Origin of the sequence: Exiguobacterium sp. s189, assembly GCF_018617615.1 — a bacterium.
GTDB lineage: Bacteria > Bacillota > Bacilli > Exiguobacteriales > Exiguobacteriaceae > Exiguobacterium > Exiguobacterium aestuarii_A.
Map to the genome: position 1 here is coordinate 113953 of NZ_JACSKM010000005.1, position 57671 is coordinate 171623.

A 57671-nucleotide genomic window follows, 5' to 3' on the forward strand; every position below is an offset into this window, starting at 1 on the left:
TCATACGCTCTGGAATGCGGTGAAATAAGAGACCTAACAATGACCCGATGACGATTAATCCGGCATTGACGAGGGTTCCCGTTAGCACCATGTCGCATTCCCCGTTTCTTTATGTATTGAAAGGAATATACCAATTGCTTTCGTGCCGTGTCAATATACAAAAAAGAGCCACTTCTCGCAAGAAGTGGCTTCGCGGAAACCCATGTTCCGGTGGGTTTCTCGAGGGTTTGGCACCCAAGTGATTCTGACTGGGCTCGAACCAGCGACCTCTACCCTGTCAAGGTAGCGCTCTCCCAGCTGAGCTACAGAATCAGGTCGTGTCCTCTCTTAAGGACACTATTAATATATCAAGAAACTATTAAGTTGGCAACAACTTTTTTTATTTTTTTACAGACTTTTTTAACGAGTCATCTGCTGGCGATCAATATGCCGGCAGAGGCGTTCCAAATTACCCGCATAAACGGAGACGAGCATGTTCTGATATAAGGTGTCACGGTCCCAATGAAGACCGTTCGCTTTAGCCACACGCTGAGACGGAACGTTTTCTGGATGAATGAGTGAAATGATTTCCTTCTCTCCTTCAGTGAAGGCATACTGCATCAATCGCGCGGCCGCCTCACGTCCGTAACCCATATGCCAATGCTTCGGTGACAACCAATAACCGACTTCTAGCTCGAGTTTACCGTCTAACTCATGAAGCAACGTACCTGCATGACCAATCGGTTCATCACTTTCGAACGTCATCAGCTTCAATAGTCCCGTCTGGCGTCCCGTTTCATAGCGGGCCAATTGACGTTCGAACCATTCGATTGTTTGTTCGTCTGTATACGGTCTCCCATCCGGACTGATGAAGCGCATCACCCGAGGATCTTGGAGAAGCGACTTAACAAAATAGAAATCAGAGATCGTGTACGGCTCAAACCGCAAACGTTCGGACTGCAACTCAACAAGATGCATCGTTTTCCGCCCCTTTCTTCCATCTCATAATCTGAATTATTCAATTCCCGTTTTCAGCTTGTTTCAATCCTTTACGATACAACTTTTAATCCGACCACACTGCCGATAATCATCATCAGATAAAAGATACGCCAGCGGCTTTTGGACTCATTTAAATAGAGCATGCCTAGAATGACGCCACCTGCGGCTCCGATTCCGACCCAGATGGAGTAAGCCAAGCTTAACGGAATGTCTTCAAGCGACTTCGAGAGCCAATAAAAACTGAGCGCGAACGACAAAATCGATAAGATTGACCATTTTAAAATTTGATACCCTTTTGATTTCCCCATAAAGAAAACGGCTGTCATCTCAGCAATCCCTGCACCGATCAAATATACCCAACTCATGCTTCTTCTCCTCCTGTCACTTGTTTCAACCCGATGATTCCGATGATCAACGTCGTCACAAGTAAAAGTTTCCAGCCGCTGAGCGCCTCGTCAAAAAGAAGAGCACCGACAATCACCGTTCCAACCGCACCGATTCCCGTGAAGACGGCATACCCTGTACCTGCAGGTAAAACCCGGAATGCTTTGGCGAGTAAGCCGAAACTGACAACCAAGAGTACAATCGTCCATAACGTCGGACCAAGAACGGTAAACCCTTCAGACAATTTCATCGTCGTTGCCCAAATGATTTCAAGTAATCCTGCGAACAAAAGAGAAATCCAGGCGACTTTTTCCTTATCCATTCCAACCCACACCTTTCTTGAAGATTCGGAAAGCGGCTTGTTGTCGCATCTCCCGCTCATTTTCAAATGTAAATAGAGACAATAAGGCACCATCTAGAAAGCAATAGTACGCAGCATAGAGCTCATCGAGTGGTTGCGATGGTAAGTCTCCACGCTCCATCGCGAGACGAAACTGTTCTTTTTCAAACCGCTTTAACTCCGTCTCTACCTTTCCGATGACTTCTTCAATATAGTCCCGAAATTCTGGGGGTGGTACGAGGAGCATCCGTTTCGTCAACATCCACGTCTCGTGATCGCTAAAGAATGACGTGAGCGTACGAACGATCGACTCAATCCGTTCTAAAGGTGGTCGGTCCTCGGTATCCTCACATGTCTGTCGCCATGCTTCTTCGTAACGATTCGCCATATCGGTCACGACTTGCTTAAACAATTGTTCTTTCCCATCGATGTGAGCATACAAAGAAGCCTTTCGGATGCCAACGTCTTCGGCAACCGCCGCAAGTGATAATCCTTCATATCCTTCACGGGCAAACCGTGTCCGAGCGGATTGCATAATTTTCTCTTTTGTATTCACGAGTCTCACTCTCCTTCCTCCTCACTTTACCTAACGAACGGTAGGTAGTCAAGATTTGTGTTTGTTTTTCCGCTCATGATTCCCCACAATATAAGGTGAAAGAGGTGATGAAGAATGATTGATCAATTGAACGTATCGATTCCGACGGGGAAGGTCCGTGGTCAAAAACGGATTGTCCGCGTGTTTCGACCAGACTGGGTCGATGCCAACACCCCACTTCCTGTCCTTTATATGCATGATGGGCAAAATGTATTCTCAGGAAGCACGGCTACATATGGAGAAGGATGGGAAATTGACCGCTGCATCGATACACTCCAGCTTCCACTTATGGTCGTCGCCATTGCAAGTGCTCCGAACTGGTTAGATCGTTATGACGAGTATTCATATGAAGAAGATGAGATGTTATATCGCCGTATCGGACCGGAACTTGCGAAAACGCGCCCAACCCTTGGTGGTCAAGGTCGTTTGTATACAGATTGGCTTATGAACGACTTAAAACCACGAATCGACAAAGAGTATGCGACAGATCCAGAAGATGTCGGCGTCATGGGGAGCTCGATGGGAGGTGTCATCTCTTTATATATGATGGCAACCTATCCTTCCATCAAAAGAGTGGGATCCCTCTCCACCGCTGCATGGGCGAATCTGGATCCATTGATCCAGGCTATCCAGCAAGCCGATATCTCTGGAAAACTGTATATGGACATCGGAACGAATGAAGAGAGCGGACCGATCACAGCGAAAGATTACTTGTTCACAAATGCAAAACTGATTGAAGCCATCGCTAAAAAAGGTATCGCATTCCGATATGAAGTGGAACCGGATGCGATTCATCACGAATCAGCCTGGCGCCGCCGTTTGCCTCACGCCCTTCGTTATTTGTACGACGTCACATGAAAAGAGCGAATTCTTTTTACGGAATTCGCTCTTTCGTTTAAATGACCCAGTTGCCGTCACGCATGATTGCTTCGCGCGTGCCGTCTTCCCGTTCACCATCGATATTCATTTCAGCTGACCCAATCATGAAGTCAACGTGTGTCATCGAGTCATTCGCGCCGTTCGCCGCGAGTTCCTCTTGCGACATCGAAGGACCACCCTCGAGACACGTCGAGTAAGCACGACCTAATGCCAAGTGGCATGATGCATTCTCGTCAAACAACGTGTTGTAGAAGAGAAGACCTGAGTTTGAGATTGGCGAATCATCTGGAACGAGCGCCACTTCACCGATGCGGCGTGCTCCCTCATCCATGTTCAACAACTCATCAAGAGCCGCTTGTCCTTTTTTCGCTTCTGCCTTGACGACTTTCCCACCTTCAAACCAAAGCGTGAACTCGTCAATCAAGTTTCCGCTGTAGCTGAGTGGTTTCGTGCTCGACACGTGACCTTCCACAGAATCTTTATCTGCGAGCGTGAACACTTCTTCTGTCGGCATGTTCGCGATAAAGTCGATTCCATCGACGTTCGGACCGCCACCGCCAAGGAAGACGTGCTTTTTCGGAAGTCCGATTGTAAGTTCAGTGCCTGGTGCTTGGTAGTGCAACTTCGCATACTTTTTCTCTGTCAGCAACGTCGCACGGCTACGGAGTGATTGGTCATGTGTATCCCATGCCGCGACCACATCTTCTTGATCCATACGTGTTGCCGCGAAAATTGCTTGCCATAAAGCTGCGACTGCATCTTCACGCCCCGGGAATACTTTTTCAGCCCACGCTTCTGACGCACCCGCGACGATCGACCAACTCACGTTGTCACTCATCACATATTGACGCCATTTCGCAAGTGCTTGTCCGGCTGCACGGTTCGCATCTGAGATACGTGACGATTCGACGCCGTTCAAGGCATCCGGGTCGTCACTGACGATGGACAAGAATGCCGTCTTCTCTTCAGCCAATTGCTCAAAGCGAGCTTTTAACCAGTCCGGAAACTCTTTGAACGAGTCTGCTGGTGCATCGAAATAACGAATCTTCGATGTCTCCTCATCACTCCAATTGACGAATACTTGTTTCGCCCCTGCCGCATACGCAGCTTTCACCACATGACGGACAAGTGGTGCCTGGCTAATATCGGCACGTACCTCTAGCTGTTGCCCCGGTTGAATGTTTACACCTTTTTTCACAGCTAGCTCTGCATAGCGTGCGAAATCTGCCTCTGTCGGCATAGAAATCATAGACATATGTATCGTTCCTCCTTTTCAGTTATCTTTATTTTCTTAAATTTCAGGAAAAGTTGCAACCAATGCGCAAAAACGGGCATATTAGTAGATGAAGAATGAAGGAGGAATTTACTATGGCAGATTGGAAATCAACCTACACACACTTTTTGAAACAAGCGAAAGAAGACATCCACGACCGCGAACAACTCGGTGACTTACTCGTCCAAGGTGAACGCGCCCTCGCAAAAGTGACCGTAGACGTGGCATCCAATGAGATCAGCAATATCGAGCGCGAAGAAGAACTGACGCTCTACTTCCAGATGAAACAAATGCTGAATATGTTGCGCGCGCTATACAATGATCAATTTGAAATGCAACCTGACAAACAAGAAGAGCTCGTCGCGGCAATTCTATACTTCGTCTCACCGTTCGATGCGATTCCAGATGATGTACCACTTGGCCTATTCGATGATGCTCAGGTGATCGATTATGTACATGAACAATTAGCGAGTGATATCGACCGATTCCATAACGAATTGTGACTTGAAATGATGAACGAGTAGCAGTACGCTAGCAGAAGACTTACCAAAAGGAGGCGTAAGGCCTAGCCATTATCTATGTATGCTAAATCTCGAAAACGGGTTGCCCTTGAAACGGTACTGTTCATCATTGCCGGGACAATCCTTCAGTCTGTCTTTGTCAGTTTACTGCTCAAACCTAATGAAATCGGTTCAGGGGGAATCGTCGGAATCACGTTGATTACGAACGAACTATTCGGAACGCCAATTGGGATGACTCAGCTCGTGCTCAATATCCCACTCTTCATCTTAGGGTTAAAATACTTGGGACGTCGCTTTATTTTGATGACGGGAATTGTTGTCGTGCTCTCTTCTATCTTAATCGATAGTTTACCTGTCCTTATTCCGCCGACTCCACTTGACGATCCGCTCGTCGCTTCCGTATTTAGCGGAATCGTCTCGGGTCTAGGACTTGCTCTCCTCTTATTCGCAGGCGCTTCTACCGGCGGTCTCGATATTTTAGGGAAAGTCATTTATATGAACAACCGAAACTTGTCGTTACCTAAAATCTTTTTGACACAAGATATCATCGTTTATGTAATGGTCTTCATCGTCTTTGACATTAAAGCGGTCATGTATGCCCTTGTGTTAAGCTTTGTCCGGTCACGCACGTTACTCACGATTCACAAGTTCTTCTCCGCTCAAAAGCAATGTTTCATCATTTGTCAGAAGGCGGATGAAATCAACTTGGTCATTAAGCAGAACTTAAAACGTGGCGTCACCATCATGGAAGCGACAGGCGGATATTCGAACGATTCGAAAAAAATGCTGTACGTCGTCGTCCAGAACAATGAAATCCCTCGACTTCGTCAGATTGTTTCCGAGATTGACTCTGAGGCATTTGTCACCGTATCAGAAATCGATTCCATCGTAGGGAATTTCAAAGAACACTCGTATACACTCTAATATTTACCTGTTCGACAACAATCTCGTATTGTTGTCGATTTTTTTGTGTAATCTTCGGTCACCTGTTCCGATAATAAATAAGAGACCCCTATATATAAAGAAGGAGGTGCATGAGTTGTCAGTTCACTCGTTGCGCCAATACGTTCCGGCGATTCTCATCGGAACGTTTTTGACCGGACTTTTATTGTTATTTTTGACCCCTCATGATCTGCGAAACAGCACGTTGCTCATCTATTATCTCGTCATTTCAGGAGCAGCCATCTTATTTAGTGGAGTAGCAATTTTTAAACATAGAGGGATGAGAAGATTTATTCATCTTTTGATTACTGCGGGAAATGTGTGCTTCGCACTTTATTTACTAATGCACTATGATTCGACAGGTGCGAATACTCAATACCTCTTGTTTTTACAAAATTTCTTTTACTTAATCATGGCTCTGATTGTCATTACTCAATCCATTGAGATTCGCACGTTGAAATTACGTACGTTTGACTTGTTCGCCTTATTTAGTTTCTTTGTGATTGGTGCACTACATATCTGGTTTTATTCCACACAAGACGTGTCACTCGTATCTCAGTTGAGTGGCTTTGAAGAGCAGATGCTCCTGATTAGCCTGTACATGATGCTATCCTTCTTGTATTTAAATCGCGTCGTCTCGGCTGGACAGCAATTCCGGATCCTTGTACTCGTCGGAATTTTAAGCTTCACGGTCGCCTCAATCGCGAACACGCTCTTTGTGTTTTCAGGCATCACACATGAATTGGTCCATCTCGTCCAAGTCAGTAGCATCCTTATGATTTCCATCAGTTATTGGATCGAGGATATATCGGAAGACGCCCTTGCTTACGATTCCATTTTTGATTACATTCTGTACAGCGTCGTCGTCATGCTATTTTCACTCGCTTCAGACCGCCTTCTCGGTACGTCTGTAACGGATTCGATGATTGCGAATGCCGTGCTCCTCTTGCTCATTCGCCAGTTCGTCGTCTCAAAACAGAACGCGCTTATTAGTCATCGTCTTCATTCCGTCAATACAGATTTAGAAGTGGCCGTGTCGACTAAGGCGCATGAACTCGAGATTCGTGAACAGCAATACCGCTCGCTCTTCGCCTATCATTCAGAACCAATTTTCTTATTCGATTTGCACGGCGAAGTGTTGTCGGTCAATGAGGCAGGAAGTTCGATTCTTGGATTGACGACGGACAAGTTACTTGGGTCAAACATCCTCGACATCATCGAATCGAAAGACCGTGCTCCGTATACGATTATTCTTCAAGAGTTATCAAACGGTCGACCGAGAACGATTGATGTACGGATTATGACCGAAGAAGGCGAGACACGTGTTTGGCAACTCGTCAATGTTCCGATGATCATCGACGGGGAAGTCGAAGGTATTTACGCTATCGCGAAAGACATCACGCAAATGATCGAGCAGCAAGAACAAATTTTATACCAAGCCAAATTCGATAGTCTGACAGGGCTTCACAACCGCTACGCGCTACAAGAGCAAATTGAACGTTTGATCGAAGAAGGTCGCACGTTCACGCTCATGTTCTCTGACTTAGACGGCTTCAAAGAAATTAACGACCAGTTTGGCCATCATATGGGAGACGAACTTCTGCAGCATATCGGAAAACGACTGCGGACCGCACTCCTTCCAAACGAATATGCCGGACGTCTCGGTGGTGATGAATTTATTGTCGTCGCCGAGCACGGTGACGATGAAATGTTGACAGAACGCTTACGGCGTCTCGTCTATCGCCCACCTTATTATATGGCTGGGACACTGGTTGAAGTGCATGCCTCGATTGGAATCGTCCGCTTCCCGGAGCATGGTAAGAAATTGAAACACCTGCTCTCGAACGCCGATCTCGCCATGTATCGCGCAAAAGACAAAGGTCGTGACGAAACCGTCATGTTCGAACCAGAATTGCGGGAAGACAAGGAAGAACGGAAAGTATTGATGGAAGGACTTGATACCGCACTTGAAAAAGGAGAGATTTCACTTTTCCTCCAACCTCAAGTCGATGCGTCTACGAAGGCAGTGATTGGAGCGGAGGCGCTCATGCGTTGGCAACATAACGGGACGTTCATTCCCCCGAGTCAATTCATTCCGATTGCTGAAGAAACCGGTCATATCCACGATTTAGGTCGCTGGATGATTCATGAGACGTTCCAACTGATTCACGTATTCGAACAAGGAGATATTCATTTGCCGAAGCTTTCGGTCAACTTATCCGTTCGGCAATTGTTTGATGAGCATTTAATTGATTATTTGAATACGTTGTTCGAGCGATTCCCAATTGATCCGTCCCGACTCAATTTTGAATTAACCGAAACGGTCGCCGCTCATCATTCCGATCGCGTCTTGAATCGAATCCTAGAATTAAAGTCGCTCGGTATCAAACTTTCGATTGACGATTTTGGGACAGGTTATAGTTCGCTGGCCTATCTCGTTCGTTACCCAATCGATGAATTGAAAATCCCTCGTGAATTCACGATGCAACTTGAAGAGAATCGTGAATATCAGATGGTCACGGCGACCATCGTCGCCATGGCACGACAACTCGGTATGGCACTCGTCGCCGAAGGTGTAGAAACTGAATATCAAGAGACATTCCTTCGTAAAATTGGATGTGACTCCATGCAAGGCTATCGCTATGCAAAGCCGATGCCACTTGATGAGTTCGTCATTTATTACATGAAACACGCAACGCCCTGAACCGAATGATGTATCGGTTCAAGGCGTTTTTTCATTTCATCTCATATACTTTGACTTCACCAGGTTTTAAATCGACATGGAGATTCCATTGTTCATCAAACGCATGTTCCGCATATGGCCACGAAGTTGGTGAATAGACCATCTCCGCAAAACGACTAGCGTTCCAATTTCGGCGACGTACACCATCAAGGGAAACCACGCCTCGTAACGACTCCCACATATTTGTGTTCGCTACAACGAGCAACGTATCGTTCGTCTCCGGACGTAACCACGCGAACCCGATAAACGGTGCAAATGGCTCGTCTAAAATAAGTGGTTCAAAATGGTTCGGATCAACGAGTACATCAAGCCAACGGCGACGAATCTCTGCCACTTGATGCATCACTTCAATCATCTCATCTCGCTCCGGATGATCCCAATGGAACTGATACGCATCAAAGAATGCGAGTTTTCCGAAATACGGGTCGGTCGGGAAGAGTTGATACGCTTCTTCAGGACGGCAATCGAGTCCGGTATTCATCGGCTGCGTTTCATATAATTCAAGTCCAGAGTTTGTCATCGGGACGCCATTCGGCATAAAACCGTTCAAGACTGTCAACAACCGACTTGCTTGTCGTCCCCCTTCTCGCGTCGCCAGTCGACGTGTATCCGCTGTTTCCCCTGCTGCGAATACTGGAAGTGGTAAAAAGCGTGAGTCGTATAAGAATTGATGGGTTTCATGCGTGTCGAATCGAGGTTCTTTATAAAAACCATATCCGATGATCATGTTATAACCGGCATCTTTCGCCGCCCAAGCTCCTGCTTCAATCAATTCTTCCGCAATAAAGCTAAAGTTCGAATCGAGTGAACGTGGTTTTGCTAGAATGCGCTGTGCCAAATCGACAGGAAGTGCATGTCCCATATCAATTCGTGCGCCATCAATGCCATATTCGCGTTGATAGTGTGGAATGATATCAGCGAGCATCTCCCAGAGTGGTTCGTTGATGACATTTCCTCGGAATTGATTTGACTTGATTGAATCAAACAGAATATAAGGAGCGATATTCGCATCGTTCACATAAGGTGCCGCCGCAAGCGGATGGTCTAAGAAGAGACGGAAGTAAGTCACGTCCGACCAAGGTGGTTGTGGATCGTTGATACAGTCTGAAAAGGCAGGCGCTGTCGTCAATCCGAACTCTCGTTCAATCGTTGCGAGGACGTTTTCTTGTGGATGTTCGATCAAGAAAGCACGTACCCGTTCCCATTTGTCAGCATCAAGTAAGTTCGGAGCCATCGAGAACCGTCTCAAGTGTTGCCAGACATCTTCTGAGTTGTACACCATTGGTAAGAAAGCAAATTCTGGTTTTACATTCTCTCCAATCCCCGGCACAGATGGTGGATGATAATAATCGACTTCGGCCAGCGGAATCCAGTAGAACCACTCCGGATTTTCAAGAATGAGTCGGTTGTCTCGCGCACATGTCCGAGGGATGACATCGATGACGACACGAATCCCTACCATGTGACAAGCTTCCACAAATGCAGAAAACTCTTCTTCGACAGTCATCGCATCGCCAGTCAATGTTTCTTTTAACTCTTCATCAATGGCAAAGAAATCTTGAACGGCATAAGGAGAGCCGAATTCACCTTTCTTGTTTTTATGGCTATGCTGAGAAATCGGTAACAGGAATAAGGTATCAATCCCCATATAAAGGAGATGCGGAATGAGCGCAAGCGTTTTCACAAATGTGCCTGTGTCTTTCATCCCTAGTGAGTTCTGCATCTCCACATAACCCGATCCATCATGATCCCAGGAAGTTGATGTACGAACTTGCATCGAATAGACAGAGGCACGCTTAATCCAATCGCCACCCGTCTGTAAATGGCCGTCTGCACTTGCGACGGACGTATGATATTCTCGATTTTCTACCGCATATGGAAGAATCGCTTTCTCTATTGTTTCTACTAAAAAATCATACGGATTCACACGCTCAACCCCGTCACGAATCGGTTCAGAAGGAAAACGCATGCGATTCCATAGACTCGGAATCTCGTAAGTAAGATTCGTACGCTGATCTTGTAACACCTGGTACAACTTGTGTAACGATGAATTCTCTGACATATTGACTCTCCTTATGTGTCTAATGGTCTTCTGTTTTATAGAGTTCTTACACTAATTGATTATACATTTACCCGTTTTTTCCTTTTTCAAAAAAATATTTTCTGTCGATTTTTTCAAAATCATGTACGATGGAGTAGAAAGGAGGGTCACGATGTCACAACGAAAGTGGATTTTACTATGGATTAGCCTATCCGTGCTATCCATCTCAATCATCGGCATTTTTATTTTCCAATTGAGAGAGACGAATGAGCGGCTAGGAATCATACAAGATGAACAACTCGGCTCTTACGAGGCGATTGAAGATATTATGTATTATAATATTGAACGCGCAAACGCGATCCGTGGTTTACTCGCCTACGAAGATCGACATTTTTTAGAGATGTACTATAACATGTCTCGGCAAGCTAGGGCATTGAAACAGTCCGTCATCGATGACCCGGACACACCGAGTTCCGTCCTCGATTTACTCGAGCGAGATGCCATATGGGAAAAAGAAGCCGACCGTGTACTCGTCATCTATGAAGAAGGTGACCTTGTTAAAGCAACAGCAGTAGCCGAGACGATGACGCAACTGCGACAGACTATCCTAGAAGATTTACGGTCGCTTAAACAGATGCAGTATAAAGATATCCAGAAAGAGCTGATTGCAGCAGAAAATCAAGTCTCATTCTTAACTCAAGTACTGTTTACCATCACGTTTTTATTGATTGCCATCATCGTCATCCTCACCTTCTTGTTAGCACGTATCAAACCCCCAACAGGAAACGATTGAGTAGGAAAAGGAGTGTCTCAGACTAATGCTGAAACACTCCTTTCGTCATCATGAAGTCATTCGTAATAATCTTGTCGCATTCGCAATGGCAAGCAGTGCCACACCGACGTCTGCGAAGACAGCCTCCCACATGGTCGCAATTCCGAATAATCCTAAAACCAAAACAAGCGCTTTCGTCCCGAACGCAAAGAAGATATTTTGCCAGACGACACGTTTTGTCTGCTTCCCGAGCTTGATGGCTCGGACCACATCGTTCGGGTCGTCATGCATCAAGACAACATCCGCTGCCGTGACCGCTGTATCACTTCCGACTCCCCCCATAACAAGTCCGACATCGGCCCGTGCCAACGCTGCCGCATCGTTCATTCCATCTCCGACAAATGCAACTTTTTGGGAGGCGGTCATCTGTTCAATCGCTTCTACTTTTTCGTGCGGAAGCAATTCGCCTCGCACCTCATCTAGTCCGAGTCGTTCGCCGATTGCTGTAGCGACTTCACGGCGGTCTCCCGATAACATCACCGTCCGGTATCCGGCTTCCTTCAACGCTTGGATTGCAGGATACGCATCCGGCTTCACCGTATCCATTAATTCGATTCGCCCTAGCCAACGATTGTTTTTCGTCACGTGAACACTTGTCCCAATCGATGTATCCTCAATCGTTTGACCTAAATACCTCATATACCGAGCACTACCCACGTAAATGTGATCATCGCCATCATGGGCATGGAGACCATATCCGGGCTCTTCTTGAATCGATTCGAACGGCTGAACGTCTCCGACTCGATTGACGATGGCTCGCGCGAGCGGATGATTCGATGCTTGTTCGACGCGAGCGGCAAGGTGCAACAATTCTTCAGCGTGCACCCCTTCCGTTGTCACAACGTTCGTCACTTCAAATCGCCCTGTCGTCAACGTTCCTGTCTTATCAAAGACGATCGTGTCCACTTCTGTTAACGTGTCTAAATATTCTCCACCTTTTACAAGAACACCTTGTTTAGAGCCCGCTCCAATCCCACCGAAATAACCTAAGGGAATCGAAATGACGAGCGCACACGGACAACTGATGACGAGGAAAATGAGCGCACGGTAAACCCACTCTGACAAGTCTCCGACAAATAGCGGTGGGACAAATGCGACGAGTGTCGCCATGACGACAACGAAAGGTGTATAGACTTTCGCCAATCGGGTAATCATCTGTTCTGTCTTCGCCTTTTTCCCGTTCGCCTCTTCTACGAGGGCAATCATCTTTTGAAGGCTCGATTCAGCGGCGAGCTTCGTCGTTCGGATGACGAGTCGTCCCTCCAAATTGATCATCCCCGCCAACACCTCTTCACCCGCTCTCACTTGACGAGGAACCGCCTCACCTGTCAATGAAGCTGTATCGAGTGAACTCGCACCACTGAATACAATCCCATCCATCGGAACGAGTTCTCCGGCACGAACAATCAGGTGTGAACCGACCGCTACATCTTCTGGCAATCGCTCGACTTCTTCCTCACCAACTAGTACGCGAGCGAGTGTTGGTCTCATGTTTAACAAAGATTGTATCGACTTCCGCGAAGCGCGCACCGCACGCCCTTGCACATATTCTCCAAGTTGATAAAACAACATGACTGCAACGGCTTCCGGATATTCGGCAATCGCGAATGCCCCGATGGTCGCGATGGTCATTAAGAATTTTTCGTCAAACCATTCCCTGTGCCATACATTTCGGATGGCACCATAAACGACATCATATCCAGCCAGCCCATACGCTACGATGTAGCCTGGAATGGAATCCATCCAAAGGGCAATCGAAAATATGAGGGCAGCCGCAAGGAATCGCCAAAGGACCGTATCTCGTTGTTCGGTTTGATCTTCCTCTGTTTTGATAAACTTCGCACCCGGTTCGATTCGTTTCATCGTCTGCTCGATTGACTCGAGCATCGCTTTGCGTTCAGAGACATCAATCCATTCAATCACCATTCGACTCGTCGCGAAATCAATTTGACAAGATGCCACTTCTTCGCGTTTCGTGATATCCCGCTCGATTTTCGCAGCACAGTTCGTGCAAGTGATTCCAGACACAGGTAACACGTCTCGATTTCTCATCTCGTTCCCCCTAACATTCAAACGTTCATTTGAATATATCGTATCGCGAAATGAAATTCATGACAATAGGAAAAAATGACCGAATCCTAAAAGGATCGGTCATTGGATTCAAACATCTTTCTGTTCTTCGCTATGGGCCAGCGCAATTTCAACAAGCTGTCTGACATGTTCGTCGTCTAATGAATAATACACGACTTTTCCCTCTTTTCGATATTTCACGAGTCCTTGTTCGAGTAACGTCCGTAAATGATGGGATGCGGTCGCATTTGAATGACCGATGACGGCGGCAACATCACAAACGCAAAGTTCATGTTCGAGCGTCAGGACATACAGTACTTTCAAACGAGTCGGGTCAGCGAACGCTTTAAACAACCGACTGACACGCGGGGCATCCAATTGTGCCAAGGCAGTTTGTAGCGTCGGTACGTCTTCTGATTGGATCCCAATCGTCTCACATTGGGGCACTTTCATATTTCTCACCTCGTCTTTTATGTGTATATAGTGTAGCAAAAATTCATCGATATATCTGTTATATATTATAGTTGACTTATACGCTTCTGTTATAATACAATCATGACAACAACCTAAACTGTCAGACAATTTACCGAAGGAGGCATTTTCATATGAATGAATGGGCGAGCCGACTCGAATCATCTGTCGAGTTTTATCAAAAATTACCGGATAAGACATGTCAGGAATGCGGGAACCATATGGACGAACAGTGCGAATCATACGAAACGACATGTGCTTCATGCACAGAAAAGCTGCAACACGCAGAATAAACACAACACCCCTTCGACGAAGGGGTGTTGTGTTATTACATCGACCAACCGATGTAAGCCGCAATGAGTCCGAACAGATAGGTCGCAAGCAAATAGAGGCCGAATCGAATCCAATCTTTTGTCGCAAACCGCATCAATTCCAGTTTTAAAGTCGAGAACGTCGTAAACGATCCAAAAAATCCGATGCCTAAAAAGAGGATGAGCGATTGATGATCGGTGTGCGCGTACAAGTACCCGAGACCAAATGACCCTGTCACGTTGACGAACAACGTCGCCCAAGGAAAAGTTGAATCAGACCACTTTTTCATGACCTGACCGATTGCGAAGCGGAGAATCGAACCGATAAAGGCGCCAGCTGCAATCCAGAGAAGCGTCATTTCATTTCACCTCTTGTCGACGTTTTTGTTCCGATGCGATAACCGAACCAGGAACTCCATAAACCGAACGTGATGCTGAGGAATACATACGTAACAGCGAGAAGCACGTGATCATTTTCAACTAATTGAATCGTTTCTACACTAAACGTAGAAAATGTGGTAAATGACCCAATCATTCCGGTTCCGATAATCGTGACGACTTGAGGAGAAGGTTTTCCCGCTTGAAGAAATCGATGCGTCAGCCATCCTAATAGAAAGCTTCCAATTAAATTAATGAACAGTGTCGCGACAGGAAACGGGCTCGTTCCGAATGAATCGACTAGTAATCCAAGTCCGTACCGTGCTAATGCTCCAACTGCACCTGCTAACCCAACATATACGTACAGCATCTCATGCCCTCCTCCACGAAAAAGACACCTGCAACATGCAGGTGTCCATTCAACTGAGGCTATTATACCAAGCTGTCGCTGTTTACGAAATAGCTGCCGGAGCAAGAACTGCTTCGATTGCTTCAAACGCTTGATCGAGTTCTTCTTTCGTGATGACGAGAGGTGGGGCCAATCGAATGACTGTCTCATGCGTTTCTTTGCAGAGAAGTCCACGTTCTTTAAGTGCCTCACAATATGGACGAGCCGCTTCCGTCAATTCGATGCCGATGAATAATCCGCGTCCACGGACGTCGCGAATCATCGGGTTGTCGATTGATTTCAAACGTTCCATGAAATACGTCCCTAACTCTAACGAACGCTCGACAAGTTTCTCTTCTTCCAACACTTCGAGCGCTGCGACTGAGACCGCAGAAGCGAGCGGGTTTCCACCAAATGTCGAGCCGTGTGATCCTGGATTAAATACAGAGAGAATCTCTTGATCCGCGGCAACGCATGAGATCGGGAAGACACCGCCTCCAAGCGCTTTTCCGAGAATGTACATATCCGGTGTGACATCTTCCCACTCGATGGCAAACCATTTTCCTGAACGACCAAGCCCAGACTGAATCTCATCAGCGACGAACAGGACGTTGTGTTGTTGACAGAGTTCAGATGCACGTTTCAAGTAACCTTCTGGTGGAATGATGATTCCTGCCTCACCTTGAATCGGTTCCACGATAAACGCTGCTGTATTCTCTGTGATCGCCGCTTCAAATGCATCGATATCGCCATATGGTACGACTTTGAATCCTGGCAATAATGGTCCGAACCCGCGTTGGTACTCTGCTTCAGTCGACATCGACACAGCAGCCATCGTCCGTCCATGGAAGTTTCCTGTACATACGATGATTTCAGCTTGACCTGGAATCCCTTTCACTTCATATGCCCAACGACGAGCAGTTTTTACTGCTGTCTCTACGGCTTCTGCGCCCGTGTTCATCGGCAACACCATTTGTTTCTTTGTAAGCGTTACCACTTTGTCATAAAAACGTCCGAGTTGATCGTTGTAAAAGGCACGTGACGTCAACGTAATCTTATCCGCCTGATCTTTGAGCGCTTGAATGATTTTCGGATGGCAGTGTCCCTGGTTGACTGCAGAGTATGCACTTAACATATCCATGTAGCGATTCCCCTCAGGATCAGTTACCCAAATCCCTTTCGCCTCCGAAATAACAATCGGTAGTGGATGATAGTTATGCGCCCCGAATTTTTCTGTCAGCTCAATCACATCATGTGTTTTTGACATATTGCTTCCCCCTTATTCAAAACTATCTTACCCTTTCAGTATATGATGTCCGTCTTTCTTTTGACAATGACGAACTTAAGCATTCCTTGAATTGGCAAAATCAGGTACACTGACAGTAGAATATGCATTTAGCATGACAGATTGGAGGAAATGATGTGGCTTCATTGCGTGATTTATCGGTAGACCAATTCATCGATGCTTTGTCTGTACCGTGTTGTTACATTTCTCAAGATGGTACGGTTCTGTTATGGAATACACATGCCGAGGTATTGTTCGGCTGGGAACGTGAAGAAGTCCTCCATCAACCGCTTCCTGTCGTTCAGCAGTTAGGGCATGCTTTGGAGACATGGACGCCGCTCCTCCTTCAATATCCATTTTCGACGACGGCGATGACGCCTTTTCAACATAAAGATGGCTCCGTCATTTATGCGACCGCATACTTGCAATCTTTTTCGCTCGAAGGCATTTATGGCTATTTCCTCGCTTTCCTGCCAAAAGGGTTTGGCCCGCTCATCAGTACAGAGCAATTCAATTTGCTCCATCATTTTCAAGAAATGATCAAGCAATCGACCCATTACTTGGCGACGAACGCAAAAGGTGAAATCGTTGATATTAATCCATCCTTGTGTCGTCTGCTCGATGCAACGGAACAACAATTAATCGGGAAGAACTGGTTCGAGTTCATTCATGATGCTAGCGATCAAGATGGGATTTCACGTGATGTCTTAACGTCGTTGGCGACGAACCACATCTGGAACGGGGAAATGCCGATATCTTGCAAAGAGCACGATGATGAGCCGTGTTGGCTTAATTTGACCGTCGTACCGATTGTGAGTGAAAAAAATGATGTGATTCAGTATACGGCGTTTGGATTCGATGTTTCAGAAAAGAAACGTCTCGAAAAAGAAGTTCGATTCCTTGCTTATCAAAACGAATTAACAGGACTCTACAATAAAAAAGGATTCTTACGTCAATACGATTCAATCCTTCAACAAATCGATGAGCGAGAAGGACTTCTCCACATCGCTTTATTCGATATCGATCGCTTCAAAATCATAAACGAATCGTTCGGATCTCGCGTCGGGAATGAGCTCCTCGTCCAAATCAAGGAGCGCGCACTCCACCTCATCCCGGAGTCCGCTTTATTGTTCCATCCGACGGGCGGACTATTCGGTGTCATGTATTTTGAAGAGTCTAAAGAAGAAGTGTTCCAATCACTCCGTCATCTGCAACACGAATTGCAACGCCCATTCCGAATCTACCATCACTCGATCATGGTATCGATTTCAGTCGGCTGTGTGTTTTATCCATCTTCTGCGAGTTCACTCGAGGAACTGTATACGCGCGCCGAAAGTGCCCTCTTCAAAGGAAAACAGATTGGAGTTGGCACGATTCAATTCGTGACAAAAGATATGGATGCCGCATTCTCAAGACAAATTCATATCGAAAAAGCCTTATATCGCGCGCTAGAAGAAAAACATTTTTATCTTGAATATCAGCCGAAGTATGAGTTGGCGACAGACCGTCTCATCGGCTTTGAAGCGCTCCTTCGCTGGCACCACGAGGAGTTGGGACAAATCCCTCCCTCTGAATTTATTCCGCTCGCGGAAGAGATGGCGCTCATCGTCCCGATCAACAACTGGGTCATTTTAGAGGCGACAAAACAATTGAAGACATGGAAAGCTGAATTTGACCAGCCTCTCTCGATGGCGATTAATATTTCGCCAAACCAGTTCAGAAGCGACAGTTTCTTGAATACGCTTCGAAACATTAAGCAACAACTACAACTTGACCCGACAGATATCATATTAGAAATCACAGAAAGTTTGGTCATGCAACAAACCGATGAAATCATTGAGCGCATGGAGCAAATCAAGCGACTGAATTACCGTCTGTCGATTGACGATTTTGGAACGGGCTTCTCGTCTTTGCAGTATTTAAAGTCATTCCCAGTCGACGAACTTAAGATTGATAAAGTATTTCTCGACGATTGGATGACATCTAAATCTCACTTGCTAGACGTCATCGTCCATCTCGGGAAGAGTTTAAACCTTCACGTTGTGGCCGAAGGGGTCGAAGACGAAGAGATGCTTCAGCATTTAAAGTCTACCGCGTGTGATTCATTCCAAGGTTACCTGTATGCAAGACCTGCTTCTCCAGAGGCAATCGAACAATTACTCCGGTCATCAAAAAACTCACCGAACGCATGAAGCGTCGGTGAGTTTTCTTATAATGCAATCGATGATGTCCAAAGGCCATATACGCCATACGTGGCACATAACAAAATAATGACGGCAATGATCGACTGCGTGCGTGTTAAGAATGGGCGTCCCTGTTCCCGTTCTGCCAACAGAAAGACAAATACACCAGGTGCGTAAAGAATCATCGCAATCAGGACGTATTCGATTCCTGATGCATACAGTAGCCATGTGGCGTATATCGAGGCGATGGCAGAGATGACCATCATCCGTAACGATGCCGTCCGCTTCGCTTCCATCCATCCATAAAGTGCCGAGAAAAGATATGGAACGAGCGCTGCGATTCCGGCGATACTCGACAAGACTAGGTATGTCTGCTCCGAGAATAATGCAACAGCTGTGACGATTTGCGTAAACACCTGTGTGATCAATAATGCGTTCACTGGCGTGTCGTTTGCGTTCAGTCGATTGAACACTTTCGGGAAGACACCATCTCGACTAGCGACATATGAAATTTCTGTCGCTAAAATCGTCCATCCAAGCAATGCGCCTGTCAATGAGATGAGCAACCCGATATTAATCAATGTCGCACCGAACGGTCCGACGACCGCTTCTAACACATAGGCCATCGATGGTTCTGGTAACGCTGCGAGTTGTTCTTGCGTCATGACACCGAACGAGAAAATTGAAATCATCATATAAATCAACAATGTGCCGATCAATCCGATCACTGTCGCTCGACCTACATCTTTTTTCTGACGCGCGCGCGAGGACAAGACGACTGCCCCTTCAATACCGACGAACGCCCATAATGTCACGAGCATCGTAGACTTCACTTGAGGGAAAACATTTGCCCCAACAAATCCCGACTCGCCCCAAAAGTCGACCCGGAACGTATCAATCTGAAACGCGAAGAGAATGAGTACGATGAACAAAAAAATCGGAACGAGCTTCGCGATCGTCGTGACGATGTTCAACAGTGCCGCCTCCCGCATTCCACGGGAAATGAGCCAAAATAATCCCCAAACCAAAATTGCACTGACGAACAAACGGAACAATCGATGTTCTGCCGAGAATACAGGGAAAAAGTATGCCAACGTGCTAAAAATCAAGGTGATGTTTGCCACTGTCCCAATCCATGCTGACATCCAGTAACCCCAGCCGCTGTTGAATCCGACAAATTTGCCGAACCCTTCCCGTGCGTAGGCGTAAATGCCACCTTCTAACTCAGGACGCGTGTCCGCTAAAAACTGAAAGACAAAGGCGAGCATAATCATCCCAATCCCTGTAATCCCCCATCCGATTAAAACAGGTCCTACACCTGCCCCTTGTGCCATAGCACCTGGGAGATTAAAGGCACCTCCACCAATCATTGTCCCGACGACCATGGCCGCGAGACCGAAAAAGCCGATTCCGGCTGAATGTTGTTTCAAATTAACGCCTCCACCAATCTATAATCTTATCGAATAACTATACAAAGATACTGTATAATCATTCGCCGATTTTTCTATTCTACTTCCTAAAAGGATTGAGGGATAGACATTCTAAATAAGTTTATATTTTCGAATAATTTGAAAAATTCCATTGCATATTCATCCCAGATGTAGTTTAATTACAACATATTCTAAATTATCAGAATTTTCGGGAGGTTGTATAATGCGTAACAAAAAATGGCTAGCTTTATCGGGGGTCGCATTATTAGCGACGGCGGCTTGTAGTACAGGAGACGACTCATCGAGTTCGGAGGATTCATCTTCAAGCGATGCTAAAAAAGAAATCACGATGGTATCGGCGACTGACTTGCCACAGCTCGATCCAACACTTACGACGGACTCGACATCAATTATCGTGACGAACAACGTGTTCGAAGGGTTATATCGTCTAGACGAGAACAACCAACCGACACCAGGGATTGCCGAAGATGTCGAAGTATCAGAGGATGGCCTTACATACACGTTCAAACTACGTGACGCGAACTGGTCAGACGGTTCACCGATCACAGCTGAAGACTTTGTCTACTCTTGGAAACGCGCACTCAATCCGGAAACAGGCGCAGAGTATGCGTATATCCTTCAAGACTTAAAAAATGCAAACAAAATTCTTGCAGGCGAAGCGTCACTTGACGATCTCGGTGCGAAAGCAATCGACGAGAAGACACTTGAAGTTCAGTTGGAAGCACCAGCACCATATTTCTTAGGATTAACTGGTTTCCCAACATACATGCCGCAAAAACAAGAGTACGTCGAAGAACAAGGCGAAGAATTCGCAACTTCTGTCGACAAGACGCTCTATAACGGTCCTTATGTGTTAAGCGAATGGCAAGACAATGCAGGATGGGTCTATAAGAAAAACCCAGAGTATTGGGATGCTGAAAATGTGAAGATGGATACGATCAACGTCAAAGTCGTAAAAGACGTATCGACAGGTGTCAACTTGTTCGAGTCAGGCGAAGCGGACTACACGCTTCTCTCATCTGAATTCGTTCCACAATTTGAAGACAGCGATGAATTTAAGACGCGTGCCGATGCACGGATCAACTTCCTTCGTTTCAACCAAAAGAACGAGGCGCTTCAAAACATCAACATTCGTGAGGCACTTGCCAAAGGATTTGATAAACAAAGTGTAACGGATGTCATCTTGACGGACGGTTCACAGCCAGCGAACTTCATCGTGGCAAAAGACTTCACATTCACAGAAGACGGCGCTGATTTCCGTGAGAAGCATCCAGACCTCCTCAGCTACAATGTTGATGAAGCGAAAGCCGCTTGGGAAAAAGGTCTTGAAGAGTTAGGAGTCGAAACAGTCGAGCTCGAATTCCTCTCACGTGATGAAGAAGCGTTCAAGAAAGTCAACGAGTTCATCAAAGGTGAACTCGAGAAGAACTTGCCTGGTTTGACACTTAACATCAAACAGCAACCGTTCAAAAACTTCCTTGATCTCGAAGGAAAAGGTGAATATGACGTTTCTGCTGCTGGATGGGGCCCTGACTATCAGGATCCAATGACATACCTCGACATGTGGGTCACAGACGGACCATTCAACCGTATGGAGTACTCAAACGACGAGTATGATCAATTGATCCAATCAGCGAAGAAAGAAGCCGATCAGATGAAGCGTTGGGAAACAATGCAAGAAGCTGAACGTATCCTTCTTGAAGAAGACTTCGCAATCGCTCCGATTTACCAAAAAGGTGAAGCATACTTAGAGCGTTCAAACATCGAAAACATGTATCGTCACCCGTTCGGTGCCGATGCGAGCTTCAAGTGGCTTGACGTCAAATAATGAGATAACATCCTTGATTCTATCTGGATCAAGGATGTTTTTCTGTCGTGAAAGGGATTTTTACTTATGAAGAGTTGGACGCTATGGCTCACCCTATTGGCTACCGCAATCTGCATCCTCAATATTTCTGGATTGGATGACAAGAACATCTTATTGTTTTTATCTTCGCCTCCATTCTGGTTGCTTGAGACACCCTGGTTTTCCTCACACATCATCCATCCGACCTCATTGCCTCAGTCAGCGCTGTACATCATGACAGTCTCCTTCTGGTTCATTCTCGGTAAACTGTTCGACCGCCTCATTTATATAGTGACAATCACAAAAAAATGACTTCCATCAAATCGATGGAAGTCATTTTCATCTATTAAGCCTCACGCTGAGCGCGAATGTCAGCAGGTACTTTCCCACGTTTTGAAATCACTTGCGCGATTCCCACTAATACCACAAACGAGATCAATGCCGCGAAGAACCCAATCCAAATCGATGCTGTGATTCCAAGTACCAAGTATCCAATCGCTGAGACGATTGCTGCAAGGATCGCATATGGTAATTGCGTCAACACGTGATCGATATGGTGTGAGCCAGCTCCTGTCGAACTGAGAATCGTTGTATCCGAGATTGGCGAACAGTGGTCACCGAACACCGCACCGGCCAACACAGCAGCGAGTGATGCGAGAAGAAGCTCTGGTTCAACTGCCATGATCAAGTCTGCCCCAATCGGAAGCATCAAACCAAACGTTCCCCAGCTCGTCCCTGTCGAGAATGCCATGATTCCAGCAATCAAGAAGAGAAGAAGTGGCAAGTACGAAGCGGCAATCGTATCCGTGACGAAGCTCGCCAAGTATTCACCTGTCTTCATATCACTGATGACTGCGATGATTGTCCAAGCAAACAAGAGGATGAGAACGGCTGGCCACATGGCACGGACGCCTTCCCATGCCGCTTTTCCATAGTCACGCGCCGGGATTTTACGACCGACAAGAAGAAGGAGTGCGACAATCAAACTGATGACGACACCTGCGACGAGCGAACGTGTCACGTCTGTCGATTCGAACGCCCCAATCAATGAGAAGTCCTGACCGTCTGCCGCCAATGCTTGTCCACCTGTGTAGAGCATCGCCGATACTGTCGCAATGATGAGTGTGATGATTGGAACGATCAAGTCGCGAACTTTTCCACCTTCGTGTTCATGCAAATCTTCGCTCATGCCCATCGGCTTCCCTTTTGCTGAATCATACAATTCACCTTGTAGGGCATGCAGTTCATGCGTACGCATCGGTCCGATGGCAAGTCCAGTGAAGGCCACATACGCTGTCAACAAGAGTGCGAAGACGGCATAGAAGTTCATCGGAATGATTTGAATGAACGCAGAGAATGATGAGTAGCTATCAATCGAATATTTTGTCAAAATTCCAGCGATGATGGCGATGATGTACGCACCCCAACTTGAAAGCGGGCTGATGACACAGACAGGTGCTGCTGTTGAGTCAATCGTGTACGCAAGTTTCGCACGTGAGATGTTTTTACGGTCTGTGAGTGGACGACTGATGTTCCCGACCGCCAAACTGTTAAAGTAGTCATCGATAAAGATCAAAATACCAAGACCAAACGATACGAGACGCGCACCGCGTGCTGTCTTGACGTTCGCAGCAGCCCATTCACCGAATGCGCGTGCGCCACCCGACGTTTGAATGATTGACGACAAAATACCGAGAAGGAGCAAGAACGCAATCAACAAGACATTCCATTCGTTAATGGCTCCATCCGACCAGAATAGGGCGATGATGTTCGACCACAAGTATTGAATCGAATCGAGCGGATTAAAGCTGTGCAAGAGAAGTACCCCTGCGATAATCCCGACACCGAGTGATGGGATGACCTTTCTTGTTGTGATTGCCATAATAATTGCGAGTAATGCCGGTACGAGTGAAAGTACCGAAGTTGAATAATCTACCATGCTGAATTCCTCCTTTTTTATTAGGATGAGGCCCCCCTATGCTTAAAAAACGCAAAGCGAGGGCATCGGCAACAAAGCCGACACCCTCGCTGGATGTTCCGTCTTTCTTAGCCGACTTGGAGCGCTCCATACGTAAATATGTATGGCAGTCCGACGGGTGTTTCCCGTCAGCCCAGCACAACCCCACGGACATGGTGTTGCACTTCGGCGATCCTGCCTTTTTGTAGTCCTCATCGTTGTCATCCTCCGACTACTTACTCATCAGCATCGCACCTCTACCTCATCGATAGCACGAATATTCATTTAAAGTTACGTCTAAATTATCACAAGTTGACGTCACATATCAATAGTTTTTTTCATCACGAATGATTCGCTTCAATACAGCAAGCGCTTCTTGGTCATTCGTCTCTACTGCTTTAAAGAAATCGTTGAAGAAGTGGTATAACACGAATCGGTCAGCGTGAGACTTCGTCTGTTCTTTAATCGTAGAAAAGATGAGTCGCCGTAAACGGCGTTTCGTCTGCGTTTCTTCTGGCAGTTCTTCGCATCGGTCCTTGAAAGCACGATATACAGAATTGATCAATTCCTCATGTTCATCATACGACCGATTGTAAGCAACTTGTTCCATCTGTAATATCCCCCCTTTCAAATTTGACCCGATGAAACTTGTCGTAACTATACCAACTTCCTGTCAGTCATTCAATCGTTATCGACCGTTCTTAACAAAAATCATACGTTAGACCGAGTCAATCGTTGATGAATGAGAAAGTGGTCACGTCGAACAATCCCATGTCGGTCAATTTCAAATCCGGAATGACCGGTAAGGCAAGGAATGACATCGTCAAGTATGGGTTAAAGTGACGGTGTGCACCGACAACGTCGAGCGCATCATTTAACTGTTCGAGAATATCTGCCACTTCACGGTAAGGACGTTTCGTCATGAGACCACCGATTTCAAGCGGTAACACGGCGAGCACCTCACCTTCCGATACGGCAACGACCCCTCCACCTACTTTTTCAAGCGTTCTCGCTGCGAGTAACATATCCTCTGGGCTGACTCCAGCGATGACCAAGTTGTGGCTGTCATGGGCTACAGTAGCTGCAAGTGCACCTCGTTTTAACCCGAATCCTGTGACAGGAGCTAGCGCCATGTGACCTGTCCCATGATGACGTTCGATGACGGCGAGCGTGGCGATATCCTGCGATAAATCTGCCCCTGATGCATCCGGTTGGAACGAGAGACGTTGTCGTTTCGTCAACAAGCTGTTCGGAAGCACTTGAATGACATCCACTTCCTCGTCGCTCGGAGCAATTCGAAACGAGTCGGCTGTCAATTCAGGTAATTCGAGCTCACCTTTCATCGGCTTCGGTACTTCAATCCCATCAGCGTCAAATGTCGCATTCCCCGCTTCGGCGACGAGCGTACCGTTGACGTACACCTGCTCGATTTTTACCGATTCGACGTCTGACAAGATAACGAAGTTTGCTTTCTTCCCAGGTGCGATGGCCCCGATCTCTTTTAATCCATAGGCTTCTGCAGCGTGTAAACTCGCCATCGCATAGGCCGTCTCTGGCTTGACGCCTTGCTTGATCGCTGTACGAATGTTGTAGTCAATTCCACCTTCTGCGACCAAGTCATCCAAATGCTTATCGTCTGTACAGAAAAGGAAACGATGGGCATTGCTTTCTGTCACGGCCAAACTGACCTTCTCAACATTTCGTGCAACGGAACCTTCTCGAATTTGAACGTAAAATCCACGTCGTACCCGTTCAATCGCCTCTTCTGCCGTCGTACATTCATGGTCCGTCATGATTCCTGCTGAGCGATATACATTCAATTGATCAGGATTGAGACCCGAAGCATGGCCATCCACGACTTTGCCCGCTTGTTCCGTCTGTGCAATCTTTTGAAGCATATCCTCGCTTCCTGCTTCGACAGAAGGATAGTCCATGACTTCACCTAATCCATGCACACCAGGGTCTCCTAAAAACGGTGCCAAGTCTTCTGCGTATAACTTTGCTCCCGCATGTTCAAATGGCGTCGCCGGCACACAGCTCGGTAACATCATGCGGACATCGAGTGGTAGTCCTTTCGCATCCGCTAACATATACTCAATTCCAAGTGCCCCGTTCACGTTCGCAATCTCATGCGGGTCCGCAATGACCGTTGTGACCCCGAGTGGCAAGACCGCTTTCGCAAACTCATGAGGTGGGACCATCGACGACTCGATATGGACGTGCGAATCGATAAAGGACGGTGCAAGCGTCCAAGTCGGGTCATGATATTCGACCTCTCCCTCATATCCTTCCCCAATTGCCACGATATACCCGGCATCGATGGCGACGTCCGTACGAATCGTCTCACGACTGTACACGTCAATCACAGCGACGTCTTTAAAGACGACGGCCGCTTTCTTTTTCTTTGCGGCGATGTCAATCAAATGTTGTTTCTCCATCTTTTGATCTCCTTATTCAACGTATTTTAACTATCTTACCAAGAATATTCTTTTCGTTGCAATTTCTTTTTCAAGTTGTGCGACAATGATAGCATATCGATCTGAAAGGGGTTACAACGATGCAATACAAACTAGGAGAACTGACACCACATGTCGATTCGACGACTTATCTTGCACCAGGATCACATGTCATTGGCGATGTGACAATCGGGGCACACTCAGGAGTATGGTTCAACACCGTCATCCGTGGAGACGAGGGTCCGATTCGAATCGGTTCTTATGTCAATATTCAGGATGGTTCGATGATTCATCAATATGAGGGTTCACCGACCATTATCCATGACCGTGTCTCGATTGGTCATATGGCGATGATTCACGGGTGCGAGATTGAAGAGGATTGCTTGATCGGGATGCACGCTACCGTGCTCGATGGTGCAAAAATCGGGAAAGGGTCATTCGTGGCTGCGGGTGCGCTTGTGACACCGAATATGCAAATCCCTGAAGGGGTGATGGTGATGGGCGTACCAGCAAAAGTCGTCCGTCCTCTAAACGACGAAGACCGCTTCATCATGGAGAGAACGGTTAAGAAGTATGCGAAACGTGCTGAGCAGTACAAACAGTCGTGCGTACCCGTAAGCGAAACACGCAGTTTGTGAAAGCGTTTACAAGATTCATAAAATGTTAACGTTTCTCTCGAATTTTCTACACAGTTCCTTTGTATACTAATGGTGTAGCCAAGCTGACGTATTGAAAGGAGCCCACTCTATGTATCCGAACCATGATCGACTCATGTTAGATTTGTATGCCTCATCGATTAACCCAAGTTATGGCCTTCATATCGATGATTCTTTCGATGACACGCTCCATGGTGCACATCGTGAGGTTTGGGAACGTATGCATTTGGATAATAGTAGAGAAGAAGATTCTAAAAATGGAGGAACGGCTGGATGATTCCCACACCTGTGATTCAAGATTGGCTCGCAACTAAATTAAAAAAATAAGCGATATATAGATGAAGCGAGCGAAGGATTATCCCTACGCTCGCTTTTTTATTCGAAAATGGTCAGGTGTGCATCAATTGGCTGTCGTGCTTTCGGTGCAGGGATATCTGCTGTGTCATATTTCCCGATTTGCAGAAGACCGATAAACGTCTCCCCTTCCGCTCCAATCATTTCTTTCAAACGCGCATCGTCAAATAGTCCACCCGTACGCCAGACCATTCCGATCTCACGTTCACTAAACAAGAGTTGAACATTTTGAATAAATGTCGCCGTCGCGAGCAAGGCGTCACGATTCCCTTTTTCCGTCTCAAATCGTTTTGCCGTCACATACATACACGTTGCTGCATTCAAGATGCGTCCTGTCACTTTTTCACGCTGTCCTTCTGACGCCTCCGAGAAGGCTGGCTCGAGCGCATCGAGTAACACTTGTTTGCCATCCCCGTTGAACACATACACGTTCCAGGGCTCGACTTTATTATGAAACGGTGCGTGGTGTGCCGATTGCAACACCTCGTAAAGCACCTTCGTATCGATCGGTTCTTCTTTGAACATCCGAACGGTGCGTCTTTCTTCAATTAACTGTTGTGCTACTGTCTTTGTCATGACCGTCACTTCCCCTTTTTTTCTCTTCTCTATCATAATTGAAAAACGTTCTCATTTCAAAATCAAAAAAGACTACAGATTGCTCTGTAGCCTTAAATCGATTGACCAATGACCTCGCATGCCACCAGGTCTTCAAACGTTTGGCGACGTACGACGAGGCGATGATGTCCATCTTTGGCGAACACAACGGCAGGACGAAGCATTTGGTTATAGTTGCTCGCCATCGAGAAGTTATACGCTCCCGTTGCTTTGACGAGTAGCAAATCACCCGGTGTGACAGGAGGGATCAAAGAGCGGTTCGAGATGATATCTCCCGACTCGCAACACGCTCCGACAATTTTTGCCTCGAGCGTCTTCTCTTCATTCATCCGAGTCGCTGCCACGACTTCATATTCTGCGTCATATAGCGCCGGACGAATGTTATCTGTCATCCCCCCATCGACGGACACAAACGTGCGTACACCACTCACTTCTTTGACGGTTCCCACCTCATAAAGCGTGGCGCCTGCATTGGCGACGAGCCAACGACCCGGTTCAATCCCGATTTTTGGAAGTGGCAATTCACGTGCCTCGACTTCCTCGACCAACGTCTCCATCACACGCTCCATCGTTTGTGCGAAGTCGAGACGCTCGTCTTCATCCAAGTAAGCGACACCGAAGCCACCACCAATGTTTAACACATCCGTCGTATAGCCGGTCTCCTGACGAATCGTATCCATGAAGCGCACCATCGTCTTCACCGTGTTGATGAAGAGGGTCGGATCTTGAATTTGAGAACCGACGTGACAGTGAATGCCCTTCAACTGTAAATGTTCCGCTTCCAACGTCGCACGAACAGCATCTAAATACGTGTCGTCATGCGTCGGGAAACCAAATTTTGTATCAACCCCACCCGTTTGAATCGCCGCATGGGCACCTCCAACGACTTGAGGCACGATGCGGAGAAGAACATCGACTTCACGATTATATTCAGCCGCAAGTCCTGACAAGAGGCTGATTTCACGCATGTTGTCGATGGTAAAGTGTGTAATCCCCTGTTCGAGTGCGAACGTGATATCCAAAATCGTTTTGTTCGACCCGTGGACGTGAATGCGCTCTGCCGGTACACCGGCATGCAGTGCCACGTACATCTCACCCCTTGAGACGACGTCGACACTTAAACCTGCCGCCATTACTTTTTCATACACGGCCGCAATCGATAACGCTTTTGACGCGTATAACGCATACGTGTTCGGATACTTGTCTAGGAACGCATCCTGGACAATCCCGAGGCGACGCTCTAGTTCTGGCTCACTCATGATGTATAAAGGTGTCCCGTACGTCGCTTGAAGTTCACGGACGGACACACCTTCGATCAAACATTCTGATTGATTGGTGGTGTACATACAATTCCTCCTTCAAAGCGATGGGGGACACGCCATGAACGAGCACAGAGCTGTTCTGAATTGTTGGCGTAACCAACACGTGTCACGTCATCGATTTTCGTTTCTACCCCATATAATGTGACCCGATCGCCAATTTGTACGTCGTCGTCCACTTTGATGAAGCTATGACTCATAAAGATATTGCTGACGAACGGATAGGCTTTCCCTTCAATATGAACAGGCAAGTGACGTCTCGCTCGCATTAACCCATCTCCGTATCCGACCGGAAGAACGGCGATTCGCTCCTTCGTTTCGGCTGTGTATCCCGTCCCATATCCCACATGAGCCCCCGCTTCGATGTCATGGACCGCGACCACTTCCGTCTCCCAATAGAAAGCGGGAACCAACCATTCAACCGGTTCGACCGATGAATAGCCATATAAGAAAATTCCGACACGCACATGTGTGCAATGATGCAAGCGCGCGTCATCTTGAAGCGTGGCTGCACTATTTGCCGCATGGATCAATTCAAACGTATGCCGTTCCATCAATCGTGTCGACCAGTCGGCAAAACGTTCGACTTGCACGCTATGCTCGACTTCCGCGTTATCTGCATCCGCGAGCGGGAAGTGCGTACATAATCCGACGAGGTCCAGTCCTTCATTTTGACAGAAGGCGACGATTTGTAGCGCTTCTTCAAACGTTTTGGCACCGAATCGGTTCATCCCGACATCTAGTTTCAAGTGTAGGCGAACTCCATCGAGATGCTCTCGCTGTGAGACGAGCCATTCATATGACCCGATGGCGACATCAAAGTCATGGGCATGCACGTGTTGCCACGTATAGACCGGATTCATGACGAGGACACGAGCCGATGCTGCATGCGTTCGAACTTCGATTGCTTCTTCGATTGTTGTCACCATGAAGTGACGGACCCCTTCATCATACAAAGTCGTCACAACTGGCTCCATCCCTAGGTTATAGGCGTTGTTTTTCACGACCGCAAACACGGGGCGCCCGAGCGCTTCAATCCGACGTTTGTTCTCGCGAATCGCATTCAAGTCAATTGTGACTCCCATCGTTCAAAACTCCTTTACTCTTTGACTGCTGATTTTACAAACGTAACCCAATCACGGTGTTCCGGAAGTTGTCCTGATACGGCCTCACGATAGCGTGTCAACATTTCTGTCGCGACCGACTGGACGCCGCCACCGATTGAGATGTGATCGACCTCGATGACGCTCGTCACCTCGGCTGCCGTTCCCGTCAAGAAGATCTCATCGGCTACGTATAGCTCATCGCGCCCGATGTGACGTTCCACGACTTCGTAACCTGCTTCACGCGCAAGTTGCATAATCGTCTGACGCGTAATGCCATCGAGTACGGAGCAATCGAGCGACGGTGTCGTGATTGTCTTCCCTTTGACGAGGAAGATGTTCGCGACGCTCGCCTCACTGACGTTTCCGTTCATATCGAGGGCGATCGCTTCATCAAATCCGTCACGAAGCGCTTCCCCTTTTAGTAACTGAGAGTTCATATAGTTCGATGCGGCTTTCGCTTGCATCGGCATCATCGTAGAAGATACGCGGCGATACGAGGCTACTTTCGCCCGAATCCCGACTGTTTTGCTGAAATATTCGCCGAGCGGCCAACACGAGATGGCAACATGTACCTTCGTCTCTGCTGTCGGCATAAGTGCTTGCCAAGGTGTCCCGAGGAAGACGAACGGGCGGATATAACATGCTTCAAATCCGTTTCGTTCAATCAATTCCATCGTCGCTTGTTCGAGTTCGTCTACCGTGTAAGGTAGTGTGACGTGGTAGTATGCACACGAGCGAACGAGTCGCTCCAAGTGTTCACGTAAGCGGAAGATGGCTGGGCCTTCTTCCGTGTGATACGCGCGAATCCCTTCAAAGAACCCGCTTCCGTAGTGAATCGCGTGTGTCATGATACTCGTGTTTGCGTCAGTCGGCTCAATCCAAGCCCCGTCTTTCCACATCCATTGTCCATACTGTTCCATAATGCAACTCTCCCATTCCTCATTGTTTATATTTTCTGTCTATTATACGTTAGAGAGAGCGTAAGTCATCAACAAGTTGCGTTTTTTCAGAAGTTTTTTCATCTTTCTGCTTGATGACGCGTGCAGGTGTACCCGCGACGACCACACCTGGAGGCACATCTTGCGTGACGACACTTCCAGCTGCGACTACCGCATTTTCGCCGACGCGAACCCCTTCCAAGATGACAGCGTTCGCCCCAATCATGACACCATCTTCAATGATGACTGGATCTTTTGAAGGTGGCTCAAGGACACCGGCGACCACGGCACCTGCTCCGAGGTGAACGTTTTTCCCGAGCGTTCCGCGTGCTCCGATGACGGCGTTCATGTCGACCATCGAACCGTCTCCGATGACTGCCCCGATGTTGACGACAGCCCCCATCATGACAACAGCGTTGTTTCCGATTTGAACATGGTCACGGATGAACGAACCTGGTTCAATTCGTGCGTTGAGTTGTGTCGTATCGAGCATCGGAACGGCACTGTTGCGACGATCGTATTCAAGATGTGAATCGGTGATGACTGACGCATTCGCTTCTAAGAAAGCTGCTGCGCGCTCCGCCGTCGTCAAGAACAGTTTCGACTCGTCCGTACCGAATGCTTTCGCTTCTTCGATTTCAAGACCTGCCAATTGGCCGTTGACGTAAAGTTTTACCGGTGTTTCCTTTTTAGCATCTTTAATATATTGTGCGATTTCATAAGCGTTTGTGAGTAACATGAGTAGCCTCCTCGTATAAGTTCGATAGATTATAAAGTCCTGCTGGGCGATCGATAATCGTTGCTGCTGCAGCGAGTGCCCCGTTTGCAAACACGCGTTTGGATAACGCGGTATGTTTCAATTCAATCATTTCATCATCTCCAGCGAAAAGCACGGTATGTTCCCCGAAGATTGTGCCCCCACGAATCGAGTGCATCCCTAACTCTTCGGCGCCACGCGCTTCCCGACGTGATGTTCGTTCGTAAACCGGTGTCACCTCTCGCTTCGCTTCGATGGCGCGGGCCAACAGCTCCGCCGTGCCGCTCGGTGCGTCCACTTTCTTCCGGTGGTGCGCCTCGATGACCTCGATATCATAGCCGAGCGTGAGCGGAACGAGTTGATCGAGTAACTGCTTCAACAGAGCAATCCCATACGATGTGTTATACGACTGAAAAATCGGGATGTCTGATGATGCTTCTTCGATATCCGCAAGTTCCTCAGGTGTGAATCCTGTCGTCGCGATGACGAGCGGAATGTTACGTGACCGTCCGAATGCAAGCAAGTCAGGGAGTAGTGCCGGATTTGAAAAATCAATGACGACATCGACTTGTGCATCCACCTCGTCTAATGATGCCAGATGCTCGTCACTCCCAGGTGAAACAATAGCCGAGACGTTCACGCCTTGCGTGTTGGCGACTTCTTCGACGATTCGTCCCATCGCACCGAATCCGTGGATGAGTACATTCATTGTCTCACCTCGTTAAACTGCTCCATCGCCGATAGCAATTTCGCTTCGGCCGTCGCGCTCATCGGGACGAGCGGAAGACGTGGCGCACCAAATTCAAATCCTCTCGCTTGAAGAGCGGCCTTCACAGGAATCGGATTCACTTCTGCGAAAAGTTCGTCGATCACGGGGAGGAGGCGCAATTGCCATGTGCGCGCCGTCTGAAGATCACCTGCTAAAAGTGCTTCTGCCAAGGCGACGGTCGCACTCGGATAAACGTTCGATAACACTGAAACGACCCCTTGAGCGCCCCAAGCCATATATGGCAAAATTTGATCGTCATTCCCGCAGTAGACGGTGAATCCTTCCGGAAGATGAGCCATCATCTGTGCCATGACCGAGATATCTCCACTCGCCTCTTTCAAGGCCGTGATGCGCGGATGTTCTGCAAGCTCCCCGACCGTTTCGGGAGCCAGGGCAACGCCGGTCCGTGACGGGACGTTATATAGCATGAGCGGAATCGGTGATGCATCCGCAATCGCTGTAAAGTGAGCGAGAAGCCCAGCTTGTGTTGACTTGTTATAGTACGGGGTAACGACCATCGCCATTTCCGCTCCAAGTTCTGCGGCGCGCTTCGTTTTTTCGATACTGACAGCCGTGTTGTTTGATCCCGTTCCCGCGATGATCACCGCTCGACCGTTTGCGACCTCTACTGCTCGAACGAGCAAAGTCTCGAACTCCTCATTCGTCAGTGTCATTCCTTCGCCGGTCGTTCCACCGATGACGAGTCCACTTACTCCCTCTTGAATTTGGTCTTCAATCAATGCTGTCCATGCCTCTAAGTTTAACTGTCCATCTTCTTGAAACGGTGTCGCTAGTGCTGTCGCAACTCCTGTGAACATGTCATCTCCTCCTTATTTTGTCGCTGTTTGACTGATCATGCATTGTGCGATTTGAACCGCATTTGCCGCTGCGCCTTTTCGAACATTATCCGCGACGCACCACAAATGGAATGTATTCGGCTGTGAGTCATCCCGGCGAATCCGACCGACATACACCTCATCGGTTCCGTTTGCATCGAGTGGTGTCGGATATGAAAGTTCGGCTGGGTTGTCCATAATCACGACACCTGGCGCATCTGCGAGTACGGCTTTGACTTCTGCGACTGTCGCATCCCGTTCGAGCGTCACCGTGATGGATACCGCATGACTGTTTCGTACTGGCACTCGGACACAAGTGGCCGTTACGCCAAGGTTCGGCGCGTTCAAAATTTTACGCGTCTCTTCAATCATTTTTTGTTCTTCTTTCGTATAGCCATTTTCTAAGAAGACATCGATTTGCGGCAATACATTATCATAAATCGGATGCGGATAATTCGTCGGATCCTCACCGCGAGCACCGCGTTCGAGGTCATCAATCCCTTTTTGACCCGAACCGGATACGGCTTGATAAGACGTATAGGCGACTCGCGTCAACCCATATACTTCCGATAGCGGCGCGAGCGCGACGACCGATTGAATCGTTGAACAGTTCGGGTTCGCAATGAGCGTCTTCTCCGGGCTGAGTTCGACTCGATTCACTTCCGGTACGATAAGCGGAATTCCTTCTTGCATTCGGAATGCGCTTGAGTTGTCGATGACGATGACCCCTTGTTCACTTAAGCGTGGTGCATACTGTTCGCTGATACTTCCACCGGCAGAGAACAAGGCGATATCGATTGGGTCCGCATAAATCGAATCGTTCAATTCACGAATCACAATCGATTGTCCGTTCACTTCGACTGTCTTCCCTGCCGAACGGGCCGAAGCGTATAGTCTCAGTTCACTGATTGGAAATTCGTATTCGGTTAAGACGTCAATCATTTTTTGTCCGACGGCGCCCGTTGCGCCGACGACAGCTACGTTATACATCGTGCTACCCCCTTATAAGTTGAAGCGAGCCGCAATGGCTGCGACTGCCGCTTCCACGTCTTGTTCTTGAATCGTGTAGGAAATGCTAATCTCAGATGTCGTGACTTGATAGAACGGAATCCCCATCTCGCGGAATGTTGCGAAGAGTTCTGATGCGACACCGGTCGCGTCTCGCATACCGATTCCGACGACCGAAATTTTTGCGTGTTCCGTATGGCGATCGATTTTGATTTGTGGCAAGGTCGCTGTTAATTCTGCGAGTGCCTCTTCTAAGAACGCCTCTTCATCGAGTGGGCATGTGAACGAAAGGAACACTTCGCCATCGAACGCCGTCTGTGAAATCATATCGATATTGACGTGACGTTCGGACAATCGCTCAAAGATGTCCGCGACTCCGGCTGCCGTGTGCGGGATGTGTTTAATTGAGACACTGAGTACGTTTTTGACGACACTTACACTCGTGACTGCTTTCTGTTCCATTGCTTGCGTCGTATCCATGATCCATGTTCCTCCTTCGCTCGAGAGCGTCTTTCCAACAAAAATATTGACATCATACTTTTTCGCGAGCTCGACGCTTCGCATTTCCATGACTTTAGAGCCGAGTGCACTCATCTCCATCATTTCATCATAAGAGACGGTGTCGAGGCGCTTCGCCGTCGGATGAATCCGCGGGTCCGTCGTATATACCCCAGCCACATCCGTATAAATTTCACAACGTTGACTGAGGACGGCCGCAAGTGCGACTGCTGTCGTATCCGAACCGCCACGCCCGAGTGTCGTAACGTCTCCCGCTTCATTCACACCTTGGAAACCAGCGACGATTAAAACATCGTACTGACGCAACTTCTCATGCAATACTTCTTTACGAATCGCTTTGATTTTGCTCTTCGTATGGATGCCCATCGTATCAATCCCGGCTTGTTGTCCGGTGAGTGAAATGGCAGGTACCCCTCGCGAGTTCAAGGCGATGCTGAGTAGACTAATCGTCTGTTCTTCCCCGACGGCGAGTAGCCGATCGAGTTCACGAATCATCGGGCGCTCCGTGATTTGTTTAGCGAGCGACAGGAGCGAGTCCGTCGTCTTGCCCATTGCTGATACGACGACGACCAATTTTTCACCGGTCGCCACACGTGTTTGTAAATAGTCTGAAATGGCTTGTATTTGTTCGATTGTGGCAACAGAGCTGCCTCCAAATTTCAGTACGGTTGTCATCAAGTTCCCCACTTTCAAGATGTCCACCAACAGAAAAAGCGGCAGACCGGTAGGAAGCACTCTCCCTACGGTCTGCCGCTTGTACGCGCAGTTGAAAAACGATTAAAGAATCGTTCCGTAGATAGCGCTCCATGGTAGTTGACCATGGCAGTGTAGGCGTTATTCACGACTACCCCAGCCTTCGTTCACACGCACGTGAAAGTCGACTTCGGCGAATTTCCCCTTTCGGCTCGGTCCGGAGTGCGTCCGTTTCAACCAAGCTTACTCATGTCATTCGCAACCTCTATCTGTCAGTTGTTAGTATTAGTTATAACAAAACGAAATCTTCTTGCCAACCTTTTTTTAGAAAAATGGGATATTTCAAAAAAGAGTTACCACGTTTTCCGCATCATACGGTGTGGGATATTGGCATCTAAAAATTCATCTCCGAACGCCTCGTACCCGATTTTTTCGTAGAACGGAAGCGCCGTTAACTGTGCACCTAGGAGCAGTTCGCTTAATCCTTGATGTTTTGCGACACGTTCGACTTCGTCCATGATTTCTTTTCCATATCCATGACCTCGGGCCGTCTGAATCGTCGCCACCCGCTCCACTTTCCCGACAGTCGAGTCTACCGGGCGAAGACGTGCTGTCGTCACCGGTTGCGCGTCAAGGAGACCGACCACGTGCGTACAGACATCATCTAAATCATCGTATTCGAGACTCGCATCGATTCCTTGTTCCTGAACGAATACGATTTCCCGTACTTGCTTGGCCTGCTCGATCAACTTGGCTTCTTTTCCCGATTGAATCGTCAACATGGTAAGACCCCCTCTTGTAATCGTCTCACGATTTCTTCCATCCCTCGTTCAAGTTCCATGACCGAAGTGAATCGTGCTTGTGCCTGCTTATGGTTTCCACCACCGCGACCAATCTTCATTTCTTGAAGGGCCGCACGAAGAAATGTTCCGACCGCGATGTCATGAGTCCCATCATGCATGACAAATAATTTTTGCGTACTGTAGTTGGCTCCGACCGCTATTCGTCCGGTCGCTGCGATTCGTTCAACAATTGCGGTCGTCAACGTTTCGGCTTCCGTTCGTCCCACATGTAACGCTACATAGTTGTCTTCTTGTAAGACTGCCTTCACTTTCGCTTTCGCAATCCGTTCTTCGAGCGTCTTGATTTCTTTTTCACGTTCAAGACGAATCGTGTGTTCTTCAATCACACGCGCCGCCACCGATTCATTCGTCGTCGAGAACGTGTGGTGGATTGTCCGTAACGCTTCTCGTGCTCGTTGTGTCGCTTTCAACGCCCGATTACCAGCCACATACGTCAAGCGGATGTTTCCTCTCACTTTTTTGAGCGTCGTCACGTGAATCGTACCAAGTTGCCCTGTCGTTTCCACGTGTGTCCCACCGCACGCGTTATAATCAAGCCCTTCGATTTCGACGATTCGAATCATCCCTGTTCGATCGGTCGCTTTCCGTAAGCGCGTCCGGTCCACTTTTTCTTCTGCGATTTCATACACATGAATCGGATAATTCTCAAAGATGAGTTGCTGCATCTCTTGCTCAAGAGCTTCAACTTGAGCCCAGTCCATCCCTGCCGTCTCAATCTCAATGGACGAATCCTCTTCCCCAATTCCAAAACTGAGCGTACGAATGCCGTGACGATCTTCCAAAATCGCCGTTAACAAGTGTTGGGCAGTATGCTGGATGGAATGGTCTCGTCTCACATGTTCATTGATCCGAGCCACTACTGGTGTTCCGGTAGGTAATGCCGCTGACAACAGATGCCACACTTCACCTTCCTTGAGTTGCACATCTAATACGTCATGCGAATCAATCCATCCCCGGTCTGCCGGTTGCCCCCCACCTTCCGCATAAAAAGGACTATGCTCGAGTGTATGCCAATGACCTTTTCCATCCTCGCTTACTGAGGTCACGATTGTATTGACTGTATATTGATTCATCTTGTCCTCCACCTTCTCTCTATAAATCTGTTCAGACAACTAGTCTAATTTCGTCTATAATGAAACATACATCTTCTCAGTCAGGAGCGAAATGATATGTTAGAAATCGATAAACAATCTCCGTTACCTATTTATTATCAAATTGAAGCGTACTTAAAGCAACAAATTGATGACGGATTGTTAAAGCCAGGAGACACGCTACCTTCAGAACGTGAATTCTCCGAACAATTTCATGTCAGTCGCATGACGATTCGTCAAGCAATCATGAACCTCGTCAACGCCGGTTATTTGAGCCGTCAAAAAGGACGAGGCACATTCGTCGCGAGCCAAAAGATTGCCATGACGTTGTCCGGACTGACGAGTTTTTCTGAAGAAATCAAACATCGTGGCATGCGACCACTCAGTCGTCTTTTGTCCTACGAGGTCATCCCGGCAACGGATCGAATCGCCCAACAACTGAGTATCCCGAATCAAACACCGGTATACGAAATGAAGCGGCTCCGACTCGCAGACGACCATCCGCTCGCGCTCGAGACCGCCTACATTCCTGTCCGTTTGTTGCCTGACTTGACGAAAGAAGACGCGACCGGTTCCATTTATGCATACGCCGAACAGCACGGTTTACGTTTGAAAAATGCAACACAGACACTCGAAGCCCGCAGCGCCGGTCCCGAGGAAGCGAAACTGCTGACCATCTCTCCAAACGCACCGGTATTGCTGATCGATCAACGTACCTATCTCGAGAACGGTGACATGTTTGAATATAGTCGCTCGCTCTTTCGTGGAGACTCCTATTCGTTAACCGTTGCGATGGATCGCATATAACGCACGAAACAGAAATACGATTATCTACCTTCTTTTCGACTCATATTGGAACTAAGCAATCTTATTCTACGTATATAGATGTCAAGGGGGGAGGACATTGCCTAAGGTAATCGATATCATGAAATATCGAAAACTCGCATTACTTTGTTTATTTATCTCAATCCCAATTAGTATGATCAATATCCTTATAGGCTCGACATGGTTGGCGATTTTAGGAGCATCTTTATTTGTAATTTTCCTCGCCATATCCCTCACTTTATGGAAATGTCCACAGTGTAAAAGACGACTCCCATTACGATTTGACCATGACACTGATGTGGAGGATGTATATCGCTGTCCTTACTGTGAGACCAAATTTTTGAGTGGGAAAATCATTGACTAAATCAGTTTTCAAGCAACCCCACACAAAAAATCGGTCTGACCTGAAATGCATTGCCACATAAAAAACGCTCAGAAAATGAATTCTGAGCGTTTTGCATTTTTCGTAAGTCAAACTTTATTGCGCTTCGTACGTTACCCCACTCGGGTCTAACGTGTAAGACTCTAATTCCGTATCCGTCATCGGCTCCACAGGATTTCCTGCGTCCGCTTGCTGCACACGATAGCGTACTTCTTCAAGAAGCGGTTCATTCAAGAAATAGTAGAAGTGGCCGTCATCTGCACGGGCGCCTTCACCTGTCAATTGATATTGCACCGTATTGTGTAGTGCACCGACATCTTCAATCAAACGCATATAGTCATTCGGTCCGAGCGTCGTCTGCATGTTGTCGCCCACGGCTTTCAAGACCTTATCATAGTTATTGATGAGTGACGTGCCAAGTGACTGTTCGAGCACGGCATTAATGACTTCCATCTGGCGTTGTCCACGCCCGATGTCTCCACGTGGGTCGTCATATCGGTTACGGACATAGGCGAGTGCCTCTTCACCAGAAAGTTGCTGAAGTCCTTCTTCGATTTGTACGGTCTCACGTGAGGCGTCATAGCTGTTTTGTTGTGATGAGAATGGAACGTCGATCTCAACACCACCGACTGCATCGATGAAATCCACAAATCCTTGGAAGTTGAGCGAGACGACATGGTCGATTTCAACGCCGACCAAGTCCTCAATCGTGTTTGTTGCCATACGCATCCCGTTGTTCGGGTTCGATTCATCCATGGAACCGAAATAGTAGGCATGTGTGATCTTATCTTGATCAAGACCTGTCTTTCCATAAGGGATATTGTATCCTGTGTAATCGATATTGACGTACGAGTCACGCGGGATACTGAGCATCGTCGTCTGCTTTTCTTTCTTGTTCAGAATGACGACAATCATGACATCCGAGCGTCCAAACTCTCCACGCGCTTTCTTTTGTGGAGAAAGGTCTGTCCCTAAAATCAAAAACGACTCCGTATCTTCTTTGTCAAAGCGAGTAGGTTCAACCGTCGGGTCGTCCTCTAGCGTGACTTGGGTGCCGGACAACATGTTGTGTGCTTTATAAAATGCGGTACCGTAAATGCTAGACCCAGCAATAATCGCAATCAGCACAAGGGCACTAAAGACTTTATAAAACGCAGACGGACCTTTGCGCTGTCTACGAGTATGTGTTCTAGAATTCATAATGGTCTCCTTCGAGTCAAAGTAATGAGCTTCACTCATTATAGAGGAAAGTGTGAAATTTGTCGAAAACGTTTTGATGACAAATTCATTTCTTTACATTTTCCCACAGTTGAAAACAGAAAAACCCACGGAGATGTCTCCGCAGGTTGATTAAGCCCGAATGGTGAAAAATCGCGTTGCCGCTTCTTGTCCTCGTGCTTGAAGAGCTTCTGCACAGCGCGATGCCGCCGCTTCATCGAGTACGACCGTCACACCTGGATGCGCTTGAAGGATCGTCGCCGGCCAGTCGACCGTCGGTACACTTTCAATCATATGTTGTACGGCCTCTGCTTTTCGCTCGCCCGTCGCCACAAGGACAATCTCACGCGCATTCATGATTGTATCGAGTCCCATTGTGATCGCATGCGTCGGAACATCTTCCAATCGGTCAAAAAAGCGACGGTTTGCCTCTCGTGTGGATTCGGTGAGTTCGGTCACATGTGTCTTCGCATCAAGCGCCGTGCCCGGTTCATTAAATGCGATGTGACCATTTTCCCCGATACCGAGAAGTTGTAAGTCAACACCAAGCTTTCGGACGAGACCTTCGTAACGAGCCGCCTCCGCCTCAGGGTCTGGTGCATCACCTTGAGGAAGATGGCTTTGTTTGAACGGCACTTCATCAAACAAACGATCTTTCATAAAGCGGTTGTAGCTTTGTGGATGCTCTGGTGATAGACCGATGTATTCATCTAAATTGACGCTTGTCACATGGCTACAATCGAGCGCGTCTTGTTTAAACATTTGATACATCCCGACCGGCGTGCTGCCTGTCGCGAGACCGAGTACGAAGTCATGCTTCCCTGAAATCCGTTCTTTAATGAGCGAATAGGCGATACGTTCCGCGTCATTCGCTGTCTTTGCGACTAATACGTTCATCGTTGTTCCTCCCGTTCATATGCAATGTTTCCTTTGACGATTGTCATTTGAACATGTGCACTGTCATCCCAAACGACAAGGTCCGCATCAAACCCCGATTTGATGTCTCCTTTTGTCGTCAATCCGAATTCTTTTGCCGCATTCGTCGAAGTCATTTTGACCGCTTCTTCCACCGTACATCCCGTATACGCTTGAATATTTCGGAATGCCGCATCCATCGTCAAGACACTCCCGGCGAGATTCCCTGCTTCAAGACGGGCAGCACCTCCTTCTACGATGACGGGTTGACCCCCAAGTTCATACTGTCCGTCAGGCAGACCTTTCGCCCGCATCGCATCCGTGATGACGACGAGTTCATCCGCTCCTTTTAAGCGGTAAGCAAAATCGACCATCTCCGGACGACTGTGAATCCCATCTGGAATGATTTCGGTCATGACACCTTTCTCTAAGAGACAATATCCGACCGTTCCCGGTTCTCGATGATGCAAGCCACGCATCTGGTTATATAGGTGTGTTCCATGTTTGACGCCAGCCTGCTTATTCTCTTCAAACGTCGCACTCGTGTGTCCCGCTGAACCGATTGCACCCGATTCACGAAGGGCTGCTTCAAATGCTCGGGCTCCCGGCCGTTCCGGTGCATACGTGACGAGTCGGATATGACCACCGGCAAGCTCTTGCCACTTTCGGAATTGTTCCGCATCCGGATCAATGATATGTTCTGCTGGTTGTGCACCCGCCATCTCCACATTGACGAATGGCCCCTCTAAATGAATCCCAACGATGGTCGTATCGTCTGACTCAATGACGTTCCGAACTGCTGTCAACGCCCGTTCAATCGCTTCTTTCGACTGGGTGATCGTGGTCGCAAAGAATGACGTGACACCCTCTTGAAGCATGTCTTCACTTAATTGACGAAGCCGTGACTCGTCCGCGTCCATCGTATCGACTTCATACCCCCCGTGTATATGAACATCGATGAGGCCAGGCGTGACGAGCGCACCCGAGACATCGATGACGCTCTCGTCTCGTTGCTTAAATTGTTCCATTGATCCGATTTCTTCAATCGATTGGTCACTCCATCTGATATACCCACGCTCCCACGTTTGTTCCGCTGACACGATATGAGCATTAATCAATGTCCCCATCGCTTCACCACTCCTTCTTTTGTTTTCCTCCATGTTATCATATCGAATAAAAGTATAGTTGTATAGACCAATTTTAGATAAATAAAAGATTGTTCACAATTGTGAACAATCTTTGTGTCATGACGTCGATTGAAGCGTCCCGAAGCGACGGACAATCCACACTAGTCGGAGGAATAATAAGACCGCTCCAGCAGCCAGTCCTGCAATCAACCCAATCCAATAGCCATCCGGTCCAAATCCAGCATGCTCCGCCAACACATAACCGAGTGGTAAGCCGATGACCCAATAGGCGACGAGAGAGAGAACTAACGTAATGTTGACGTCTTTGAAGCCTCGTAAAATCCCTTGAATCGGTGCGGCGACAGCATCTGATAACTGGAAGAACACGGCGAAAATCATGAAGTGTGCCGCAAGGTCCACGACTGTCGGGTCATTCGTATAAATGGCTGCGACGCGTTCGTTTTGCCAAAATAAGAAAGCACCCGAGAAGATGGAGACACCTAGACAAAGCGAAATCCCAATCTTCGCATATCGAACGGCGTCCTGTAGTCGTTTCGCACCAAGTTCATACCCGACGACAATCGTCAACGCGCTCGATGCCGACAACGGGAGCATGTACACAAACGACGCAAAGTTAATGGCCGCTTGGTGTGCCGCGACGATTTGGTCACCGTATGAGCTAAGCAGTAGCGTGACTGCCGCAAAGATGCTGACCTCGGCGAAGATCGCTAGCCCGATTGGTGTCCCGAGTTGTAACAACTCTTTTTGTCTGAGCCAAACGATTCGCTCTGATGTCCGTAAGAACTTGTACTCGCGGAACGGTTTTCCGTTTCGGACGAAAAAGAATGCCATGAAAAAGAGCAACCAATAGGTGATGCTCGAGGCGATTCCTGCTCCGACGCCACCGTACGCCGGAATCCCGAGTTTTCCAAAGATGAAGATGTAATTTAATCCGACATTAATGGGTAACCCTAATAGTATGAGGATCATCGAGACCCTCGTCTTGCCAAGCGCATCCATGAGCGTGCGAAGCACGTTGAACAAGAACATCGGCAAGACACCGAAACCAAGCGCAAGTAAGTATTGGGTCGCGGTTCGCTTCCCTTCCGTACTAAGCCCCATCCCTTCGATTGCGAGTGGCACGAGGAAAGACCCTAATGTCAGCGTGATTACACTGAGCATGATGGCTAAGTAGATGCCTTGAAATAGCGTACGTTGAATTTGTTGACGGTCCCGCGCGCCGAGCGCTTGTGACACGATTGGAGCAACTGCCAACAAGATTCCGCTAAGCCCGGTGTAAACGGGCATCCAAAGACTCGAACCGACACCGACGCCAGCCAAGTCGACGGCGCCTGCGCGTCCGGACATGACGGTATCAAAAAAGCTAATCAAATAAAAAGACACTTGCGTAACTAGGATTGGAAAGAAAATCGTAAAGAACAGTTTGATTTTTTCGTTTAATGAATGTGTTTGGTACATGGACAACCCTCATCTCTTTTTCAGAAAGGAAACAATATCATGAATCAACGGCATGCAGAAAAACTTAAATTTGAACTGTTAGAAACGTGGAACACGTTTAACCATTACGTGACCGAGGCCCTCTCGTTCAACAATTCCGAGGACATTCATCGCGCCCGCGTTCATTTACGAAAGCTGATCACGTTCATGCAGATCTTTGAGACGAAGCCCGCGACGTTCCGGCAACTCAAACAATTGATGGAGGCACTCGGTCATGTCCGTGACCTCGATGTCCTCATCGAACAATTTGATGTAAAAACAGAGCTCGACGAAGTATTTCTACAAACCATGGAAAAACAACGGGCCATCGAACGGACCATTCTCTCGACACGAGTCAGTGAAAAGATGACTCCCTCACTCGACCAACAAATTCGTCGTTTCATCGGCGGACCGTTGTTTCGTGCGTTTAAAAAAACGAACGCCTCTCCGATGTTAGAAAAGGCGAAAAGCGAACGCAAACAACGAATTCGCATCTATCATGAACAATCGAGTGGAAAAGAACAAATCGAAGCGCTCCATAAGGTTCGCTTAGCCGTGAAACGTGAACGATACTTGCATGAATATTTGTTAAACTACGAGTCGGACGCGTCAATCGACACCGTCCGTACGTTAAAAAAGATGCAAACCGAACTCGGTGAGATGAATGACCATGATCAACTGTTGAAGCGTTGGCTGGCCTTCACCCCTCCTACCGACCTGCAATCCCCGTACGACAAAAAAATTGAAGTCTTACAGCAAGAACTTGATGAATCCGTGAAGCACCTATCAATTTAACGCGATGTATACCGTTCAATCAATAGTTCGAGCAACTTCATCCCCGCAATCGAATTCCCTTTTGAATCAAGCGCCGGACCGAAGATGCCAAACCCGACGTTATTCAAATCTAGTTCGTGGTTTCCGACTGCTAAAATCGCACCTGACACCCCGCTCTTGCCGGGAAGTCCGACACGGACGGCGAACTCGCCTGATGCATCGTACATGCCACATGTCGTCATGATGGCTTTGACGATCCGGACGACACGACGGGGAATCAATTCTTCACCTGTCTCCGGGTCTTCCCCGTTCCCTGCGAAGACACGCCCGATTCGCGCCAAGTCAAAACAATCGATTTCAATGGCACATTGTTTCGTATATACGTCGATAATCTCATCGACGTCTCCTTCTACAATTCCATGATGGCGCATGAAATAGAGGAGTGCGCGATTCAAGTCGGTCGTCTCGTATTCAGAGCGAGCGACTTTTTCATCGTACGTAATCTCCTCTACGGGTCGATTCAACAAGGTCGCTAAAAATTGGCGGAACTGATAAATCTTTAAGTCAGCCGTCTCCCCTAAAATCATACTCGTCACCGCTAACGCCCCTGCATTGATCATCGGATTCAGTGGTTTTGAGGGGACCGTTTCCTCGAGTTTCGCGATCGAGTTGAACGCATCACCCGTCGGTTCCATCCCCACTTTTGAAAACACATAGTCTTCCCCAAATTCCATCAGCACATAACAAAGCGTCAGCGCCTTCGATACACTTTGAATCGTAAACTTGTGATGAACGTCCCCAGCGTGAATATACGTACCGTCCGGCAAACAAATCGCCACCCCGAGTAAATCGTTTTTCACATGCGCCAGTTCTGGGATGTAGTCCGCCACTTTCCCCTGAGCCGTATACGGACGACACTCATCAATCAAGTGGTTCAACTGTTGTTCGAGTACATTCATTCGATCACCTCATGTTCCATCAAATTTCAACCGGGTCATCTTATCATATTACCCGTCTGGCGGTCCATCTTCTTTATACCACTCTTCATCCGCCCAAATCACCGGTGGACTTTCTTCATCCCCGACCAATTTTTCCCCATGCCGATTCATCGTCACAATAAAACCAACCACACCTGACACAATGACAGTCGCGATAATGATGAAAGCCATCATTTCATCGTCCCCTTTCGAATTCGTGACAAATTTGTCTAGAACTCCGTGACACTTATCCTATGTCTGCGTCTATATTCTCGGTACCGTTAATACGACAAGAACTTTACAGAAATGGGTGAATCGATTGAATCAAATCGCAATTATCGGAGGTGGCATCGCCGGGCTGGCCGCAGCACATTATGCTAAAGAAGCCGGCGCACACGTCACACTGTTCGAGGCACAGGATCGTCTCGGCGGAAAAATCAAAACCATCTATCGAGATGGATTTACGTTAGAGACCGGGCCGGACGGTTATATGGCGCGTAAGCCGACCTTGACGTCTCTCATTACCGACCTCGGCCTTGAGGACCAACTCGTTCGTTCTAAAACCGGGACCTCTTACATTTACGTACGTCAACAACTGAGACAAATGCCAGCCGGATCGGTCATGGGTATTCCGACCAAGTTTTGGCCGATGGTAAAAACGGATCTCTTTACGTGGAGAGGGAAATTTCGTGCAGGACTCGACCTTGTCATTCCGCGTGTGTATGAAGGAGAGGACATCTCGCTCGACCGCTTCTTTCGGACGAGACTCGGATCAGAAGTCGTCGACACGATGATCGAGCCCCTTCTGTCCGGGATTTATAACGGAACGCTCGACGATATGAGCATCGAGTCTACTTTCCCTCAGTTTATCACGATTGAACAAAAAACTCGCAGTCTGATTCTCGGTATGAAAGCACTCACGCCCCCTTCTCAGGCTGGAGTGAAACCGTCTGAGACCGGAAAGTTTTTATCGCTCGATCAAGGACTCGGTGCACTCGTCGAGGCACTCCGTCCTTCCATTGACCGTCTCGTACTGAAGACAATCGTCAAGTCCGTAAGACCGCATGAAATCACATTGGCGGATGGAACGGTCGAGCAGTTTGACGGGATCATTCTTGCGACTTCCCCAAACATGCTCGGGCCGTTACTCGGTTTTCCGGAAGCCGAGAGTTTGTCGACTCGTAAGCGAACGTCCTCAATGACCGTTCTTGCCGCATTCGACGTATCAGAAGTCGATGCGCTAGACGGGACAGGTTACGTCATCGCCAAGTCTGAAGGTAACGCTTTGACCGCTTGCAGTTGGATGCATAAGAAGTGGCCACATATGGCACCTGAAGGGAAAGCGTTGATTCGGATGTATATCGGTTCTGATTATGTTTCCTCTTTGTTGCACGAAGATGATGATACGATTGCGACATTTGCCTTGCACGAACTCCGCCGTATTCAACAAGTCGGGACACCACTTTTCACGAAAGTCGAACGTCACGTTCAAACGATGCCCCAATATGAGGTCGGACATAAACAAGATGTCCGCGCCTTTGAAGAAGCACTCGCGAAGTGGGACGGGGTCGAGGCGTGTGGCGCCATTCTCCATGGGGTTGGTTTACCAGACTGTGTTGATTCTGCAAAACAAGCGGTCGACAACCTGAAATTGAAGCAGGTGGTGACAGTATGAAACACATCGATTATAACGAGAACCCGTTTATCGTCATTTGGGAAGTGACACGTGCTTGCGCCCTCTCCTGTGTCCATTGCCGGGCCGAGGCTCAGTTTCACCGATACGAAAATGAACTCGACACGGAAGAAGGGAAGGCACTCATTCGCGATATTCATGCGATGGACAATCCGATTCTCGTCTTCACAGGTGGAGACCCCCTCATGCGCGAAGATTTGTTTGAATTGACCGCGTACGCCTCATCTCTCGGGATGCGTGTCTCGATGACACCCTCTGCCACACCCCGCGTTACCCGTGACGCTGTGAAACGGGCAAAAGCGGCCGGGTTGTCACGTTGGGCGTTTTCAATCGATGGTCCGGATGCACAGACACACGATTACTTTAGAGGAACACGCGGCAGTTTCGACCGTACCATCCGAGGAATCTCCTACTTCCGAGAAGAAGGCATGTCGTTCCAAATCAACACGACGGTGACCGAATATAACGTCGATCGCTTACCTGAGATGGCAAAACTCGTGGAGTCCCTCGGCGTATCGGTCTGGACGCTCTTTTTCCTTGTGCCGACCGGACGAGGATCCCTATTACAACCCATCTCTCCCGAACGACATGAAGAGGTGCTGAAGTGGGCGTTCTCGTTACAAGAGACGGCGCCGTTCATCATCTCGACGACGGAAGCCCAGTTTTATCGACGGGTGGCACGACAAGAAAATCAGCGGCGAAAAGCAGAAGGACTTCCTCCCATCGGACATCCCCATGATGATTTGGCGAAGGCCCCTCGCGGAACGAATGACGGGAACGGATTTGTCTTTATCTCGCACACAGGTGACGTCCAACCTTCTGGATTTTTACCAATTCATTGCGGAAACGTGAGAACGGCACCCCTCGCCGACATTTATCGTCATCATCCGACCTTCAAGGCGTTACGTGATCCGGATAGTCATCACGGAAAGTGCGGGTATTGCGAATATCGTTATCTCTGTGGTGGTTCGAGGGCCAGAGCCTATGCGGTTACTGGTGATTATAAGGAGGCAGAACCGTACTGTATCTATCAGCCAGAACGTCCTCTCGTTTCACAATAAAGATTCCCATTTATTTCCTCACAGTGTAAGATGAGACTATATGAATCTGATGGTGAGAAGGGAGTCATGTAGGTGCAGTCATTACCGATCGATGGATTGTTTTATATTGGGCTAGGTGCGATTTTTGTCGTTACGACTTTATTGGGATTTGGAATCAAGCGGTGGACGAAACAAGGCTTGTTGGGGTTTTATACGCTACTCGCAACAAGTCTTGGCTTATTCTTTTGGTTACTGCTCTGGTTTCAGGAAGCGACTAGCACCACATTTATGGGAACCATCCCGTGGGTACTCAACTTATTTTTCGGAACGGTGCTCTATCTCATTTTTATAGGTGTCAGTTTTCTGCTTTTGCGACGAAAACATCAACGTACATAAAAGAGGAATCCGATTTTGGATTCCTCTTTCTTTATGCATTGACCGTCGATGGACGTAACGTCAATTCTCCATTCTCGACATCGATGACGACCGTTTGACCATCTTCGACATCCCCGGCTAAGATGCTTCGGGCCAGTTTCGTCTCAATCGTCCGTTGTACGTAACGGTTGATTGGACGGGCACCAAATTGAGGTTCGTACGCTTCATCGGCGACGAACGTTTTTGCTGCGTCTGTGATCTCGATCTGAATCGAGCGCGTCATGAGTCGTTCGCTCATTCGTCCGACCGCCTTCTCGACGATTTGACCGATTTGATCTTTCGTGAGCGGATGGAACAGAATCGTTTCATCGACCCGGTTCAAGAACTCAGGACGGAAATGGCGACGGAGCTTCTCGAGTACTTGGCGCTCCTCGTCTTCATCAATCACACCGTCTCTCGCTGCCTCGAGCAAAATGTCTGCCCCGATGTTCGACGTCATGATGACGATTGTATTTTTAAAATCGACGATGCGCCCGTGCGAATCGGTCAATCGACCATCATCGAGCAGTTGCAACAAGATGTTGAAGACGTCCGGATGTGCCTTCTCGACCTCATCGAGTAAGAGAACCGAGTACGGGTTACGGCGAACCGCTTCCGTCAACTGGCCGCCTTCCTCATATCCGATATAGCCAGGAGGTGCACCGACAAGTCGTGATACGGCATGTTTCTCCATATATTCACTCATATCGAGTCGAACGATATGGTCTTCTGAATCAAACATCGCTTCTGCGAGCGCCTTCCCGAGTTCCGTCTTCCCGACTCCAGTCGGTCCAAGGAAGAGGAAGGAACCGATCGGACGGTTCGGGTCTTTGATTCCAGCGCGAGCACGAATGACCGCATCACTGACTAAACGAATCGCGTCATCTTGACCGAAGACACGCTTGTGTAAAACCGCTTCTAAGTTAAGCAGTTTATCTCGCTCTCCTTCTGTCAGTTTCGTCACCGGAATGCCGGTCCATTTTGAGACGACCTCAGCGATTTCTTCTTCTGTCACTTCTTCCCGCACGAGTTCGCGTGTCACCGAACCCGCCAACTGTTCCGCTTCTTCTAGTTCTCGCTCGAGCTCTGGGATTCGTCCATACTTCAGTTCCGAAGCCCGGTTCAGGTCATAACGACTTTCTGCTTCTTGTAACTCGAGGCGTACCTTTTCGAGGTCTCCACGGATTTGCTGCACGCGGTGCGTCGACTCTTTCTCATTCTCCCAACGGAGACGTAACGAGTCAGACTGCTCACGGAGCGATGCCAATTCTTGTTGGAGTGCTTCGAGTCGTTTCATGGAAGCTGCATCGCTCTCTTTTTTAAGCGCCGCCTCTTCGATTTCAAGTTGCATGACCCGACGAACCAACTCATCGAGTTCAGCCGGCATCGATTCCATCTCTGTCCGAATCATCGCACATGACTCGTCGACGAGATCAATCGCCTTGTCCGGCATGAAGCGGTCCGTGATATAGCGATTTGACAGGACAGCCGCTGCGACGAGGGCGTTATCGTGGATGCGTACCCCGTGGTGAATCTCGAAGCGTTCTTTTAAGCCACGCAAGATTGAGACCGTATCCTCAACGTCCGGTTCAGCGACGAGCACTTGTTGGAAACGCCGCTCAAGAGCAGGATCTTTTTCGATATATTGACGATACTCATCTAGCGTTGTCGCACCGATACAGTGCAGCTCACCTCGGGCGAGCATCGGTTTTAACATGTTCCCGGCATCCATCGACCCTTCCGATTTTCCTGCCCCGACAATTGTATGCAATTCATCGATGAAGAGGATGATTGTACCTTCCGCCTCTTTCACTTCAGACAAGACCGCTTGAAGACGCTCCTCAAACTCACCACGGTATTTCGCACCGGCGACAAGCGAGCTCATATCGAGGCTGAAGATCGTTTTGTCTTTCAAGCTCTCCGGTACGTCACCCCGAACGATTCGTTGAGCGAGTCCCTCGACGATTGCCGTCTTCCCGACACCTGGTTCCCCGATGAGGACCGGGTTGTTTTTCGTTTTCCGACTCAAAATCCGGATGACGCGACGAATCTCACTATCGCGTCCAATGACCGGATCGATTTTCCCAGTCTTCACTTCTTGAATGAGGTCTCGTCCGTATTTCGTCAAGACGTCATACGTCGCTTCAGGCGACTTCGACGTGATGCGACGATTACCTCGTACGGCGACGAGCGCCTCACGGAGTCGGTCTTCTGTGACCCCTTTTCGCTCGAGCATCGCCTGCGCTTGACTACTGTTCAACAAGATGCCGAGTAAGATATGTTCGACCGATACGTATTCATCGTTCATCCCTGTCGCTTCCCGCTCCGCCGTCGTTAAAACGTTCAGCAAAGAAGCCGAAATCATCGGTGTCGTCGGATTTTGAAGTTTTGGTGCATTTCTTAAAGAAAGCGCGACTTCGCCTTCAATCTCAGACACGTTGATTTCCATTTTTTGAAACAGCAACGGTGCGATCCCGTCCGTCTGTGAAATCATGGACGCCAAGACGTGCCACTCATTGATTTCACTATGATGATATTGTTTCGCTAACGCCTGTGAACTGACAATGCATTCATGTGCTTTATCTGTAAAACGATTAAAGTCCATCACGATTCCTCCTTATCCATTAACGTTCGATTTGCTCATAAACAGAACGGTACGTCTCATCAAGAGGCAGGTCGACCTCGAGTTGGACGAATAAGTCCGACCGCACCTTCGAGCCGGTCATGACACCGCGACCCGGAATCCGCATCCGTTGTCCCGGACGGCTTCCTGGTTTCACTTTCAACTTCACCCGTCCTCCGTCGAGCGTGGCAATGATGACGCTTGCTCCGTCTAAAAAGTCGAGCGGACGCAATCGTTTCACTGTCACGATATGCTCTCCTTCACGACGATACGTATCGTCATCCGCAAAGTGGAGCTCGACGTATACATCTCCTCGGTTCCCCGATTGTCCGACGCGACTTCCTTTTCCTTTTAATCGCAACTTTTGACCTTCATAGGCACCTTGTGGAATCTTGACGTTCACCGTGCCAGTCTGAAGGCGAAGGCTCACTTTTGATTCTTTCGTCAATTGACTGAGCGGGATGTTGACACGAACAGTCTCATCCAAGTCTTCCTCGACTGCTTGGTCAAAGAAGCTTCCGAACATATCTTCAAATCCGAAAGTCCGCGAGGTCGTACGCGATCCGCCTCCGAATTGTCGGAATAGATCTTCGAATTGTGACGAGCCTTCCCCGTAAGTCTCTCCACCGCCACCGAATCCTTGTCCGAACGACGGTCCATCCGGGCTACCGTATCGATCATAATTCGCCTTTTTCTCTGGGTCGCTCAATACGTCAAATGCTTCCTGGACCGACTTGAATCGTTCTTGTGCGCCAGGGTCTTTATTGACGTCCGGATGGTACTGTTTCGCCAATTTCCGGTATGCACGTTTAATCTCTTGTTCGGTTGCTCCTTTTGAGACACCGAGCTCGTCGTAATAGTTTTTAGCCATATGGATTCACCTCACCTATCCCTTTCCCGTTTCTGTTAACTCTATTCTACTCAATTGGTCAAATAAGGTCAAAGATAATCCTTTCACTTTTCATACGAAAAAAAGAAGAGATTCGTTTCAAAAAACGAACCTCTTCTCGATTAGAAGTATACTTTTGGGCTATCCATGCCGTCCTCAAACACAATCGTCACTTCAGGGTCTCCGCCAAGTGACGTCACGTTGATGCGAACCGGCACATTCCGGCTATATTCCCAGCGGTTTTCGAGCAAGCCGACCACGTGTTGTGTGAATCCGACGAGCTCGGCGCGACTATAGAATTGGATGGGGATATCGATTTCAAGTCGTGACAAGTCACCGTTTTGATAAAAGCCTTTTCCGATCATCCCACTATAGTCTGGGAAGAGGTCGGCAATTCGGTCACTGAACAGCGTAAATTTCTGAGCGTCCTCACGGACATCATTCGTTGCTGTCGCAGATGGGAAGTAGTAGTACTTCTCATCGATGGCTTTCCAGTCACCGGTTGCGACCTGATCATCCGTTCCGACAAAGGCAGATTTGATATAGTTCCCCGGAGTCGGTGAACCTTGGGTCGACTTCATATAGAGCGCGACGTTTATATCCAAATCTTTAAAATCTTCTCGCTTCCGTAACTGGGCGACGAGTTCATTCGCCATTCGTTCACCTTCTGCAATCACTTTCTTCTGATCGAGTTTCACCGTGTAGGTCGGTCCGTAGTTTGGTGCCTGGAAGACATACTCACGATTTAAAATGAGCGCGAACGACACACCGCCAAGCTGATATCCGCTATCCGCTTTCGTCATATAGTTCTGTTCTACGATTGACGCCAAATAAAGAGGTGACTTCTTGTTCGCATCGACAAACTTGTCGTCCTCAACTTCCGCCTTACCGTCCGCATACGCCGGGTTTAACGGCGTTAACCCTTCGTCACTACCACCTTTACGTCCAAGTAAAGTAGAGACATCTTCCGCATTCAGAAGCTGCCCTTCCTGATAGGCGAATTTGTCTGGGTCAAACGCGTCTGTCGAGTGGCGCATGAGACCGAGTTCGACCTCCTCAAGTTCTAATGACGAGCTCACTTGGCGCTGGGCAAGTCCTCGCGCCGCTGCCGCTTTGAACGGAATGACCATTTGATAATAAGAGTCACGTGCTTCGATCGTTTGTGTGACACCTTCTGCTGCTGTTTCTTCGCCGGTTGGTGTCGCTTCTTCTTCACCCATCGGGATTTTCATTGAACATCCGCTTAACAAAAGCGCAGAGGCGATTGTCGGGATGACGAGTTGTTTCCATTTCATCTATGTCTAGCTCCTTTGAACATCGTTTCCTATTTCACTTTGTTCATTATAACAAAATCGTTCCACGAAAAAAGTATCGAAGCGGAATCAGAAGAAATCCCTCCTATCAGACAAGGAGGGATACACAATCATTATTTGGTAGATGGGTGCTTCCGACGAATCATCAAGAGGAGTCCAGATGCAAACAAGAGGAGTCCAAGCATCGCATGCCACGTTTCGTTCGTCTCTCCTGTCATCGGGAGCACATCTTGCGAATACGTGTCGACTTCATCTTCGAGTTGCACCGGGGGAGCCTCTCGCTCTTTCACGACAACCTTCACGACTGGTGTTTCGATGTTCGCTTCTTTCTCAGGAACTTGTTTCGGTTCGTCCTTTTTGATTGGAACAGGTTGTTTTACTGCAACCGGCACATCGACAGAGCGAGTGACGGTCACCCCTTCGTTCACATAGAGCGTAAATGTTGCCTGTTGAACCAATTCCGCTCCAGCTCGGACGTCATAGGACGGGAGAAGCGGGAGTTCAAATGAAAACGTGACGACTTCTTCCGGTCCAAATCCGTTGATGAATTGAGGAATCGATTGAACTTGCTTCATGAATCGTTCATTCGCCATCTGTTGTTCCTCATCTGTCAAGGCACCGCTCGGCCATGTGAGTGTCACGTCAGACAAGAACAAGGTGACGTTAGAGGTATTCGTCACTGTATAGGTGTATCGGACAGGTTCCCCAGGCTGAACGGTCGCCAACTCGCTTGTTCCTGACACTGTAAAATCAGGTTGTTGCAAGAGCACGATTTGTTGACTTTCTGCTGTGACGACACGGTCATATTCGTCCACTCCCGTCACACGAAACAGACTGCCAATCTCAGGGTGTGTGTGGATTGAATAATCAGAAGGAACGGACAAGGTTGCTGTCACTTCCACCCGTTCCCCCGGCAAGAGACCGTCTTCTCCTATTAATTCATGCACACGATCAAATACGCGTTGATTGAACGATTCGATTGATTGATGATCGATGTCTCCGCTCACATACTCATGAGAAAGTTCTGTCACCGTCATCGGCGTGTCTCCTGTATTCTCTACAATGAACGTATACGATATTTCTCCTCCGACAACGGCCTTGTCGACCCCGGCGATGTTCTGTGCTTCTAAAGCGAGCACCGGCAACATCGGTTCAGTCATCGGTTCTTCCACGACCGGCTCTGGTTCTGTTTCCACTGGGGGCATTGTCTCTTCTGGTTCATCTGGTTCAGTCACAACAGGTGGTTCCTCCCCTTCGACGGGATACGCTTCCATGATGGTATTCGGGATAAACGTGTACGGAACACCTTCAGCATTATAAAGAGTGACCAAGTCAATTAATGAGTCATCGACCGTTTCTGCATCAATCATAAAGCGCCAAATGTCAGCAGATTCACGTACCCCATAATATGTGATGTCTTCGTAAACGAGACTTGCTTCATATAATGTTTCGACTTCTTCGTCCGTCAGGTTCAGTTGAATATATCGGAACGTGGTCGTATCTGCATGTGCGAGATTGGTGGGCATCAGTGTAGATAGGAGCATGAGGATGGTGAATAGCGCAAGGAAGCGTTGGATGTTATGTGTCATGATGTCAATCCCTCCTCTAAGGTGAGCAATAAGCGTACGCATCGATGTTGGCCCGATGACGAATTTCACCACGAAGAGGAATGAGAGGGATGTGTGTGTGAAAGTCATGGTGTCAAAGGGTTCTCCCGCAAAAATATATTAGCATTTTGATTTAGTTACTCTATACCCTTCGAACGCTTGTGCGAACCTGTTCAATCTCATAAAATTTTACAAAATGAACGTGAAAAAAAGACGTTCGCCGAAGCGGAACGTCTTATGCGTGTTCATTTAAAAAATCGAGAAGTTTCGCCTCATCCCAAACTTCGATGCCTAACGATTCGGCTTTCGTCAGTTTTGAACCAGCCTTTTCACCAGCCACGAGTAAGTCTGTATTTTTACTCACACTCCCCGTCACACTTGCACCGAGGAGTTCAAGCTGCTTCCCGGCCTCACCGCGGGTCATCTCATGTAATTTCCCAGTCAATACGACCGTTTTACCAGAGAGCGGTGCCCCTTCCGTTGTTGGTCGTTTCGTTCCTTTGAAGGAAAGATTCACACCCGATTCCGAAAGTTCTTTGACGAGTTCACGTGCTTCCGGTTTTTCGAAGTAGAGGACGATCGACTCGGCCATCTTCGTTCCGATGCCATCGATTGACGTCAACTCTTCCACCGTCGCCTCGATGATGGCTTCCATCGTCTCAAAGCGCTCCGCAATCAAAGAGGCGGCCTTTTGCCCGACAAGGCGAATCCCTAGGGCGAAGAGCACGCGTTCGAGCGAATTTTGCTTCGACTGTTCAATCGCCGAAAGCAAGTTCGTCACCGACGTCTCGCCCATACGCTCGAGTCCGAGTAAATCGTCTCGGTTCAGGCGATACAAGTCGGCCACGTTATGGACGAGTCCCGCTTCATGGAGTTGCGTGATCACCTTCTCACCGAGTCCGTCGATGTTCATCGCTTGACGTGAGACGAAATGGATTAGTCCTTCGAGCAGTTGGGCCGGACACTCCGGATTGACACAACGATGATCGGCCTCGCCTTCTAGTCGAATCAATTCAGAACCGCACGCCGGACAATGGGTCGGGAACTCGATTGCCCGTTCTTCCCCGTTGCGTTCACTCGCGAGCGCCGAGACGACGGCTGGGATGACATCCCCTGCTTTTTTAATCACGACGCGGTCACCGATATGAAGGTCTTTTTCTTTTATAAAATCTTCATTGTGAAGCGTCGCATACGTCACGGTAGACCCCGCCACAGAAACTGGAGAAAATCGCGCCCGTGGTGTGACTTTTCCGGTGCGACCGACACTGAAGTCGACGTCCTCGATTGTCGTCACGACTTCTTCTGCCGGGAACTTATACGCGACGGCCCAGCGCGGACTTTTCGCTGTAAAGCCGAGTTGTTCTTGTTCTTCGTATCCAGCCACTTTAATGACGATTCCGTCGATTTCATACGGGAGTTCGCTGCGCTTCGTCACGTATGTTTCGATATAGTCCCAAAGTTCATCTGCCGTCTTGCACGTCGCATAGTCTCCACTTACGGCGACGCCGAGTCGCTTCAAATAATCGAGTGACTCATCGTGTGAGGCGACGAGATCGTCTTGCGACACTAAACCGTAAGCGAAAAATGCCAAGTTTCTCGATGCGGCAATTTTGGAATCGAGCTGTCGGAGTGACCCCGCCGCCGCGTTTCTCGGGTTAGCGAACAATGGTTCACCGACTCGCTCCCGTTCGTCATTCAGCTGTTCGAATGAACGCTTCGGCATATACGCCTCACCACGTACTTCAAACGTCACGTCCTCCTGTAGACGAAGGGGGATGGCACGAATCGTTTTCAAGTTTTGGGTGATGTCTTCACCCGTCGTACCGTCTCCACGTGTCGCACCACGTACGAGACGACCGTCCTCATATTTCAAAGAGACGGCAAGCCCATCAAATTTGAGTTCAGCCACGAATGTAGGTGTGTAGCCAAGGTCTTTCTCGATACGCTCCACCCACTCCACGAGTTCCTCTTTCGAGAAGACGTTGCCGAGTGAAAGCATCGGTGTGTCATGCGTTACTTTGACGAACGCATCGAGCGGAGCGCCTCCGACGCGTTGCGTCGGAGAGTCCGGAGTCCGAAGTTCTGGATAGTCTGTTTCGATTTGAATCAACTCGTTCATCAAACGGTCGTACTCCGAGTCCGGTACACTCGGACGGTCAAGCACATAATATTCATATCCATATTGATTTAACGTTTTGCGTAGCTCCTCTACACGATCTGCCATCTCCATCTCTTCACCTCACGCTTTTTCGATTGGGGCAAACTTGGCCAATAGACGCTTGATCCCGACTTCTGGGAATGCGATATCCACTTCGAGTTGGTCGCCTTCTCCACGCGTTTGCACGACTGTTCCTTGTCCCCATTTTTTATGATTCGCTTTGTCGCCGACGTTCCAGCCGACCGTTTCGGCACCAGATGATTGCGCAAGTTTTGGTTTCGGTTTTGAACTGAAGCCGTTCACCGGCAACTTCCCTGGTGACTCGACAGGGTTCCATGGCATCGGCTTTCTCGCCTTACCGGACCGCTCCA

General features: G+C 48.2%; 54 protein-coding genes, 1 tRNA gene and 2 riboswitches (2 of these 57 only partly in view). Of the genes, 15 read left to right on the plus strand and 40 right to left on the minus strand.

The window, feature by feature from the left end; genetic code table 11:
- The 6 genes from KNO99_RS08365 to KNO99_RS08390 all read right to left on the minus strand — a co-directional run.
- On the minus strand, positions 1-91 hold the 5' end (the start) of the coding sequence (locus KNO99_RS08365; protein WP_214747348.1) for a DUF554 domain-containing protein. The gene continues 605 nt to the left of window position 1, outside the view; 91 of the gene's 696 nt are visible here — the first part of the coding sequence; it begins with the start codon at positions 89-91; the stop codon falls past the left edge of the window.
- Between the two features lie 148 nt (positions 92-239).
- Positions 240-312: transfer RNA gene (locus KNO99_RS08370), tRNA-Val, on the minus strand.
- 87 nt (positions 313-399) lie between these two features.
- A complete protein-coding gene (locus KNO99_RS08375) occupies positions 400-957 on the minus strand; it encodes a GNAT family N-acetyltransferase (RefSeq protein WP_214747350.1) in 558 nt (185 codons plus the stop codon).
- A gap of 71 nt (positions 958-1028) precedes the next feature.
- Complete coding sequence (locus KNO99_RS08380) at positions 1029-1343, minus strand: DMT family transporter (protein ID WP_074033008.1); 315 nt, start codon at positions 1341-1343, stop codon at positions 1029-1031.
- Positions 1340-1684: a DMT family transporter gene (locus tag KNO99_RS08385; protein ID WP_214747352.1), complete on the minus strand. Its 345-nt coding sequence runs from the start codon at positions 1682-1684 to the stop codon at positions 1340-1342. Before KNO99_RS08385 ends, KNO99_RS08380 begins: the two co-directional genes overlap by 4 nt.
- On the minus strand, positions 1677-2267 hold the full coding sequence (locus KNO99_RS08390; RefSeq protein WP_371743061.1) for a TetR/AcrR family transcriptional regulator: 591 nt from the start codon (positions 2265-2267) through the stop codon (positions 1677-1679). Before KNO99_RS08390 ends, KNO99_RS08385 begins: the two co-directional genes overlap by 8 nt.
- A gap of 105 nt (positions 2268-2372) precedes the next feature.
- Between KNO99_RS08390 and KNO99_RS08395 the strand changes: the two genes are divergently transcribed.
- Positions 2373-3155: an alpha/beta hydrolase gene (locus KNO99_RS08395; RefSeq protein WP_214747354.1), complete on the plus strand. Its 783-nt coding sequence runs from the start codon at positions 2373-2375 to the stop codon at positions 3153-3155.
- Between the two features lie 37 nt (positions 3156-3192).
- On the opposite strand, the gene KNO99_RS08400 is transcribed toward KNO99_RS08395, so the two are convergent.
- Complete coding sequence (locus tag KNO99_RS08400; protein WP_214747356.1) at positions 3193-4431, minus strand: aminopeptidase; 1239 nt, start codon at positions 4429-4431, stop codon at positions 3193-3195.
- A gap of 113 nt (positions 4432-4544) precedes the next feature.
- Between KNO99_RS08400 and KNO99_RS08405 the strand changes: the two genes are divergently transcribed.
- From KNO99_RS08405 to KNO99_RS08415, 3 genes are all read left to right on the plus strand, one after another.
- A complete protein-coding gene (locus KNO99_RS08405; RefSeq protein ID WP_074033005.1) occupies positions 4545-4952 on the plus strand; it encodes a YkvA family protein in 408 nt (135 codons plus the stop codon).
- Positions 4953-5027: 75 nt separating this feature from the next.
- On the plus strand, positions 5028-5894 hold the full coding sequence (locus KNO99_RS08410; RefSeq protein ID WP_214747358.1) for a YitT family protein: 867 nt from the start codon (positions 5028-5030) through the stop codon (positions 5892-5894).
- A 106-nt stretch (positions 5895-6000) separates the two neighbouring features.
- The gene (locus tag KNO99_RS08415) at positions 6001-8616 is read left to right on the plus strand and encodes a putative bifunctional diguanylate cyclase/phosphodiesterase (RefSeq protein ID WP_371743063.1); all 2616 of its coding nucleotides are present in this window, start codon (positions 6001-6003) and stop codon (positions 8614-8616) included.
- Between the two features lie 31 nt (positions 8617-8647).
- Here the strand turns inward: KNO99_RS08415 and KNO99_RS08420 are convergent, their stop codons facing one another.
- Positions 8648-10717 (minus strand): alpha-amylase family protein, encoded by a 2070-nt coding sequence (locus KNO99_RS08420; protein WP_214747362.1) that lies wholly within the window; start codon positions 10715-10717, stop codon positions 8648-8650.
- A 151-nt stretch (positions 10718-10868) separates the two neighbouring features.
- On the opposite strand from KNO99_RS08420, the gene KNO99_RS08425 reads away from it, so the two are divergent.
- Positions 10869-11489 (plus strand): hypothetical protein, encoded by a 621-nt coding sequence (locus tag KNO99_RS08425; protein WP_214747364.1) that lies wholly within the window; start codon positions 10869-10871, stop codon positions 11487-11489.
- Between the two features lie 48 nt (positions 11490-11537).
- On the opposite strand, the gene KNO99_RS08430 is transcribed toward KNO99_RS08425, so the two are convergent.
- The gene (locus tag KNO99_RS08430; RefSeq protein WP_214747366.1) at positions 11538-13580 is read right to left on the minus strand and encodes a heavy metal translocating P-type ATPase; all 2043 of its coding nucleotides are present in this window, start codon (positions 13578-13580) and stop codon (positions 11538-11540) included.
- Positions 13581-13688: 108 nt separating this feature from the next.
- Positions 13689-14051, minus strand: a complete 363-nt coding sequence (locus KNO99_RS08435; RefSeq protein WP_214747369.1) for an ArsR/SmtB family transcription factor — start codon at positions 14049-14051, stop codon at positions 13689-13691.
- A 152-nt stretch (positions 14052-14203) separates the two neighbouring features.
- Here KNO99_RS08435 and yhfH point away from each other — a divergent pair, with 152 nt between their 5' ends.
- Positions 14204-14362, plus strand: a complete 159-nt coding sequence (gene yhfH, locus KNO99_RS08440) for a protein YhfH (protein ID WP_214747372.1) — start codon at positions 14204-14206, stop codon at positions 14360-14362.
- A 35-nt stretch (positions 14363-14397) separates the two neighbouring features.
- Here the strand turns inward: yhfH and KNO99_RS08445 are convergent, their stop codons facing one another.
- The 3 genes from KNO99_RS08445 to KNO99_RS08455 form a co-directional block, all read right to left on the minus strand.
- Entirely contained in the window at positions 14398-14739 is a 342-nt protein-coding gene (locus tag KNO99_RS08445; protein ID WP_214747375.1) for a fluoride efflux transporter FluC, read from the minus strand.
- Positions 14736-15128: a fluoride efflux transporter CrcB gene (crcB, locus tag KNO99_RS08450; protein WP_214747377.1), complete on the minus strand. Its 393-nt coding sequence runs from the start codon at positions 15126-15128 to the stop codon at positions 14736-14738. Before crcB ends, KNO99_RS08445 begins: the two co-directional genes overlap by 4 nt.
- An 82-nt stretch (positions 15129-15210) precedes the next feature.
- Positions 15211-16413, minus strand: coding sequence for an ornithine--oxo-acid transaminase (locus KNO99_RS08455; RefSeq protein WP_074032995.1), 1203 nt, complete (start codon positions 16411-16413; stop codon positions 15211-15213).
- Positions 16414-16568: 155 nt separating this feature from the next.
- On the opposite strand from KNO99_RS08455, the gene KNO99_RS08460 reads away from it, so the two are divergent.
- Positions 16569-18623 (plus strand): sensor domain-containing protein, encoded by a 2055-nt coding sequence (locus KNO99_RS08460; RefSeq protein WP_214747380.1) that lies wholly within the window; start codon positions 16569-16571, stop codon positions 18621-18623.
- A gap of 17 nt (positions 18624-18640) precedes the next feature.
- On the opposite strand, the gene KNO99_RS08465 is transcribed toward KNO99_RS08460, so the two are convergent.
- Positions 18641-20044: a basic amino acid/polyamine antiporter gene (locus tag KNO99_RS08465; protein ID WP_214747383.1), complete on the minus strand. Its 1404-nt coding sequence runs from the start codon at positions 20042-20044 to the stop codon at positions 18641-18643.
- Between the two features lie 223 nt (positions 20045-20267).
- Here KNO99_RS08465 and KNO99_RS08470 point away from each other — a divergent pair, with 223 nt between their 5' ends.
- The gene (locus KNO99_RS08470; RefSeq protein ID WP_214747386.1) at positions 20268-21893 is read left to right on the plus strand and encodes a peptide ABC transporter substrate-binding protein; all 1626 of its coding nucleotides are present in this window, start codon (positions 20268-20270) and stop codon (positions 21891-21893) included.
- A gap of 364 nt (positions 21894-22257) precedes the next feature.
- On the opposite strand, the gene KNO99_RS08475 is transcribed toward KNO99_RS08470, so the two are convergent.
- From KNO99_RS08475 to ade, 3 genes are all read right to left on the minus strand, one after another.
- Positions 22258-23850, minus strand: a complete 1593-nt coding sequence (locus KNO99_RS08475) for a Na+/H+ antiporter NhaC family protein (protein ID WP_214747390.1) — start codon at positions 23848-23850, stop codon at positions 22258-22260.
- Between the two features lie 111 nt (positions 23851-23961).
- Positions 23962-24136: riboswitch (Lysine riboswitch) on the minus strand.
- A 57-nt stretch (positions 24137-24193) separates the two neighbouring features.
- The gene (locus KNO99_RS08480) at positions 24194-24478 is read right to left on the minus strand and encodes a hypothetical protein (RefSeq protein WP_015880753.1); all 285 of its coding nucleotides are present in this window, start codon (positions 24476-24478) and stop codon (positions 24194-24196) included.
- A gap of 118 nt (positions 24479-24596) precedes the next feature.
- Complete coding sequence (gene ade / locus KNO99_RS08485) at positions 24597-26306, minus strand: adenine deaminase (protein WP_214747393.1); 1710 nt, start codon at positions 26304-26306, stop codon at positions 24597-24599.
- Positions 26307-26425: 119 nt separating this feature from the next.
- On the opposite strand from ade, the gene KNO99_RS08490 reads away from it, so the two are divergent.
- Entirely contained in the window at positions 26426-26962 is a 537-nt protein-coding gene (locus KNO99_RS08490; protein ID WP_214747396.1) for a gamma carbonic anhydrase family protein, read from the plus strand.
- Positions 26963-27071: 109 nt separating this feature from the next.
- The gene (locus KNO99_RS08495) at positions 27072-27257 is read left to right on the plus strand and encodes a hypothetical protein (RefSeq protein ID WP_074032988.1); all 186 of its coding nucleotides are present in this window, start codon (positions 27072-27074) and stop codon (positions 27255-27257) included.
- Positions 27258-27355: 98 nt separating this feature from the next.
- Here KNO99_RS08495 and KNO99_RS08500 read toward each other — a convergent pair whose 3' ends face one another.
- The 11 genes from KNO99_RS08500 to KNO99_RS08550 form a co-directional block, all read right to left on the minus strand.
- A complete protein-coding gene (locus KNO99_RS08500; protein WP_251129961.1) occupies positions 27356-27910 on the minus strand; it encodes a nitroreductase family protein in 555 nt (184 codons plus the stop codon).
- A 92-nt stretch (positions 27911-28002) separates the two neighbouring features.
- Complete coding sequence (gene lysA, locus KNO99_RS08505) at positions 28003-29295, minus strand: diaminopimelate decarboxylase (protein WP_214747402.1); 1293 nt, start codon at positions 29293-29295, stop codon at positions 28003-28005.
- Positions 29265-30353 carry an alanine racemase gene (alr, locus tag KNO99_RS08510; protein WP_214747405.1) on the minus strand — a complete coding sequence of 363 codons (1089 nt, stop codon included), beginning with the start codon at positions 30351-30353 and terminating at the stop codon, positions 29265-29267. Before alr ends, lysA begins: the two co-directional genes overlap by 31 nt.
- A 14-nt stretch (positions 30354-30367) precedes the next feature.
- A complete protein-coding gene (locus tag KNO99_RS08515; protein WP_214747408.1) occupies positions 30368-31294 on the minus strand; it encodes a branched-chain amino acid transaminase in 927 nt (308 codons plus the stop codon).
- Positions 31295-31343: 49 nt separating this feature from the next.
- The gene (gene dapD, locus KNO99_RS08520; protein ID WP_074032983.1) at positions 31344-32051 is read right to left on the minus strand and encodes a 2,3,4,5-tetrahydropyridine-2,6-dicarboxylate N-acetyltransferase; all 708 of its coding nucleotides are present in this window, start codon (positions 32049-32051) and stop codon (positions 31344-31346) included.
- Positions 32029-32778, minus strand: coding sequence for a 4-hydroxy-tetrahydrodipicolinate reductase (gene dapB / locus KNO99_RS08525; protein ID WP_214747411.1), 750 nt, complete (start codon positions 32776-32778; stop codon positions 32029-32031). The genes dapD and dapB overlap by 23 nt, the downstream gene beginning before the upstream one ends.
- Positions 32775-33656, minus strand: a complete 882-nt coding sequence (dapA, locus tag KNO99_RS08530) for a 4-hydroxy-tetrahydrodipicolinate synthase (protein WP_214747414.1) — start codon at positions 33654-33656, stop codon at positions 32775-32777. Before dapA ends, dapB begins: the two co-directional genes overlap by 4 nt.
- Positions 33657-33668: 12 nt before the next feature.
- Positions 33669-34664, minus strand: a complete 996-nt coding sequence (locus tag KNO99_RS08535) for an aspartate-semialdehyde dehydrogenase (protein ID WP_214747428.1) — start codon at positions 34662-34664, stop codon at positions 33669-33671.
- Positions 34665-34676: 12 nt separating this feature from the next.
- Complete coding sequence (locus KNO99_RS08540; RefSeq protein WP_371743064.1) at positions 34677-35876, minus strand: aspartate kinase; 1200 nt, start codon at positions 35874-35876, stop codon at positions 34677-34679.
- A 114-nt stretch (positions 35877-35990) separates the two neighbouring features.
- A riboswitch (Lysine riboswitch) is annotated at positions 35991-36170 on the minus strand.
- Positions 36171-36247: 77 nt separating this feature from the next.
- Positions 36248-36676: a GNAT family N-acetyltransferase gene (locus tag KNO99_RS08545; protein ID WP_214747431.1), complete on the minus strand. Its 429-nt coding sequence runs from the start codon at positions 36674-36676 to the stop codon at positions 36248-36250.
- Entirely contained in the window at positions 36670-37830 is a 1161-nt protein-coding gene (locus KNO99_RS08550) for an alanyl-tRNA editing protein (protein WP_214747434.1), read from the minus strand. The genes KNO99_RS08545 and KNO99_RS08550 overlap by 7 nt, the downstream gene beginning before the upstream one ends.
- A gap of 96 nt (positions 37831-37926) precedes the next feature.
- Here KNO99_RS08550 and KNO99_RS08555 point away from each other — a divergent pair, with 96 nt between their 5' ends.
- Positions 37927-38655: a GntR family transcriptional regulator gene (locus KNO99_RS08555; RefSeq protein ID WP_074032977.1), complete on the plus strand. Its 729-nt coding sequence runs from the start codon at positions 37927-37929 to the stop codon at positions 38653-38655.
- A gap of 496 nt (positions 38656-39151) precedes the next feature.
- Here the strand turns inward: KNO99_RS08555 and KNO99_RS08560 are convergent, their stop codons facing one another.
- The 4 genes from KNO99_RS08560 to KNO99_RS08575 form a co-directional block, all read right to left on the minus strand.
- Positions 39152-40255, minus strand: coding sequence for an LCP family protein (locus KNO99_RS08560; RefSeq protein ID WP_214747437.1), 1104 nt, complete (start codon positions 40253-40255; stop codon positions 39152-39154).
- 150 nt (positions 40256-40405) lie between these two features.
- Positions 40406-41170 (minus strand): glucosamine-6-phosphate deaminase, encoded by a 765-nt coding sequence (nagB, locus tag KNO99_RS08565; protein ID WP_214747440.1) that lies wholly within the window; start codon positions 41168-41170, stop codon positions 40406-40408.
- Positions 41167-42315 carry an N-acetylglucosamine-6-phosphate deacetylase gene (gene nagA, locus KNO99_RS08570; protein WP_214747443.1) on the minus strand — a complete coding sequence of 383 codons (1149 nt, stop codon included), beginning with the start codon at positions 42313-42315 and terminating at the stop codon, positions 41167-41169. Before nagA ends, nagB begins: the two co-directional genes overlap by 4 nt.
- A gap of 117 nt (positions 42316-42432) precedes the next feature.
- Positions 42433-43794 carry an MATE family efflux transporter gene (locus KNO99_RS08575; protein WP_214747446.1) on the minus strand — a complete coding sequence of 454 codons (1362 nt, stop codon included), beginning with the start codon at positions 43792-43794 and terminating at the stop codon, positions 42433-42435.
- A 39-nt stretch (positions 43795-43833) separates the two neighbouring features.
- On the opposite strand from KNO99_RS08575, the gene KNO99_RS08580 reads away from it, so the two are divergent.
- The gene (locus KNO99_RS08580) at positions 43834-44607 is read left to right on the plus strand and encodes a CHAD domain-containing protein (protein WP_214747449.1); all 774 of its coding nucleotides are present in this window, start codon (positions 43834-43836) and stop codon (positions 44605-44607) included.
- Here KNO99_RS08580 and glsA read toward each other — a convergent pair.
- Positions 44604-45545, minus strand: coding sequence for a glutaminase A (gene glsA / locus KNO99_RS08585; protein WP_074032972.1), 942 nt, complete (start codon positions 45543-45545; stop codon positions 44604-44606). The genes KNO99_RS08580 and glsA overlap by 4 nt on opposite strands.
- Positions 45546-45593: 48 nt before the next feature.
- Positions 45594-45755, minus strand: a complete 162-nt coding sequence (locus KNO99_RS08590; RefSeq protein WP_214747536.1) for a hypothetical protein — start codon at positions 45753-45755, stop codon at positions 45594-45596.
- 118 nt (positions 45756-45873) lie between these two features.
- Between KNO99_RS08590 and hemG the strand changes: the two genes are divergently transcribed.
- From hemG to KNO99_RS08605, 3 genes are all read left to right on the plus strand, one after another.
- Positions 45874-47238, plus strand: a complete 1365-nt coding sequence (hemG, locus tag KNO99_RS08595; protein ID WP_214747451.1) for a protoporphyrinogen oxidase — start codon at positions 45874-45876, stop codon at positions 47236-47238.
- Positions 47235-48317 (plus strand): TIGR04053 family radical SAM/SPASM domain-containing protein, encoded by a 1083-nt coding sequence (locus KNO99_RS08600; RefSeq protein ID WP_214747454.1) that lies wholly within the window; start codon positions 47235-47237, stop codon positions 48315-48317. Before hemG ends, KNO99_RS08600 begins: the two co-directional genes overlap by 4 nt.
- A 72-nt stretch (positions 48318-48389) precedes the next feature.
- On the plus strand, positions 48390-48692 hold the full coding sequence (locus KNO99_RS08605) for a hypothetical protein (protein WP_214747457.1): 303 nt from the start codon (positions 48390-48392) through the stop codon (positions 48690-48692).
- Between the two features lie 31 nt (positions 48693-48723).
- Here the strand turns inward: KNO99_RS08605 and clpB are convergent, their stop codons facing one another.
- From clpB to pcrA, 6 genes are all read right to left on the minus strand, one after another.
- Positions 48724-51315 carry an ATP-dependent chaperone ClpB gene (gene clpB, locus KNO99_RS08610; RefSeq protein WP_214747460.1) on the minus strand — a complete coding sequence of 864 codons (2592 nt, stop codon included), beginning with the start codon at positions 51313-51315 and terminating at the stop codon, positions 48724-48726.
- A 19-nt stretch (positions 51316-51334) separates the two neighbouring features.
- Positions 51335-52204 (minus strand): DnaJ C-terminal domain-containing protein, encoded by an 870-nt coding sequence (locus KNO99_RS08615; protein WP_214696751.1) that lies wholly within the window; start codon positions 52202-52204, stop codon positions 51335-51337.
- 140 nt (positions 52205-52344) lie between these two features.
- On the minus strand, positions 52345-53517 hold the full coding sequence (locus tag KNO99_RS08620) for a CamS family sex pheromone protein (RefSeq protein ID WP_214747463.1): 1173 nt from the start codon (positions 53515-53517) through the stop codon (positions 52345-52347).
- Positions 53518-53648: 131 nt separating this feature from the next.
- Entirely contained in the window at positions 53649-55124 is a 1476-nt protein-coding gene (locus KNO99_RS08625) for an LPXTG cell wall anchor domain-containing protein (protein WP_214747466.1), read from the minus strand.
- A 253-nt stretch (positions 55125-55377) separates the two neighbouring features.
- A complete protein-coding gene (ligA, locus tag KNO99_RS08630) occupies positions 55378-57372 on the minus strand; it encodes an NAD-dependent DNA ligase LigA (protein WP_214747469.1) in 1995 nt (664 codons plus the stop codon).
- 9 nt (positions 57373-57381) lie between these two features.
- Positions 57382-57671, minus strand: partial view of a DNA helicase PcrA gene (pcrA, locus tag KNO99_RS08635; protein ID WP_214747472.1) — the final stretch only. 1927 nt of this gene lie beyond the right edge of the window; the window shows 290 of its 2217 coding nt (coding positions 1928-2217); its start codon lies beyond the right edge, outside the window — the gene reads right to left on this strand; its stop codon occupies positions 57382-57384.

What these genes read in the sequence shown, in the direction of transcription:
- KNO99_RS08375 (WP_214747350.1), bottom strand. Translation starts at nt 957, where the DNA reads ATGCATCTTGTTGAGTTGCAGTCCGAACGTTTGCGGTTTGAGCCGTAC.
- KNO99_RS08380 (WP_074033008.1), bottom strand. Translation starts at nt 1,343, where the DNA reads ATGAGTTGGGTATATTTGATCGGTGCAGGGATTGCTGAGATGACAGCC.
- KNO99_RS08385 (WP_214747352.1), bottom strand. Translation starts at nt 1,684, where the DNA reads ATGGATAAGGAAAAAGTCGCCTGGATTTCTCTTTTGTTCGCAGGATTA.
- KNO99_RS08395 (WP_214747354.1), top strand. Translation starts at nt 2,373, where the DNA reads ATGATTGATCAATTGAACGTATCGATTCCGACGGGGAAGGTCCGTGGT.
- KNO99_RS08400 (WP_214747356.1), bottom strand. Translation starts at nt 4,431, where the DNA reads ATGTCTATGATTTCTATGCCGACAGAGGCAGATTTCGCACGCTATGCA.
- KNO99_RS08405 (WP_074033005.1), top strand. Translation starts at nt 4,545, where the DNA reads ATGGCAGATTGGAAATCAACCTACACACACTTTTTGAAACAAGCGAAA.
- KNO99_RS08410 (WP_214747358.1), top strand. Translation starts at nt 5,028, where the DNA reads ATGTATGCTAAATCTCGAAAACGGGTTGCCCTTGAAACGGTACTGTTC.
- KNO99_RS08420 (WP_214747362.1), bottom strand. Translation starts at nt 10,717, where the DNA reads ATGTCAGAGAATTCATCGTTACACAAGTTGTACCAGGTGTTACAAGAT.
- KNO99_RS08425 (WP_214747364.1), top strand. Translation starts at nt 10,869, where the DNA reads ATGTCACAACGAAAGTGGATTTTACTATGGATTAGCCTATCCGTGCTA.
- KNO99_RS08430 (WP_214747366.1), bottom strand. Translation starts at nt 13,580, where the DNA reads ATGAGAAATCGAGACGTGTTACCTGTGTCTGGAATCACTTGCACGAAC.
- KNO99_RS08435 (WP_214747369.1), bottom strand. Translation starts at nt 14,051, where the DNA reads ATGAAAGTGCCCCAATGTGAGACGATTGGGATCCAATCAGAAGACGTA.
- yhfH (WP_214747372.1), top strand. Translation starts at nt 14,204, where the DNA reads ATGAATGAATGGGCGAGCCGACTCGAATCATCTGTCGAGTTTTATCAA.
- KNO99_RS08445 (WP_214747375.1), bottom strand. Translation starts at nt 14,739, where the DNA reads ATGACGCTTCTCTGGATTGCAGCTGGCGCCTTTATCGGTTCGATTCTC.
- crcB (WP_214747377.1), bottom strand. Translation starts at nt 15,128, where the DNA reads ATGCTGTACGTATATGTTGGGTTAGCAGGTGCAGTTGGAGCATTAGCA.
- KNO99_RS08455 (WP_074032995.1), bottom strand. Translation starts at nt 16,413, where the DNA reads ATGTCAAAAACACATGATGTGATTGAGCTGACAGAAAAATTCGGGGCG.
- KNO99_RS08470 (WP_214747386.1), top strand. Translation starts at nt 20,268, where the DNA reads ATGCGTAACAAAAAATGGCTAGCTTTATCGGGGGTCGCATTATTAGCG.
- KNO99_RS08475 (WP_214747390.1), bottom strand. Translation starts at nt 23,850, where the DNA reads ATGGTAGATTATTCAACTTCGGTACTTTCACTCGTACCGGCATTACTC.
- KNO99_RS08480 (WP_015880753.1), bottom strand. Translation starts at nt 24,478, where the DNA reads ATGGAACAAGTTGCTTACAATCGGTCGTATGATGAACATGAGGAATTG.
- ade (WP_214747393.1), bottom strand. Translation starts at nt 26,306, where the DNA reads ATGGAGAAACAACATTTGATTGACATCGCCGCAAAGAAAAAGAAAGCG.
- KNO99_RS08490 (WP_214747396.1), top strand. Translation starts at nt 26,426, where the DNA reads ATGCAATACAAACTAGGAGAACTGACACCACATGTCGATTCGACGACT.
- KNO99_RS08495 (WP_074032988.1), top strand. Translation starts at nt 27,072, where the DNA reads ATGTATCCGAACCATGATCGACTCATGTTAGATTTGTATGCCTCATCG.
- KNO99_RS08500 (WP_251129961.1), bottom strand. Translation starts at nt 27,910, where the DNA reads ATGACAAAGACAGTAGCACAACAGTTAATTGAAGAAAGACGCACCGTT.
- lysA (WP_214747402.1), bottom strand. Translation starts at nt 29,295, where the DNA reads ATGTACACCACCAATCAATCAGAATGTTTGATCGAAGGTGTGTCCGTC.
- alr (WP_214747405.1), bottom strand. Translation starts at nt 30,353, where the DNA reads ATGGGAGTCACAATTGACTTGAATGCGATTCGCGAGAACAAACGTCGG.
- KNO99_RS08515 (WP_214747408.1), bottom strand. Translation starts at nt 31,294, where the DNA reads ATGGAACAGTATGGACAATGGATGTGGAAAGACGGGGCTTGGATTGAG.
- dapD (WP_074032983.1), bottom strand. Translation starts at nt 32,051, where the DNA reads ATGTTACTCACAAACGCTTATGAAATCGCACAATATATTAAAGATGCT.
- dapB (WP_214747411.1), bottom strand. Translation starts at nt 32,778, where the DNA reads ATGAATGTACTCATCCACGGATTCGGTGCGATGGGACGAATCGTCGAA.
- dapA (WP_214747414.1), bottom strand. Translation starts at nt 33,656, where the DNA reads ATGTTCACAGGAGTTGCGACAGCACTAGCGACACCGTTTCAAGAAGAT.
- KNO99_RS08535 (WP_214747428.1), bottom strand. Translation starts at nt 34,664, where the DNA reads ATGTATAACGTAGCTGTCGTCGGCGCAACGGGCGCCGTCGGACAAAAA.
- KNO99_RS08540 (WP_371743064.1), bottom strand. Translation starts at nt 35,876, where the DNA reads ATGACAACCGTACTGAAATTTGGAGGCAGCTCTGTTGCCACAATCGAA.
- KNO99_RS08545 (WP_214747431.1), bottom strand. Translation starts at nt 36,676, where the DNA reads ATGTTGACGATTCAATCGGGAAAAGAAGCCAAGTTGATCGAGCAGGCC.
- KNO99_RS08550 (WP_214747434.1), bottom strand. Translation starts at nt 37,830, where the DNA reads ATGAATCAATATACAGTCAATACAATCGTGACCTCAGTAAGCGAGGAT.
- KNO99_RS08555 (WP_074032977.1), top strand. Translation starts at nt 37,927, where the DNA reads ATGTTAGAAATCGATAAACAATCTCCGTTACCTATTTATTATCAAATT.
- KNO99_RS08560 (WP_214747437.1), bottom strand. Translation starts at nt 40,255, where the DNA reads ATGAATTCTAGAACACATACTCGTAGACAGCGCAAAGGTCCGTCTGCG.
- nagB (WP_214747440.1), bottom strand. Translation starts at nt 41,170, where the DNA reads ATGAACGTATTAGTCGCAAAGACAGCGAATGACGCGGAACGTATCGCC.
- nagA (WP_214747443.1), bottom strand. Translation starts at nt 42,315, where the DNA reads ATGGGGACATTGATTAATGCTCATATCGTGTCAGCGGAACAAACGTGG.
- KNO99_RS08575 (WP_214747446.1), bottom strand. Translation starts at nt 43,794, where the DNA reads ATGTACCAAACACATTCATTAAACGAAAAAATCAAACTGTTCTTTACG.
- KNO99_RS08580 (WP_214747449.1), top strand. Translation starts at nt 43,834, where the DNA reads ATGAATCAACGGCATGCAGAAAAACTTAAATTTGAACTGTTAGAAACG.
- glsA (WP_074032972.1), bottom strand. Translation starts at nt 45,545, where the DNA reads ATGAATGTACTCGAACAACAGTTGAACCACTTGATTGATGAGTGTCGT.
- KNO99_RS08590 (WP_214747536.1), bottom strand. Translation starts at nt 45,755, where the DNA reads ATGGCTTTCATCATTATCGCGACTGTCATTGTGTCAGGTGTGGTTGGT.
- KNO99_RS08600 (WP_214747454.1), top strand. Translation starts at nt 47,235, where the DNA reads ATGAAACACATCGATTATAACGAGAACCCGTTTATCGTCATTTGGGAA.
- clpB (WP_214747460.1), bottom strand. Translation starts at nt 51,315, where the DNA reads ATGGACTTTAATCGTTTTACAGATAAAGCACATGAATGCATTGTCAGT.
- KNO99_RS08615 (WP_214696751.1), bottom strand. Translation starts at nt 52,204, where the DNA reads ATGGCTAAAAACTATTACGACGAGCTCGGTGTCTCAAAAGGAGCAACC.
- KNO99_RS08620 (WP_214747463.1), bottom strand. Translation starts at nt 53,517, where the DNA reads ATGAAATGGAAACAACTCGTCATCCCGACAATCGCCTCTGCGCTTTTG.
- KNO99_RS08625 (WP_214747466.1), bottom strand. Translation starts at nt 55,124, where the DNA reads ATGACACATAACATCCAACGCTTCCTTGCGCTATTCACCATCCTCATG.
- ligA (WP_214747469.1), bottom strand. Translation starts at nt 57,372, where the DNA reads ATGGAGATGGCAGATCGTGTAGAGGAGCTACGCAAAACGTTAAATCAA.